The organism is Bifidobacterium sp. ESL0682 (assembly GCF_029392815.1).
Lineage (GTDB): Bacteria > Actinomycetota > Actinomycetes > Actinomycetales > Bifidobacteriaceae > Bifidobacterium.
The window spans coordinates 805346-863016 of sequence record NZ_CP113942.1; the positions used below are offsets into that span (position 1 = coordinate 805346).

38 protein-coding genes, 2 tRNA genes and 7 pseudogenes (1 of these 47 cut by a window edge) are annotated in these 57671 nt (G+C 55.3%); 30 read left to right on the top strand and 17 right to left on the bottom strand.

Going from position 1 to position 57671, the window contains the following annotated elements; genetic code table 11:
* Position 1: 1 nt before the first annotated feature.
* Complete coding sequence (gnd, locus tag OZX57_RS03395) at positions 2–877, top strand: phosphogluconate dehydrogenase (NAD(+)-dependent, decarboxylating) (protein WP_277162921.1); 876 nt, start codon at positions 2–4, stop codon at positions 875–877.
* A gap of 102 nt (positions 878–979) precedes the next feature.
* Here the strand turns inward: gnd and brnQ are convergent, their stop codons facing one another.
* Entirely contained in the window at positions 980–2323 is a 1344-nt protein-coding gene (gene brnQ / locus OZX57_RS03400; protein ID WP_277162922.1) for a branched-chain amino acid transport system II carrier protein, read from the bottom strand.
* 302 nt (positions 2324–2625) lie between these two features.
* On the opposite strand from brnQ, the pseudogene OZX57_RS03405 reads away from it, so the two are divergent.
* From OZX57_RS03405 to OZX57_RS03440, 8 genes and pseudogenes are all read left to right on the top strand, one after another.
* Positions 2626–5895 (top strand): annotated as a pseudogene (locus OZX57_RS03405) (UPF0182 family protein).
* Positions 5896–6076: 181 nt separating this feature from the next.
* Positions 6077–6568: a GNAT family N-acetyltransferase gene (locus OZX57_RS03410; protein WP_277162714.1), complete on the top strand. Its 492-nt coding sequence runs from the start codon at positions 6077–6079 to the stop codon at positions 6566–6568.
* Positions 6569–6761: 193 nt separating this feature from the next.
* Positions 6762–7361: an aminoacyl-tRNA hydrolase gene (gene pth / locus OZX57_RS03415; RefSeq protein ID WP_277162715.1), complete on the top strand. Its 600-nt coding sequence runs from the start codon at positions 6762–6764 to the stop codon at positions 7359–7361.
* Positions 7362–7494: 133 nt separating this feature from the next.
* Positions 7495–11025: pseudogene (mfd, locus tag OZX57_RS03420) on the top strand (transcription-repair coupling factor).
* A gap of 207 nt (positions 11026–11232) precedes the next feature.
* Positions 11233–12528: a phosphopyruvate hydratase gene (gene eno, locus OZX57_RS03425; RefSeq protein WP_277162716.1), complete on the top strand. Its 1296-nt coding sequence runs from the start codon at positions 11233–11235 to the stop codon at positions 12526–12528.
* A 95-nt stretch (positions 12529–12623) separates the two neighbouring features.
* Positions 12624–13295 (top strand): septum formation initiator family protein, encoded by a 672-nt coding sequence (locus OZX57_RS03430; RefSeq protein WP_277162717.1) that lies wholly within the window; start codon positions 12624–12626, stop codon positions 13293–13295.
* A gap of 331 nt (positions 13296–13626) precedes the next feature.
* Positions 13627–14148, top strand: a complete 522-nt coding sequence (locus OZX57_RS03435; RefSeq protein WP_277162923.1) for a DUF501 domain-containing protein — start codon at positions 13627–13629, stop codon at positions 14146–14148.
* A 143-nt stretch (positions 14149–14291) separates the two neighbouring features.
* Positions 14292–15305: a Ppx/GppA family phosphatase gene (locus OZX57_RS03440; protein WP_277162718.1), complete on the top strand. Its 1014-nt coding sequence runs from the start codon at positions 14292–14294 to the stop codon at positions 15303–15305.
* A gap of 58 nt (positions 15306–15363) precedes the next feature.
* On the opposite strand, the gene OZX57_RS03445 is transcribed toward OZX57_RS03440, so the two are convergent.
* Positions 15364–16350, bottom strand: a complete 987-nt coding sequence (locus OZX57_RS03445; protein WP_277162924.1) for a 3'-5' exonuclease — start codon at positions 16348–16350, stop codon at positions 15364–15366.
* Positions 16347–16676 carry a hypothetical protein gene (locus OZX57_RS03450; protein ID WP_277162719.1) on the bottom strand — a complete coding sequence of 110 codons (330 nt, stop codon included), beginning with the start codon at positions 16674–16676 and terminating at the stop codon, positions 16347–16349. Before OZX57_RS03450 ends, OZX57_RS03445 begins: the two co-directional genes overlap by 4 nt.
* A 512-nt stretch (positions 16677–17188) precedes the next feature.
* On the opposite strand from OZX57_RS03450, the gene OZX57_RS03455 reads away from it, so the two are divergent.
* Positions 17189–17641 (top strand): hypothetical protein, encoded by a 453-nt coding sequence (locus tag OZX57_RS03455; protein WP_277162720.1) that lies wholly within the window; start codon positions 17189–17191, stop codon positions 17639–17641.
* A 375-nt stretch (positions 17642–18016) separates the two neighbouring features.
* Here OZX57_RS03455 and OZX57_RS03460 read toward each other — a convergent pair.
* A tRNA-Leu gene (locus OZX57_RS03460) sits at positions 18017–18097 on the bottom strand.
* 212 nt (positions 18098–18309) lie between these two features.
* Between OZX57_RS03460 and OZX57_RS03465 the strand changes: the two genes are divergently transcribed.
* From OZX57_RS03465 to greA, 3 genes are all read left to right on the top strand, one after another.
* Positions 18310–19590 carry an MFS transporter gene (locus OZX57_RS03465; protein WP_277162721.1) on the top strand — a complete coding sequence of 427 codons (1281 nt, stop codon included), beginning with the start codon at positions 18310–18312 and terminating at the stop codon, positions 19588–19590.
* A gap of 289 nt (positions 19591–19879) precedes the next feature.
* A complete protein-coding gene (locus tag OZX57_RS03470; RefSeq protein ID WP_277162722.1) occupies positions 19880–20287 on the top strand; it encodes an FKBP-type peptidyl-prolyl cis-trans isomerase in 408 nt (135 codons plus the stop codon).
* A gap of 106 nt (positions 20288–20393) precedes the next feature.
* A complete protein-coding gene (greA, locus tag OZX57_RS03475) occupies positions 20394–20876 on the top strand; it encodes a transcription elongation factor GreA (protein ID WP_277162723.1) in 483 nt (160 codons plus the stop codon).
* A 208-nt stretch (positions 20877–21084) separates the two neighbouring features.
* Here the strand turns inward: greA and OZX57_RS03480 are convergent.
* Positions 21085–21902: pseudogene (locus OZX57_RS03480) on the bottom strand (hemolysin III family protein).
* Between the two features lie 378 nt (positions 21903–22280).
* On the opposite strand from OZX57_RS03480, the gene OZX57_RS03485 reads away from it, so the two are divergent.
* Positions 22281–23783 (top strand): PAS domain-containing sensor histidine kinase, encoded by a 1503-nt coding sequence (locus tag OZX57_RS03485; protein WP_277162724.1) that lies wholly within the window; start codon positions 22281–22283, stop codon positions 23781–23783.
* A gap of 268 nt (positions 23784–24051) precedes the next feature.
* Here the strand turns inward: OZX57_RS03485 and OZX57_RS03490 are convergent, their stop codons facing one another.
* The 4 genes from OZX57_RS03490 to OZX57_RS03505 form a co-directional block, all read right to left on the bottom strand.
* Positions 24052–24330: a WhiB family transcriptional regulator gene (locus OZX57_RS03490; RefSeq protein WP_277144447.1), complete on the bottom strand. Its 279-nt coding sequence runs from the start codon at positions 24328–24330 to the stop codon at positions 24052–24054.
* 205 nt (positions 24331–24535) lie between these two features.
* Complete coding sequence (locus OZX57_RS03495; protein ID WP_277162725.1) at positions 24536–25447, bottom strand: LCP family protein; 912 nt, start codon at positions 25445–25447, stop codon at positions 24536–24538.
* Positions 25448–25917: 470 nt separating this feature from the next.
* A complete protein-coding gene (locus tag OZX57_RS03500) occupies positions 25918–26844 on the bottom strand; it encodes an LCP family protein (protein ID WP_277162726.1) in 927 nt (308 codons plus the stop codon).
* Positions 26823–27308, bottom strand: a complete 486-nt coding sequence (locus OZX57_RS03505) for a hypothetical protein (protein ID WP_277162727.1) — start codon at positions 27306–27308, stop codon at positions 26823–26825. The genes OZX57_RS03500 and OZX57_RS03505 overlap by 22 nt, the downstream gene beginning before the upstream one ends.
* Before the next feature lie 203 nt (positions 27309–27511).
* Here OZX57_RS03505 and OZX57_RS03510 point away from each other — a divergent pair, with 203 nt between their 5' ends.
* On the top strand, positions 27512–30655 hold the full coding sequence (locus OZX57_RS03510) for a glycosyltransferase family 2 protein (RefSeq protein WP_277162728.1): 3144 nt from the start codon (positions 27512–27514) through the stop codon (positions 30653–30655).
* Between the two features lie 225 nt (positions 30656–30880).
* Positions 30881–32317 carry a DUF5719 family protein gene (locus OZX57_RS03515; protein ID WP_277162729.1) on the top strand — a complete coding sequence of 479 codons (1437 nt, stop codon included), beginning with the start codon at positions 30881–30883 and terminating at the stop codon, positions 32315–32317.
* 93 nt (positions 32318–32410) lie between these two features.
* Here OZX57_RS03515 and OZX57_RS03520 read toward each other — a convergent pair whose 3' ends face one another.
* Entirely contained in the window at positions 32411–32848 is a 438-nt protein-coding gene (locus OZX57_RS03520; protein WP_277162730.1) for a metallopeptidase family protein, read from the bottom strand.
* 232 nt (positions 32849–33080) lie between these two features.
* Here OZX57_RS03520 and OZX57_RS03525 point away from each other — a divergent pair, with 232 nt between their 5' ends.
* Positions 33081–33863, top strand: coding sequence for an HAD-IIB family hydrolase (locus OZX57_RS03525; protein ID WP_277162925.1), 783 nt, complete (start codon positions 33081–33083; stop codon positions 33861–33863).
* A 333-nt stretch (positions 33864–34196) separates the two neighbouring features.
* Positions 34197–34712, top strand: coding sequence for a phosphoribosyltransferase family protein (locus tag OZX57_RS03530; RefSeq protein ID WP_277162731.1), 516 nt, complete (start codon positions 34197–34199; stop codon positions 34710–34712).
* 15 nt (positions 34713–34727) lie between these two features.
* On the opposite strand, the gene OZX57_RS03535 is transcribed toward OZX57_RS03530, so the two are convergent.
* The 4 genes from OZX57_RS03535 to OZX57_RS03550 all read right to left on the bottom strand — a co-directional run bounded on the left by OZX57_RS03535 (position 34728) and on the right by OZX57_RS03550 (position 38755).
* Positions 34728–36044, bottom strand: a complete 1317-nt coding sequence (locus tag OZX57_RS03535) for a Y-family DNA polymerase (protein WP_277162732.1) — start codon at positions 36042–36044, stop codon at positions 34728–34730.
* Positions 36045–36054: 10 nt separating this feature from the next.
* A complete protein-coding gene (locus OZX57_RS03540; RefSeq protein WP_277162733.1) occupies positions 36055–36702 on the bottom strand; it encodes a S24 family peptidase in 648 nt (215 codons plus the stop codon).
* Between the two features lie 113 nt (positions 36703–36815).
* Positions 36816–37913 carry a HAMP domain-containing sensor histidine kinase gene (locus OZX57_RS03545; protein ID WP_277162926.1) on the bottom strand — a complete coding sequence of 366 codons (1098 nt, stop codon included), beginning with the start codon at positions 37911–37913 and terminating at the stop codon, positions 36816–36818.
* A 92-nt stretch (positions 37914–38005) separates the two neighbouring features.
* Positions 38006–38755 carry a response regulator transcription factor gene (locus OZX57_RS03550; protein ID WP_277162734.1) on the bottom strand — a complete coding sequence of 250 codons (750 nt, stop codon included), beginning with the start codon at positions 38753–38755 and terminating at the stop codon, positions 38006–38008.
* Between the two features lie 184 nt (positions 38756–38939).
* On the opposite strand from OZX57_RS03550, the gene OZX57_RS03555 reads away from it, so the two are divergent.
* Positions 38940–39551 carry a CarD family transcriptional regulator gene (locus OZX57_RS03555; protein ID WP_277162735.1) on the top strand — a complete coding sequence of 204 codons (612 nt, stop codon included), beginning with the start codon at positions 38940–38942 and terminating at the stop codon, positions 39549–39551.
* Between the two features lie 117 nt (positions 39552–39668).
* On the opposite strand, the pseudogene OZX57_RS03560 reads toward OZX57_RS03555, so the two are convergent.
* The 3 genes and pseudogenes from OZX57_RS03560 to OZX57_RS03570 all read right to left on the bottom strand — a co-directional run bounded on the left by OZX57_RS03560 (position 39669) and on the right by OZX57_RS03570 (position 43055).
* Positions 39669–40504: pseudogene (locus OZX57_RS03560) on the bottom strand (metal ABC transporter permease).
* Positions 40505–40722: 218 nt separating this feature from the next.
* Positions 40723–41601 (bottom strand): annotated as a pseudogene (locus OZX57_RS03565) (ABC transporter ATP-binding protein); the annotation flags it as partial.
* Between the two features lie 341 nt (positions 41602–41942).
* On the bottom strand, positions 41943–43055 hold the full coding sequence (locus OZX57_RS03570) for a zinc ABC transporter substrate-binding protein (protein WP_277162736.1): 1113 nt from the start codon (positions 43053–43055) through the stop codon (positions 41943–41945).
* Between the two features lie 380 nt (positions 43056–43435).
* On the opposite strand from OZX57_RS03570, the pseudogene OZX57_RS03575 reads away from it, so the two are divergent.
* The 11 genes and pseudogenes from OZX57_RS03575 to OZX57_RS03625 all read left to right on the top strand — a co-directional run.
* Positions 43436–44331 (top strand): annotated as a pseudogene (locus OZX57_RS03575) (bifunctional methylenetetrahydrofolate dehydrogenase/methenyltetrahydrofolate cyclohydrolase).
* Positions 44332–44471: 140 nt separating this feature from the next.
* Positions 44472–45959: a 30S ribosomal protein S1 gene (rpsA, locus tag OZX57_RS03580; protein ID WP_277162737.1), complete on the top strand. Its 1488-nt coding sequence runs from the start codon at positions 44472–44474 to the stop codon at positions 45957–45959.
* Between the two features lie 107 nt (positions 45960–46066).
* Positions 46067–46675 (top strand): dephospho-CoA kinase, encoded by a 609-nt coding sequence (gene coaE, locus OZX57_RS03585; RefSeq protein ID WP_277162738.1) that lies wholly within the window; start codon positions 46067–46069, stop codon positions 46673–46675.
* 150 nt (positions 46676–46825) lie between these two features.
* Complete coding sequence (gene uvrB, locus OZX57_RS03590; protein WP_277162739.1) at positions 46826–48940, top strand: excinuclease ABC subunit UvrB; 2115 nt, start codon at positions 46826–46828, stop codon at positions 48938–48940.
* Between the two features lie 81 nt (positions 48941–49021).
* Positions 49022–50014 carry a TerC family protein gene (locus tag OZX57_RS03595; RefSeq protein ID WP_277162740.1) on the top strand — a complete coding sequence of 331 codons (993 nt, stop codon included), beginning with the start codon at positions 49022–49024 and terminating at the stop codon, positions 50012–50014.
* Between the two features lie 144 nt (positions 50015–50158).
* On the top strand, positions 50159–51613 hold the full coding sequence (gene pyk, locus OZX57_RS03600; protein WP_277162741.1) for a pyruvate kinase: 1455 nt from the start codon (positions 50159–50161) through the stop codon (positions 51611–51613).
* Positions 51614–51859: 246 nt separating this feature from the next.
* A tRNA-Leu gene (locus OZX57_RS03605) sits at positions 51860–51933 on the top strand.
* 125 nt (positions 51934–52058) lie between these two features.
* Positions 52059–52835: a response regulator gene (locus OZX57_RS03610; protein WP_277162742.1), complete on the top strand. Its 777-nt coding sequence runs from the start codon at positions 52059–52061 to the stop codon at positions 52833–52835.
* A 110-nt stretch (positions 52836–52945) separates the two neighbouring features.
* Positions 52946–56027 (top strand): annotated as a pseudogene (gene polA, locus OZX57_RS03615) (DNA polymerase I).
* A gap of 58 nt (positions 56028–56085) precedes the next feature.
* On the top strand, positions 56086–56964 hold the full coding sequence (locus OZX57_RS03620) for a Nif3-like dinuclear metal center hexameric protein (protein ID WP_277162743.1): 879 nt from the start codon (positions 56086–56088) through the stop codon (positions 56962–56964).
* 138 nt (positions 56965–57102) lie between these two features.
* Positions 57103–57671: the 5' portion of an NUDIX hydrolase gene (locus OZX57_RS03625; protein ID WP_277162744.1), read on the top strand. 76 nt of this gene lie beyond the right edge of the window; only the first 569 of its 645 coding nucleotides appear in the window; it begins with the start codon at positions 57103–57105; its stop codon lies off the right edge, out of view.

Genomic DNA, 57671 nt, shown 5'->3' on the forward strand with positions numbered 1-57671 from the left:
GATGCAGCTGGGCATGATTGGTCTTGGACGCATGGGCGGCAATATGGCCAAAAGAATTCGTGAGGCCGGACATGAGGTCGTGGGCTATGACCTGAGTCCTGAATCAGATCGTGACGTCGCGAGCCTTAGTGAGCTCGTTGCGAAGCTTGATGCCCCGCGCACCATTTGGATTATGGTGCCTGCCGGCAAAGCTACTGACAGCACGCTCGAGGGACTGATGGATTTGCTCGAACCGGGCGATATGGTCATCAACGGCGGCAACTGCAAATATAGCGACGACAAGATCAACGCTGACAAGCTGGCGGAAAAGGGCATCGAATATATCGATTGCGGCGTCTCCGGCGGCGTTTGGGGCGAAGAGCGCGGATATGCTCTGATGGTTGGCGGCACTGATGAGGAGTATCGGCGTGCGTTGCCGATCTTCGAGGCATTGAAGCCAGAAGGCGAGGACGGCTTGGTGCATGCCGGACCCGTTGGTGGCGGCCATTTCGCCAAGATGGTGCATAACGGCATCGAATACGGCATGATGCAGTCCTTCGGCGAAGGCTTCGCGACCATGGAACGCAGCGAATATATCAATGACCCTGATAAGGTCATGGCTTCCTGGCGTTCCGGCAGTGTCGTCTCTTCGTGGTTGCTCGATCTGGTGGTTCGTGCGATGGAAAACGATCCGGACCTCAAGGATGTGCCGCCGGTGGCCGATGAGACCGGCGAAGCGAAATGGACGATTGAAGCTGCAGCCGAACTCGGTGTGCCGACTCCGGCCATCACCGCCGGTCTCTTCACTCGTCAGGCTTCGCGCGGCGGATCCGATGACGTTCTGCGTGTCGTCACCGCGATGCGCAACCAGTTCGGTGGGCACGTCACCAAGGCCTGAGCGCAGAACGCTTCGGGCATAGGTTGCTGACGAGGCTGTATTAATATTGTGGGGTTCCGTTTATTAAAACGGAACCCCACAATATATATGTAATGGAATGATTTAGCGCTTGCGTCGAATCAGGCTGTCGATGATTCCGATGATGATGCCGGCAGCTGCAGGGATGAGCCAGGTCAGCTGCGCGTTGTAGAGCGGCAAATGGGCCAGCATGTTGCTTACAGAAGTCACGGAAAGGCCGAAGACGGCGAGCAGCTTGACGATGCAGTCGAAGATGCTGAACACCGCTACCAGAAGGACTGTCCAGATATAGACGCGTGGGAACTTGGATGTGAACGGCTTCTCAACCAGATTGAGCAGTACCAGCACGATGGCGATGGGGTAGAGGGCGCCCAGCACCGGCAGCGAGACAGTGATGATGGCGCTCAGGCCTGCGTTCGAGACAATGAAGCTGAAGACTGCGAAGACGATGCTCCACGCACGGTAATTGACGGGATGGCCGAAGACGGTGGGGAAGTTCTCTTCAAAATAGGTCGCACAGGTTGAAATGAGGCCGGTGCAGACGTTGAAGCAGGCGAGCACGAAGATGAGGCCGACGAAGGCAGTGCCGATGGAACCGAAGGCCGAGGTGGTGAGGTTGGTCAGCACCGTGGCGCCGGTGTCGCTCTTGCCGTTGGCGGATTTGATGGTTCCGCTCACCGTGCCGATGAAGGAAAGCGCCGCGTAGATGATAACGAGCAGAATACCGGCGCCGGCTCCAGCAATGCCGGTTTCGTGACGGTTTGCCTTGGTGTCGGTGACACCGAACGCCGAGATGTTGGCGGAGATGACGATACCGAAATACAGGCCGGCCAGAAGGTCCATGGTCTGATAGCCGTTGATGAATCCATAGATCAGTGATTCGTGCCCATAATCACCGAATGGCTTGCCCAGCGGAGCATGGTTGATGAAGATGCAGGCGACGAACATGACCGCGATGAGTACAAGCAGCAGCGGGCCCATGAAACGGCCCAGCGATTTGGAGAGCTTTTCAGGGTGCTGACTCAGGATGAATGACAGTGTGAAGAAGATGACGGAATAAATTAGCAGCGCCAGACGGTTGTTCTCGCCGGCGAACGGGGTGATTGCCATTTCGTAAGAGGTCGTGGCGGTGCGGGGGATGGCGAAGCAGGGGCCGATGGCCATGATGATGACAAACGCCAGCACCGTGGCGAACTTCGGAGAGACTCGCGAGGCGAGATGTTCGAAGCCGCCGGCCGAAGCCACGGCCAGTACGCCCAGAATCGGCAGGCCGACCGCCGAGATGATGAAGCCGATAGTAGCCGGGATTGCGGCGGATTGCGCCTGAGCGCCCATCAGCGGCGGGAAGATGAGGTTGCCTGCCCCGAAGAACATGGAGAAGAAGGTGAATGCGGTGACCAGTCGGTGTTTTCCTGAAAGTTTTTGAATGTTGCCTATCGGCGACGCGGTATCACCCTTGACTTTGGTCGTGTCAGGGTGTTGCGTGTTGTCGGCGATGGCGTTGCCATTGGCTTCTGCCATGCCGGATTTTATAGTGTTTTCCATAGTTCCTCCGGTATTGAGGTTGCAGTGATTGTGTCATCTGCATGATCTTCAATGTTGACCACTATAAGGAGAAGGACGGTCAAGTTAGGAGTGTCTAATTCGCTATACAGGGTCGTCTTGATTGCCGCCGGTTTGTCTTATTCGCTCTAGGTGTGACGGGCGACACCTTTCGGTACGATTGAGGCATGTCTTTCTTTGACTTTTTCAACGTTCCGGATCCGCGCAATGGTTCCAACCGTTATCGCCGGCGCGACGATGACGATGATCCGACGATTCTGCATATCCGCACCGACGGCGATGACGACGCCAACAACAATGGACGTTCTGGTTTTGCGGCAAGCGATTTCTGGCCGCCGCGTAATGGCAACCCACGTTTGACGCGCCGCTCGAGCGGCAGGCCGCAGGGGACATCCAACGGTACAAAGGTCTTTATCGGCGTGGTTGTGGCCGTGGTGTTGGTTCTTGCTCTGCTGTTCGGGCTCGACCATTTTGTCACCGACCTGATGTGGTATGGCCAGCTTGGCTTCCAATCCGTTGTTTGGACACAGCTGTGGACCAAGGTTGGCCTGTGGGTCGCCTTTGCAGTGCTGATGGCGTTGGTGAGCTATTTTGCCGCCACCATGGCCATTCGTAAGCGCCCTGATTCGGCGGACGGTTCCACCATCCGCGTCAAGGGCGATATCGTCGAAGTCGGCAAGTCGGTGAGCTCCAAGAAGGCCAGGCGTGTGGCTGTCATCGTCTCACTGATTGTCGGCCTGATTTTCGGTGCACAGTTCAACTCGAACTGGTCCGAGATTCTCTTGATGTTCCATGCTCAGCCATTCGGTATCAAAGATCCGCAGTTCGGCATCGACAACGGCTTCTATGTCTTCATTCTTCCCGGTGTGAATCTGATGCTCTCGGCGTTGAGAATGCTGCTCTTCTTTGGTTTGCTGTTCTCAATCGTCACGCATTTCGCCATGGGCGGCATCCGTATCACCATGCCGGTCAATGGCCACGGCATCATGACGATGACCAAGTATGCGCGTCGCCAGATCAGCGTCTGGTTCATCCTCAATATGCTTGCCTGGTCCGCGCGCCAGGCCATCGGCATCTTCAATACGCTTACCCAGACCGGAGACCGCTTCACCGGAGCCGATTACACCACGGTGCACTCCAATGTTCCGGTGACGTTCATTCTCGCCGGCCTGACCGCGATTCTTGGTGTGCTGCTGGGTATCTGGCTCATGCGCTCCCACTCTTTCGACGGCCCTGCTTCGCCGGATGTCCGTGTGGTCGAGGCTGTCAAGGCCTGGCGCGTGCCAATGATCGCCGTTGCAGCGGTCGTGGTTGTGGCCATCGTGCTCGGTGGAATTTGGCCGACGCTGTTGCAGCGCTTCAAGGTAAGCCCGAACGAGCAGGAGATGGAATCGACGTATATCTCCCGCAACATCAAGGCGACCCAGCAGGCCTACGGCCTCGACAAGGTGAAGGTCGGCAGTTATCACGCGACCACTCAGGGCAAGTCCGGCGCTTTGGCCAGTGATCCGGAGACCACTGCGCAGATTCGTTTGCTCGACCCTGAGGTCATCTCGCCGACATTCAAGCAGCTGCAGCAGTCCAAGCAGTATTACAAGTTCGCCGATTCGTTGGCGGTCGATAAATACGATATCGACGGCAAGAGCCAGGACACCGTCATCGCCGCCCGCGAGCTCAACGTCGACGGCAACGACAACCGCAACTGGGTCAACGACCACACCGTTTTCACGCATGGCTACGGTGTTGTTGCTGCGTATGGCAACAAGGTGACCGCTGACGGCAACCCCGAGTTCTTCGAGTCCGGCATCCCTACCCAGGGCAAGCTGACAAAGTCGCAGCACTATGAGCCGCGTATTTACTTCTCTCCGAACTCGCCGGATTACTCCATCGTCGGCTCGCCCAAGGGCAGCAAACCTTGGGAGTTCGATTATCCGCAGGGATCCACTGGAGCCTCCAACACTTTCCAAGGTAACGGGGACCGAAGGTCAACAACATGCTGACCCGTCTGCTCTATGCCATCCGTTTCGGCAGTGACCAGATTTTCTTCTCCGACCGTGTCACTTCCGATTCGCAGATTCTCTACGACCGCAGCCCGCGTGATCGTGTTGCCAAGGTTGCCCCGTATCTGACGCTCGACGGACGCGTTTATCCGGCTGTTGTTGACGGACGTGTGAAATGGATCGTCGACGGCTATACGACTTCCTCCGCCTACCCGTATTCGCAGATGACCGATCTCGGCGTGGCCACACAGGATTCCACCACGATTACTTCCCAGACCGTGCAAGGACTCAATTCGCAGCCCGCCAACTATATTCGCAACTCGGTGAAGGCCACGGTCGATGCCTACGATGGTTCGGTGGACCTTTATACCTGGGATACCAAGGATCCGGTCATCAAGGCATGGCAAAAGATCTTCCCAGGTCAATACCATCCGATTTCGGACATTTCCGGACAGCTGATGAGCCATCTGCGCTACCCAGAAAGTCTGTTCAAGGTCCAGCGTCAGCTGTTGACCAAGTACCATGTCACCAGCGCAGGCCAGTTCTTCTCGGGCGAGGACTTCTGGCAGACCCCAGTTGATCCTACTGAGACCACGGACGCGCAGAAGCGTGACGTGTTGCAACCGCCATACTATTTGACGCTGAAAACAGGCGGTTCTAAGCGCCCGCTCTTCTCGCTGACGTCCACCTATATTCCGGCGGGCAGCTCCACGCGTGAGATTTTGACCGGATTCCTCTCCGTCGACTCCGACGCCGGAAATACCAAGGGCAAGATAGGGCCGAATTACGGCACGATACGATTGCAGGAGTTGCCGAAGGACGCCAATGTGCCAGGCCCCGGCCAAGCGCAGAACAACTTCAGTTCGAACGCCGACGACTTCCAAGGAGCTCAACCTTCTGGGAACCGGCTCCACCAAGGTGGTGCGTGGCAACCTGCTCACGCTGCCCTTGGGCGGTGGCTTGGTCTATGTCGAACCTGTTTATGTCCAGTCCAGCGGCGCCACCAGCTTCCCGCTTCTGAAGAAGGTTCTTGTGGCCTTCGGCGATCAGGTCGGTTTCGCTGACACCTTGGACGAGGCGCTCGATCAGGTCTTCGGTGGTGATTCCGGCGCTTCGGCTGGTGATGCCGAAAACAAGGGTGGTGCCACAACCGGCGGTTCGTCTTCATCCGACAATTCCGCCGCCCAGGACGATACCTCCGGTACTGCCAATGGCCAAAACGGAGCTTCCGGTTCCTCTGGTTCCTCCGGTGCGGCTGGCTCTTCTGGCTCGACTGCCAATAGCCCGGACCTCAAGGACGCCTTGAACAAGGCGGGACAAGCCATGAAGGACTCCGACGCTGCCATGAAGAAGGGCGATTGGACGGCCTATGGCAAGGCCCAGCAGGAGCTTAACGACCAGCTCAACCGTGCCTTGCAACTGGAAGGCCAGCAGTAAGCCGGTAAACCGATAGGTTCAGATAACGGCGTTATACGAACGGTAGTGTTTCATTTGCTGTTCATATAACGCCGTTATTGTTTCCGAACGGTACGGTTTTCGGATAGGCTTAAACAGTACGGTTTTGGTTCCGTCTAAGTCATGTTTTGAATAAGTTGAGCAGTTGATGATAGGGGTAGTCATGATTCGAGCGGCAGTGGACAACGACCTGCAGGCAATCACCGATATCTACAATGAGGCCGTCGTCGCCGGCGGTTCCACGGCCGACCTGACGCCCCGCACCCTCGAACAGCGCCGTGAATGGGTGTCGGAGCACGAGCCGCGCCATGATTTTCCTGTGGTTGTTCTGGAAAACGAAAGCGGGGAAGTGGTCGGTTTTGGCTCCTTGTCACGTTTCCATCCGCGTGCGGGTTACGACGGCATTGTGGAATTGAGCTATTACATCGCCACCGCTGCACAGCATCAGGGTTACGGCACTCAGATGGTCTCCTGGCTATTGGACAAAGCCAAGGAACTTGGCAACCGCAAGGCCATCGGCTTGATTTTCGCCAGCAACACCGGTTCCATCGCTTTGATGAACCATTTCGGTTTCACCCGCTACGGTTTTCTTCCGCAGGCCTGCTGGGATGGCCATGGCTATCTCGATATGTCCTACTGGTACCTGGATCTGTGATGTCAGTTGATCGATGAATCGCCACTTGTGGGGTTCGTCGTTGGGCGTAGCCGAGCGTCGGTTGGAATCGGTATGATGGGTATCAGATAACCGCATTTCGGGGTGCTTTGTCATGCCCGGATAAAAGCAGGCTTGCGTAAATGGACCTGATATATAGCTTGTATATCGCCGATAAGAAGGAACGAAACGAGAGATGGCATCACAATTCTGGCTGATCGCAGGACTGGGCAACCCCGGCAAGAAGTACGAAGGCACCCGTCACAACATGGGGTTCATGGTTGCCGACGTATTGGCGCAACGCTGGTCGGTGAGTCTGGGCGACCATAAGGGATTGGCCGAACTGGGCAAAGGTGTGATGAACCTCAGCGGCAAAAGCATGAAATTCTTCCTCGCTAAGCCGCTGACCTATATGAATGATTCCGGAGATGCGGTTTCGTCCATTGCCGCTTATTATGACATCGAACCGAACCATGTCATCGCCATTCACGACGATATGGATCTGGATTTCGGCCGTATCAAGGTCAAGTCCGGCGGTTCCGCAGGCGGGCACAACGGCATCCGTTCCATCGACAAATCGCTGGGCACCAATAAGTATTCCCGCGTTCGTATGGGCACCGGTCACGCTGAGCGTGGGCCACACGCCCACGAAAACACGGTCAACTGGGTGCTCGGTGGGTTCTCTGGTTCCCAGCGCAAGGAGCTGCCCGAATTCCTCGCCGACGGTGCCGATGCGGTGGAAACCATCATGTTCGAAGGCATGAGCGAGGCGCAGGAGCGTTTCAATGGCCGCTGAAACGCAAGGCCGTTCCGAAAATACAACAAGGCACGAAAACAAAGGTAAAGCAGCAACGTCTATATCGAAACCAGCAGCCAAACCAGTGGAAAAATCGAATCAAGGCAAAGATGGAGAACCACAGGTGCAGGATATGTCCGGGGCGCTTGCCGGATTCTTGCCCAGGCTTGACGATGACGGGGCGTTCCGAGACCTACTTGCCGGTGAGATTGAGGCTCCGGAAGGTGCGGCCGACCAGGCGTTGACCGTTGGTGCACCGGAAGGCATCCGACCAGCGCTCGCAGCTGCACGAGCCCAATATTCTTCTGTGGTGATGGTTGTTTCTTCCAGCCGAGAGGCCGAGGAAACCGTCAATTCCATACGCTCTTGGTACGGAGGAGAACCCGGGGAAGTTAGCCAGCTTGAGGCATGGGAGACGCTGCCGCACGAGCGTCTGTCGCCCCGTGCCGACACCGTAGCCAGTCGTATGGCCGTTTTCCGCAGGCTCTGCCACCCGCAGGAGCACAGCGCCATGTTCGGTCCGATTCGCATTCTCGTTATGCCGGTGCGTTCGCTTATTCAGCCGGTGGTGGCCGGTTTGGGCGACGTGGAACCGTTGGTGTTCAAGGTCGGCAATGAGATTCCGTTGGACGAGGTTTCCGTACGTCTGGTTGAAAATGCGTATACGCGGGTCGACCTTGTCGTCAACCGTGGCGAGTTCGCCGTTCGTGGTGGCATCGTCGATGTATTCCCGCCGACGTTGCCACATCCGGTTCGTATCGAATTCTTCGGTGACGAGATCGACACCATCAAGGAATTCCATGCTTCTGACCAGCGCACTTATGGCGACGGCATCGATGTCGTCTGGGCCACGCCTTGCCGCGAGCTGCAGCTGACCGACAAGGTGCGCGCTCGCGCCAAATCGTTGATCGGGCAGATTCCCAACGCTGACGACATGCTGCAATCCATCGCCGATTCCATTCCGGTGGAAGGCATGGAGTCCCTGATCCCTGATTCCCGCGTTGATTGATGATATGCAGTCGGTGGCCACGATGCTGCCCAAAGACGCGGTCATCATGCTTTCCGATCCCGAGAAGCTGCGCCGTGCCGCCGCCGATCTTGCCAAAACCGCGAACGAATTCCTCGCCGCGAGCTGGCACGTGGCCGCCAGCGGTCATGGTGCGGGCGCTCCAATCAGTTTCGACCAAGCGAGTTTCCTTGATTTCGACGAGACCATCCGCTCGCTGGAATTTTCCAACCACGACGTGTGGAGGCTCACCAGTTTTGGCGTCGACAAGACCATGTCCGGCCATGTCCAACTCGATGCCACGGTCCCCGAAGAATATCGTGGCGACGAAAAGCGTGCGACCACTGGCGTCGAAGGCTTGATTGACGACGGCTTCGAAGTCACTATTACGGCTGCCTCCAAAGGTACATTGGCGCGTTTGCAACGAGCGTTGGGGCAGACCGGGGTGACGCGTTTTGACACCGTGCGCTCGCAGGCCATGGACGGCTTCATCGATGCTGCCGCCAAATTCGCGCTGCTGACCGAACGTGATCTGACCGGCAAGACTAGTGCCGTTGCCCAGCAGAAGACGCCGCGTCGCCGCCACAAGGCCATCGACCTGATGGAGCTCAAGGCCGGCGATTACATCGTTCACGAGCAGCACGGCATCGGTCAATTCGTCGAAATGCGTCAGCGTACAACTGGCGTTGGCGCGAATCGTGCCACTCGCGAATATCTGGTCATTGAATATGCGCCGTCCAAGCGCAACGCACCGTCGGACAAGCTGTTCATCCCTACCGACCAGCTCGATCAGATCTCCAAATACATCGGAGTTGACAAGCCCAAGCTCAACAAGCTCGGCGGTTCCGACTGGGCACAGACCAAGGCCAAGGCCCGCAAACACGTCCACGAAATTGCCGACGATTTGGTCAAGCTTTATTCCGCGCGACAACAGTCCCAAGGCTTCGCCTTCAGCCCTGATACCCCGTGGCAGAAGGAACTGGAGGAGGCGTTCCCGTACCAGGAGACGGCCGACCAGCTTACCACCATCGACGAAGTCAAGTCTGACATGGAAAAGTCAGTGCCGATGGACCGCCTGATCTGCGGTGACGTCGGATTCGGCAAGACCGAAATCGCCGTTCGTGCAGCATTCAAGGCGGTGCAGGACGGCAAACAGGTCGTCATTCTCGCCCCGACCACGCTTCTGGTGCAGCAGCACTACGAGACGTTCACCGAACGCTACGAAGGATTCCCGGTTCATGTGGCGGCAATGAGCCGTTTCCAGACCAAAAAAGAGATCGACGAAACGCTCAAAGGTCTGGAATCTGGCTTTGTCGACGTCGTCATCGGCACGCACAAGCTGTTAAACCCGAAAATCAAATTCAAGGATTTGGGCCTGCTAATCATCGACGAGGAACAGCGTTTCGGCGTCGAGCACAAGGAAACATTGAAGGCGCTACGCACTAACATCGACGTGCTCTCGCTTTCCGCGACGCCAATTCCCAGAACCTTGGAAATGGCAGTCACCGGCATCCGTGAAATGTCGACGCTCGCCACCCCTCCCGAAGATCGTCTGCCGGTGCTTACCTATGTGGGTGCTTATGAAGACGCGCAGGTTACCGCCGCCATCAGGCGCGAGCTTCTGCGTGGAGGCCAGGTTTTCTACGTGCATAACCGCGTCAACGATATCGATAAGCTTGCCGCCAAGATTCACGAGCTGGTACCCGAAGCGAAAATCGGCATCGCCCATGGCAAGATGGGGAGAAGCAGCTCGACAACATCATCCAGGACTTCTGGCATCGCGACATCGATGTGCTTGTTTGCACCACCATCATCGAAACCGGCCTCGATATTACCAACGCCAACACGCTGATTGTCGACCATGCCGACCGCTTCGGCTTGAGCCAGCTTCACCAGTTGCGTGGCCGTGTGGGCCGCGGTCGTGAACGTGCTTACGCCTACTTCCTTTACGACCCGTCCAAGCCCATGACCCAGCAGTCGCACGACCGCCTGGCCACCATCGCGCAGAACACGGCGCTGGGAAGCGGCTTCGACGTGGCGATGAAGGACCTCGAGCTGCGTGGCACTGGCAACCTCTTGGGCGGCGAGCAGAGCGGGCACATTGAGGGCGTCGGCTTTGATCTCTATGTACGCATGGTTTCCGACGCTGTTGAACAGTACAAGGAACCGGAGCGCAAGGAATCCGTCGCCGTCACCATCGATTTGCCCATCGAGGCTTCCATTCCGGTCGATTACATCGATTCGGACAAGTTGCGCCTCGAGGCCTATCGAAAACTGGCCAGTGCGCGCACCGAGCAGGATCTTACCGACCTGCGTGAAGAGCTCACGGATCGCTATGGTCCGCTTCCCGAGGAATTCGACACGCTTTTCGATGTCGCCAGACTGCGCAGCAAGGCCCGTGCGCTCGGCATCTCCGAGATCGTCACACAGGGCAGCCGCGTACGCGTTGCCAAGATCGACCCGCCGGAATCACTGCAAATGCGCATTTCCCGTATCTATCGTGGCTCGCAGTACCGCCCCGTAACGCATACGCTCTTGATTCCTGCGCCGTTCGGCGGCTCGATGGGCAGCAAACCGATGACCAGTCCCGAAGTGATGGGCTGGACCGACCAATTGCTCGAAGACCTCGCGTGGACGGTCAGTCCAAAGCAAAACTGAACCGTTGCTGATGATCGGTGCTGGAACGTCTCAGACACAGGACTGATTAAACAATCGTTACAATAAAAGCGAGCTGTCGAATACCAGCTTTTGATAGGCGACAAGAACTGTTAGCGTTCACAATAATGGTCTTGTTTTGTTGGCTTACGTCCATCAAACAAACTAATCTTGGAACTGTTAGTGCAAGTCCATCTTTAAGGAGTAATTGTGGCAGCAATTGAAAGCGTATATGCCAGCGAGATTCTCGATTCTCGTGGAAACCCGACCGTCAAGGTAGTTCTCGACACCGTCGATGGTGCCGAAGGCATCGGTCTGGTTCCTTCCGGCGCTTCGACCGGCGAGGCCGAGGCCTGGGAGCGTCGCGATGGCGACAAGTCCCGTTACCAGGGCAAGGGTGTTCTCGAAGCGGTCAAGGCCGTCAACGAGATCATCGCCCCCAAGGTCATCGGCATGGATGCCACCGACCAGCGCGCGCTCGACGAGACCATGATCGAGCTCGACGGCACCCCCAACAAGGGCAAGCTCGGAGCCAACGCCATCCTCGGCGTCTCGCTCGCGGCCCTCTATGCCGCTGCGGAATCCGCCGAACTGCCGCTCTACCGCTACATCGGCGGCACCAACGGCCACATCCTGCCGGTTCCGAACATGAACATCATGAACGGTGGCGCGCATGCTGATTTCGCCACCGACATCCAGGAATACATGATTTCCCCGTACGGCTTCGACACCTACAGCGATGCGCTGCGTGCCGGCGTTGAGGTCTATCACACCCTCAAGGGCATCCTCAAGAAGGACGGCCACGACACCGGTCTCGGCGACGAAGGCGGCTTCGCCCCGAAGATGAAGGACAACGAGGATTCCCTCAAGTACATCGTGAAGGCCATTGAGGCTGCAGGTTACGAGCCCGGCCGTCAGATCGGTCTGTGCCTCGACGTGGCGTCCTCCGAGTTCTACAACAAGGACACCAACAAGTACCACTTCGACGGTGCTGATCGCGATGCCGACTACATGCTGGATTACTACAAGGATCTCGTTTCCAAGTATCCGCTGGTCTCCATCGAGGATCCGTTCGCCGAAGAGGATTGGCCTGCATGGCAGAAGATCACCGCCGAAATGGGCGATCAGCTCCAGTTCGTCGGCGACGACCTGCTCGTGACCAACCCAAAGCGTCTGCAGAAGGGCATCGACCTGCACGCTGCCAACAGCCTGCTCGTCAAGCTCAACCAGATCGGCACCGTCACCGAGACGCTCGACGCCATCGAGCTCGCCACGGCCAACGGCTTCACCTCCATGGTCTCCCACCGTTCCGGCGAGACCCCGGACACCACGATTTCCGACCTCGCCGTCGCAAAGAACACCCGTCAGATCAAGACCGGTGCTCCTGCCCGTGGCGAGCGTATCGCGAAGTACAACCGTCTGCTCGAGATTGAGGAGGAGCTTGGCTCCACCGCCGAGTACGCCGGCTATTCCGCTTTCAAGGCCTGCAAGAAGTACATCAAGTAGTTTCTTCTAGACCTCTTTGCAGCGCGGTTGCGCTGTGAGCTTTGCCCGTCGCATTCGCTTTTGTAAGTCGAATGCGACGGGTATTTTCGTTTCTTATGGGCACCACGAAAAACAAGGGCAAATCCGGAGATGGCAAGAAGCTGGCCAAGCGCCGTGGATCCGGACCGGTTGCGTTCTTCATCGCCTTGTTTATCGTGGCACTGGGCGCCATTCAGCTGGTCGCTACTTTCCACAGTTACGCTTTGAACCTCGCTGAGCTCAACGGCCTGAAACGGCAGGAAGCCGCATTGGTGGCCAAGAAGCAGGATCTTGAAAACGATATTTCGCGTTGGAACGACAATGCTTACGTTACCGCACAAGCGCGCGAACGATTGGGGTTCGTCTTTCCCGGCGAACAGGCTATTCACGTCGAACATCCTGAGGCCGTTACCGGGGTAAAACCCAAAACCGATGAACACGATCAAAGTGCGGCGGATTCAGACAAGCAGACTTTGCCGTGGTACCGCGAACTAGCCTATGGATTCAAAAAGGCCGATGAACCAGTAAAGAAACCCAAAACCGGAGATTTTGGTGTCACCACTCCGAGTGCTGTCGGAGGTCAGACCGAAGATGCCACCAATCCTGGCGACAAGACCGGTCAGGCAAATCAGCAGGGGAACAAGGGTAAAAGCGGTCAACAGCCTTCGAACAATGGTGGGCAAAAGACGGGCGCTGGTGCCAGTGGAGGTAACGGGCAAGCAGGTGCCAATGCCACCAAACGCCACTGATAGCATTCGGTAACAGAGGCCGGATACTGGAATCGGATACACGATGTCGGGTATCGAATATGGATGCCTGCTTTTCGGATTGATCGTGTGGCGAAGCCAAATGTCGGTCGATTCCAAATACAATGAATAGATAATGTCAGCAATGGAACATCAAACAACAAGGAACAGCGTGCAACAAGAGGAATCCCAGAAAGTCTCGAATAAGGTCTCTCAAAGTGTCGAAGGGCGACCTGCCACTTCGAATGAACATTCGTTGGCAAACAAGACCACCGATGGCAATCTCGACGATGCTGATTTAGCAACGCAAGCCAAGCTTCTGGTCGATCGCGTCATGGCCGACAGGGCAAGTGACGAGGATGTGTCATTGGTGAAGCGTCAGCTGGGTCGTTTCCCGCGTGGCATGGTGGCGGTAGGGGCCAGATGTGTGTGCGGAAGGCCGCTTGCCGTGGTGACCCGTCCTTTGCTGCCTGATGGCACGCCGTTCCCCACGACCTGCTACTTGACCAGCCCGGAAGCTACCAAGGCGGTTTCGCGAGTTGAGGCCGACGGTTCGATGCAGCATTATACCGATTTGGTCCAGCACGATGAGACGATTCATGAGCAGTATGAGCGTGCTCATCGGCTCTATCTTGCCTTCCGTCACGAGCTGGCAACCCGGCTTGGCGACAGCGAAGAGCATATTGTGGGCACTAGCGCTGGCGGCATGCCCGTGCGCGTCAAATGCCTGCATGCCCTCGTCGCACAAACGCTGGTGATGGGTGAAGGCGCAAATCCGATTGGTGACATGGTGATGAAACGTATCGCCGACGAATTTGACCCGAAAATTTGCCGCTGCACCACCGAACTTGACTGATTGACTTAGGGGCGAATCTGCTCTATGCGTGTTGCGGTGCAGATAAGGTTGTTATCAATCGGCTGTCGTGCCGATAATGTTGCACCTGACGGATAATGTCAGAGGGACAAAACAAGATGATGCAAAAAGTGGATGGTGCTGAAATGAGAGACGAAACCAAGGATTTTGCGACCGTTGCGGGGATTGATTGCGGCACCAACTCCATCAGGCTTAAAGTCTCCAAGGTGTTTGCTGACGGGTCAGTCGAGGACATTGTGCCCCGTATGCTGCAGGTCATTCGGCTTGGTCAGGATGTCGATAAAACCCACCGTTTCGCTGATGATGCGCTGGAACGTGCGTACGCGGCAGCCCGGGATTTCGCCAAGGTTTTGAAGGACTATCCGGTTGATGGGCTGCGCTTCGTGGCTACTTCTGCCACGCGAGATGCCGAAAACCGCAAGGATTTCGAAGATGGTATCGAATCGATTCTGGGTGTGCGCCCGGAAGTGATTCCCGGGACTGAGGAAGCCGCACTGAGCTTCCTTGGAGCCACCGGCAGTGTGCCACGCAAGGGCCTTGAGGCGCCGTATATGGTGGTCGACCTTGGTGGTGGATCCACCGAAATGGTCATGGGTGGCGATGGCCAATCTGCACCTGCGACGAGCGTGCAATCCGCTTTTTCGATGAATATCGGTTCCGTACGCATGACCGAGCGTCATCTGCGTACCAATCCGCCTACCCAGACTGAAATCGCCGAAGCGAGCGCAGACATCGACCGTCATATCGACGAGGCATTCGAACATGTCCCGGCAGGCAAGACCCGCACCATCATCGGTGTCTCCGGATCCGTAACCACCATGACCGCGTTGGTGCTGGGGCTCAAGGAATATGACCATCGTGCTGTCGATGGCGTACGAGTGTCGTATAAGGACATTTTCGACATCGACAACCGCTTCCTCAGCATGACCCGTGCCGAGCGTGCCACCTACAAGACCATCCATCCGGGCCGCATTGACGTGGTCGGTGGGGGAGCGTTGATCTGGAACCGAGTTCTTGTCCGTGTCTCTGAGGCTGCGCAACGTGACCACGGCACCCCGATTGACTCGTTCCTTTCCAGCGATCACGGCCTGCTTGACGGCATTGTGCTCGATTATGGTGCTAGGTTGCTGAAAAGTTAAAGTTTTAGAATTAACAGTAAAATACCTGCTGGTAAGACCAGAGAACGAATATTGGCATTCAGGTGTTTATGACATAAGGAGCAAGATCTATAGGTTGGTGTGGTTCCGGTAACTCTATACGGACTTCTATCTTCTTAGTGATGTCAGAAGCATTAACTGTGTGTGCAAGTGCCACAACCGGTCCGTCTGGGATGTGCAGATAGTGGCGGCTCATGAGTTGTGGACTGAGGAACCCGATTTGCTCTCCATCGAGATTGATGGAGATAGTGGGGTATCCAGTGTATTTGCCTGTGGTTATCTTGCTTTTTCGAACTGCGACCCAAAAATAGGCTCCTCGTCCGTAGCTGTTGAGAATCTGCTGATGTTTGTAGCAACCGCTTACATGCTCTCCGCCGAAAGCTTCGAGTTGAAAACCTGCTGGCTTTATGTTTCTGGGTGTGGTATCGACGAATTCGAGATAGGAATCCCTCATGAAGTTATGATTTTTCCTCTGTCTTGCCTTCTTGGTCTGTTCTTTTTCCCGTTGTGCCTCACGCCAATCCACAGTAATTGGTGCAGACATAGTTTTGAGTCTGCAATAGCATTCGAATGTCTGCAAGGCATCGGAAAGTGCACGATGCTGTTCAGTCTCGTCAATGCCGAGCCTCTGAAGTAGGTTTTCGAGCGAATGCCCGTAGGAATTGGGGAACATGGCTTCGCTGAGAGCCATGGTATCGATGATTTGTGACGGTTCCATGCCTTGGATACCGATGTGTTTCGCCTCATTATCAATCATGCCTAGGTCGAAAGCGATGTTGTGGCCGAGTATGGGGAGCACCGCTATCTCATTGAGCAGAGGTGGAAGGATTTCCTGGATATCTGGAGCTTGAGCGAGTTGTTGGTCAGTGATACCGGTAAGGTTCATAATGCTGCGTGGAATTTTCGTATGAGGATTGACCAGAGTGGAGAAGGTTGCTGTGACTCTTCCATTCTTGACTGTTGCAATGCCAATGTCGATAATATGGTCTCGTTTGCTCAAACCTGTCGTTTCCGTATCTAAAACTATATGAAATCAGCATCATAGGTGGCAGCCACAAAGGTTTCGTCAAGCTTGTAACTTTCAGGCGACGATGTGAATTGATTTGTATCTTGGTTTGCTTGATTACCTGTACGGGATTTTTGAGTTCTACCAGGATATTTGTTTGCCCAATGCCAGCTCAGCCATCCGAGAGCGGCAAATATAAGTCCAATAACGAACATAGGAATGATGCCGGCGAAGATTCCGAGAGAGAAGAATGTCGCAATTGACCAACAAGCGAGAGAGATGATTTTGAGGAATACTTTGGCTATGGAGTGGTTCTTTTGCTGCGTTGCGTTTGAGTGCTTTGCCATGGAGCAATTATATAAAACGAATTGTCAACGTATGCATGAAAGACAGTAGATTGATAAGGAATCATGAACTAATGCATGCTCGCGATGAAGAGCTACTTGCGATAGCAATGGCTTTTCGCCTTTGAAATTATCGATAGGAGTCTGAGTTCTTCTGCGAGTTGATTGTAATAGACCGTGATTTATTCGAATATATGAGACGGAAGTATGCTTTGTCGGGAAACTCATCCATGCTGAACATGACGATTATGGTCGCGGTTCCCCAACAAATAGAATTACGAAGTTTAAAAGACATGCAGTAATGTTCCATCTCATAATTATCTTCTTGATTCAAAAAGTGCAGATATCTTTGGCAGAAGCTCTCCAGAGATTGCTAAAGGGTTCACCTCGACTATTATGGGGAGGGAGCGAAGTTGCTGAGATCCGGATGAGAATGGTTGGCATGTAGTGGCCGATTTATATTGGAAAATGCGACTCCACAACACCATGTAGCACCGATAGAAGGAGAGAGGATTATGAAATTGAAGAAGATGGCCGTTGTTGTGGTGTCTTGGGTAATGCTTTTAGGTTTTGCGGCTTGCGGGGCTTCCTCCCAGAGTGATGCCAGTAAGGGTGCCTCATCATCGCAGACAAGGCCGGCAACGAAACCAGCAAATCTTATCGGTACATGGAAGCAAACGAATTCTAGCTCCAAGGACGAGATGATGGAGGCCACGGTCACTGTTGACTCTATTGAGATTAATTGGGTGAAGCCCGACCAGAAGAGCTTGTATTGGAAGGGTACGTTCACAGCACCGACTAAAGCTGGCGCGTATTCGTGGACCAGTCAAGGCGATACCGAAACTATGAAGAAGTCAATCATGGCTTCACAGGATGCGACGAAGAAGTTCACCTATGATGGCAAGCAGCTTACCTATGCGCAATCCGCCTTGGGGACCACATCGACCATTCGTATGAGTAAGCAATAAATCGTTCTTAACAGCAAAGTGTCTTTGGTATGTTGCAAGAGTTGATAAGCAAGTAAATGATTTGCTTATTAGAAAAGAGATTACTCCGTATTCTATTCTAGTGTAAAACGTTGGAATCATGGTGATTATTTACAATTTGCGACACGCAGCGGTGCGCATGTCAAAGCCGTTCAGCGTCATCTGGGACTTGTTCTAGTCAACATGATGCTAGAGATGTTTATAAATCTTTTTGATGACGATTTGGATGCGGTGGGGGAGGCTATGAATTCGATTTTGTTGCGGAATGAACTCAAAATGAACTCATGGAAGCCTGTGAGTGCTGTTTGAGTTTTTGAAAACGTTGGAATTCCAGCGTTTTGAGAGGATAAAAAGAGGTACCCCCGGTGGGACTCGAACCCACAAGCCAATGGCGGCTGATTTTAAGTCAGCTGCGTCTACCAATTCCGCCACGGGGGCACGTCGGACTAGCCGACAAACCATTATTATGCCATGCCCGCCCTACCACAGGAAAATGTTGGCCATCGTCCAATTGCAAGTTTGCGGATTCGTGTCGTTCCGCTTTTGCATGTATGGTGATTTTGTCTCAGAATATGTTGGTTGTGTAAACTTGGTAACATTTGCATTGGTAAACTATTTTTGTTTCAATTATTTCGATAAAGGCGGTATACATGGCGGACGCAACAGAAGCCAAACCGACGAAAGAGACGGCGAAACGCGGAGGCGCGATGATTATCGTCTCCCTGATGGCCGGCTATTCCATCGTTTATATGGACAAGAGCATGATTTCGATGGCAATCATGCCCATCGGCAAGCAGTTCGGCCTTGACACCACTCAGACTGGCTTGATCATGTCGTTCTTCTTCCTGGGTTACGCAATCATGCAGATTCCCTGTGGCTGGCTTGCCGACCGAATCGGTGCCAAGAAGGTGCTGATAGGTTCGCTTATCGTCATTGGCGTATTCGCCTTCCTCTTCGGTGCCATGGGTGGCCTCATCCTCTTCATCGTCATGCGTTTCTGCATGGGTCTCGGACACGGCGGCTATCCGCCGAGCGTCACCAAGTCGATTGCGGAGAACTTCCCGCAAAACAAGCGTACATTCGTCCAGTCGTTGATTCTTTCCACCTCCGGTATCGGCGGCATCCTCGCCTTCACACTCGGCAGCGCTCTGGTCGCCTCGAACTGGCGCATGGCTTACGCTGTATTGGGTGCGCTCTATCTGGTGTCTGTCATCCTCATCTGGTTCTTTGTCCCCTCGCATGGCGGCGCGGCCGAAGAAGAGCACAAGGCTCAGGCCGAAGCCAAGGCTGGCAATGTCGAAGCTGCCAAGGCTGATGCCCCCAAGGTCGGCTTCAAGGATGTCATCAAGAACCGCAACGTCATCGTTCTGTTTGTCGCAATGATTTTCATCAACGTCATGCTCTACGGTCAGATGTCGTGGATGCCCACCTACATCACCAAAAACTTCAGCCTGACCACTACGCAGGCCGGATTGGTGCTGGCGTTCAACTCCATCTTCACCATGCTGGCGACGATTTTCTCTGGTTCTCTGCTGTCCAAGCTGTTCCTCGGCCGTGAGCGTGCCGCCATCATCGGCGCTTCGTTGCTCACCTCCGTGCTGATTGTCGTCTTCGTCTTTGCAGGCAAGAACAGCCTTGCGCTTTCTATCGTGTTGCTGGCGCTGATGAGTCTGGTCGCAATGTTCGCCTTCACCGGCATCTTCACCTGGCCGCACAAGATCATGAATCCTGAGATCATCGGCTCTTCCATCGCCGTGATCAACACCGGCGGCACCATCGGCGGCTTCCTCGCCCCGACTATCCTTGGCAGTATGGTCAAGGCTGCAGGTGGCTCGTTCACCAACGCCTTCCTGTTCATCGCTTTGATGACGGCACTGTGCGCATTGACGGTCGTGTTCGTGCGTCCTGAGCTGGGACAGAGCAAGAAGTGATTCAACCAATCAGGTATGTGCCATCTCGAATCATTCCTGATGTCTGATTGATTGGTGCGGTCCGATGACGTTAGCGTCGTTTAGCCGCACCAGTTTGTATATGCCAGTGTTTTCAATAAACAATTCAGGGTTGGTCCGATAGGTCACAGATTCAAAGAATCAGGAATTATCGAAAGTTGTTTGTCGTTCTTCTTCCAGAAGATTCTGTGTACTTTGAGCACAATCGGTGCCCCAGGGGTGCGTGAGTGCTAGTCTAGTGACATTGCGAAAACAACAAGGAGGCCTACGTATGGCTACGAATATGCCTGAGGTGAACGCCGAATTCGGCGCCAAGCCGGTGATTGAATTTCCGGATACCCCGGCTCCCACAGGGCTCAAAGCCGTTGAACTTGTCGAAGGCAACGGTCCGATGGTCCGCTCCGGTGACACGGTCACCGTCAATTATCACGGTGTGGTATGGGGCAAGGACGAACCGTTCGATTCGAGTTTCGACCGCCATCAGCCAGCCAGTTTCGGCATTGGTGTAGGACAGGTCATCAAGGGCTGGGACCGCACGGTCCCGGGTCATAATGTCGGATCGCGTCTGGTGGTCTCGATTCCGCCGGAATATGGATATGGCAGGCAGGGAATGCCCCAGGCCGGCATAGGCGGCGATGACACGCTGGTGTTTGTCGTCGATATCATCTCCACGCGCTGAAGTTCGGAAACCTATATGATGACCGGCCGGCGGGCCGGTCATTTTTAATTATTCGGTATTACCGGAAACGGTGCTGAAAACAAACCGTAAAAGCAAGGAGGCAAATATGGCAGAGGAAGAAAAGACCATTCTGCTTACGCAAGAGGCGTATGACAAGCTTCAGAAGGAGCTGGCTTATCGACAGGGCGATTATCGTGACGAGATCACCCAGCGTATCGCCACGGCCCGCGCTGAGGGCGATCTTTCGGAAAACGGCGGTTACCAGGCCGCGCGTGAGGAGCAGGGCAAGAACGAGGGGCGTATCAACGAGCTCATCGTCAAACTGCGCAACACCAAGATTCTGAAGGCGCCGCCGGCAGGCAAGGTCGGCAATGGCTCATTGGTCACCCTTGAACTCGCAGGCAAGGAGATGCAGTATGTGCTCGGCTCGCGTGACATCGCCGTGGCCACTGATTACGACGTCATCAGCCCGGAATCGCCGATAGGTGCCGCTATCATGGGTGCCAAAAAAGGTGACGAAGTCGCCTACAAGGCTCCGAATGGCCGTGAAATCAAGGTGAAAATCAAGGACGCCAAACCGATGAAGTGATGGTTTGCTAACGCTTTACATGCAAAGGGCCCGGTTCCATTTGATGGTACCGGGCCCTTACTGTATTTGGACGGAAGTGGCACTGTCGGTGTTGTTCATAATCAGCGTGGATTGGTTGTGAGGCAAATCTGCACACATCGTTTGGATTCTGTTTCGAATGGAGACTTGACGAAAGCATGCAGCATGGATGGCGTGCAGCTATGGGATTTCAGGAGAGATTGACGATGACCATGTAAATGGCCACCATATGGCAGGCGTACCCGGCCACGGTGCCAAGATGGAATATCTCGTGGAAGCCGAATACGCGCGGCCACGGGTCGGGCTTGCGCAGCGCATAGACGATGGCTCCGGTGATATAGCATGCCCCGCCTGCGGCCAACAGAACAACCACCGCCGGTCCAGCGTAGGGCGAGAACCAGAAGAGGTCGAGAAAGCCCACCCCGGAAACACCGAAGATGATGTAGACCGCCGTATAGAGCCATCGCGGGGCGTTAATCCAGATGACGTGGATAAGCAGCGCCACCAAGGTACAGGCCCACATCCCGCCGATTACGCCGTTGCGCCAGTTGGGGGTAAGGGCGAAGGAGACCGGAGTGTAGGTGCCTGCGATCAAGAGGAAAATGTTCATGTGGTCGATGCGACGCAGAATGTCGGTGGTTTTCGGCGACCAATCACCCAGATGATAGGTAGCAGAATTGCAGAAGAGGATCAGCGAGCAAACCATGAACACAGCGCAGGCCCATTTGAGTCCCGTGCCCTTTGCCAGGCATATCAGTACGATGCCGGCAGCGAGTGCCAGCGGTGCGGCGACGGCATGAATCCAGCCGCGCAGCAACGGTTTGGGTCGGCCATGTACGTCGAGACGGACTTTGCGTCCGGGCATCGGTGGGGAGCGATGCCGAGTGTTTCCGCAGCCTTCACCTCGCCGCGTGCGATGATGATGGCGGCTCGCTCGTCGGCTTTGCGGCGAATGGTATCAGCCTTGTTGCGCGCTGCGGTCCTGATGGCTTCGGCCTTGGTTTCCATAGCCTGTTGTTGGGCTTTGGAAACAGTGGTTGTGACGGTGGCGGCAATGTCGGCTGGGGATGAAGCTGGGGCGTCGACGGCATCGTTGTCGAGTGGTGCGTGCGGGGAAGGAATCTGGTTAGTGACGGTTTTGTCGTATGGGGCATCACGCTGTTCATTGACAGGTGTGGAACCGTTGCCGGTACCGGTGACGGATTTCTCGGACATGGGCCCTCCAAAATGTCATATATCGTCTTGCGGGCGAATCGGCATATGACAATCGAGTAAGATATGATGATTTCCTACGCAAACGTAACTTACGTTATCGTAACCTAGGTTGATGACATCATATCGGCAATTACACGATGCTTGCGGAACCACTCATAGTATCATTGAAGTATGGCTGATTTTGATGAGATTCTTGCTGCACAATCCGACTTTGATGCCGGCGATCGTGAATGGCTGCATTTGCTGGTTGCGGATTGGCAGGTTATTGCCGATTTGAGTTTTGCTGATTTGTTGTTGGTGCTGAAACGGGACGATGGCCGATACATTGTTGCCGAGCAATGCCGCCCTTCCACCGTGATGACGATGCGCAGTGATGATGCCGTGGGCAACGAGGTGTCTGAGAACCTCGTCGGAGAGATTGAGATGGCCATGGAGGCCAAGGGCGTGCTTCACACCACGACTCTGCATCGAGTCGGCAAATCGAGCGTCTGCAACGTCTATGCGCCGGTTCGTTGCGGCAATAAGACTCTTGGTGTGGTGGTGCGTGAAACCAACATGACCACCCGGGAATCCAATGGTCGTTATGAATCGGAAAGCATCAATGCCGGCAAGATGCTCTTCGAGATGATTCCGCGTGGACAGTTTCCCTATCATGATGCAATCATGAGCCAACGGCACAACGCCAGGGTCTCTGATGGCTTCATCATCCTCGGATCTACAGGCATCGTGCAATATGCTGCGCCCAACGCCATCAGCTGTTTCCGCAGGCTTGGCGCCATTGCCGGAATGGAAGGGCACTATCTCAGCGAAATCGGCACTCAGCTGATTCACTCCAACGACCCAGTTCCCGATATACTGCCGCTGGTGCTGAGCGGCAAGGCGGCGGCTGACTGCGAACTCGATGCCAACAATTCCATGGTCTCAATGCATTCGTTGCCGCTCTATGACGAAACAGGCCGCGCCGGAGCCATCGTGCTGTGCCGCGACGTCACCGAACTGCGTCGGCGCGAGCAGGAACTCCAGACGAAGGATGCCACCATCTCCGAGATTCACCACAGGGTGAAGAACAATCTCCAGACAGTGTCCGCATTACTCCGCCTGCAGGCGAGAAAAACCAAGTCTCAAGAGGTCAAAACCGAGCTCAAAGAGGCGCAGCGTCGTATCCAGACCATCGCCACCGTCCACGAAGGGCTGAGCCAGACGGTCAACGAGATCGTTGATTACGACGCCGTGATTTCCAACCTTTTGAAGATGAGCGTAGACCTGGCCACGATGGACGACCAGCACATCCACATCCGCTACATCGGCAAGTTCGGTATGATGCCGGCGCAGGACGCCACCCCGCTTTCCTTGGTTCTGACCGAGCTCATCACCAACGCGGTCGAGCATGGCTTCGAAGGCCGCAAGGAAGGCAACATTACCATTTCGGTTGGTCGCAGCGGTAATCATCTCAACGTCGTGGTCGAAGATGACGGTTCCGGTTTGGCCGCCGAGGAAGACAACGGCATGGCCCGTTCCTCTGGTTCCGGCCTCGGCACACAGATCATCAACACATTCGTGACCAACGATTTCAACGGCACCGTGCGTTGGGATGATCGCCATGGTGGTGGTACCAAGGTCATTCTCGATATCAACCTGCGTGCAGCACAGGAAGACGATGAGCCGGAATACTGATTTCGGACCGTTATCCATATATGGAAATGCTTGGAATCGAGGTAAGTGGCAATAAACCCCCATCAGTCATTGTGAGATGAGTGATTATGCGATTTCGCTGTGAATCTTTTAGTCACTCATCATATGACTGATACTCGGTGATATGTAGCCAGCGCCTATGCAAAATTCCCTTCCGATTTCTATGAACCGGAAGGGAATTTTCTTATCAAAATGAAATTCATCGATTACCACACAAGTTCGTGGCGCGAATTTCACACAGAGTGCTAAATCAGACCTGCATCTGCATGTTCTGACTACGGCGTGCGCGCATGGCGCGACGCTTCAGGGCGCGGCGCTCATCTTCGCTCAGGCCGCCCCAGACGCCATAATCCTGATTGGTGTCAAGTGCACACTTGAGGCATGCATCGATGACCTTGCAAGTACGGCAGATGGCCTTGGCTTCTTCGATCTGCTGATAGGCAGCGCCCGTGTTGCCGACGGGGAAGAAGAGCTCGGGATCCTTATCGCGGCACGCCGCCTTGGCTCGCCAATCAAAAGCATTACTCATAGAAGCAAACGACCTTCCTTTAGTCCTCACTGGATACCACTACTTAGATAACCACGAAACGGATATTTTTCAAGGCTTTTTAACCAGAAAAATAGCCGAATTTTCATTTTTGTACGACTCTTGCAAATATGTCTGACATCACTCTGAAGTTGACAGTTGCGCTTTTGCGGGAAAGAACAGCATCATGATTGCTAATACCAAAAGCCTACTGGGAGACGTTTTCTGACAACGTGCCTACCGCACCCGGGGCATGGCTGCCGGACGCCAGCTGGTCGAAGAGTTCGAAGTTTTTGGCATCATCCAGCAGCACCGTCGAGCCGACGCCTCGGACATAGTGGTTGGGATCCGTCCAATAGACCGATCCGGAAATGCCTTGTTTGCCTGTAGCGGACTTGAAGGCCATGGCCATCGATACCAGAGTCAGCGGATTCGTCTTCTTGTCCACTTCGATGGAGGAGAGCGCTGCCTTGGCTACCTTCTGAAGGCTCGATGGGCTCTTCATGGTATCGCCTGACGAGGCCTTGCTCATGATGGCTCCGATGACCTGCCGCTGGCGTTCGGCACGTCCGAAATCACCCTTTGGGTCGGAATAGCGCATGCGGGAGAAGGCCAAAGCGGTGGTTCCGTCAGCCGTACGGCAACCCGCCTGCCAGTTAAGCCCGGAGAAATTGTCATTGACCGTTCTGTCATAGCAAAGGTTGACTCCGCCCAATGCATCGACCACTTTGGTCAGACCGTTGAATTTGATTTCGGCGACGTGGTTGATTTTCTTGCCGGTGATATCCTCGATTTCGCCGGTCAGGGCCTTTTTGCTTTGTGTTTCGGCAACGGCGTTGAGTTTCATGCTCTGCGTGCCGACTTTGACCAATGAATCGCGCGGAATCGAAATCAACGAGGAATTGCCATGCGCTGGTTTGGTGAGCACGAGGATGGTATCGGTGCGGAACCCGGGAGTATCATCGGCACTGCCGCCAACACCGGAATCATCACGTTCGTCCGAACCGAGGATAAGCCATGAGGTGCCGTCGGTATGCGCTTTACTTGTCAGCCAATCACTTTTATCCAGCTGTGAGTTGGCCCAGTTCCAGCAACCGAAAAGCGCCAGTACGATAACCAACAGGATAGCCAGTAGGGCAGTTAACGCCCAACGGACTTTTTATGTGGTTTTACAACCGTATCGCCAGATCTTGGGGCATTGCTTCGATTGGGTCGACGTGATGGCGCACTCGAAGGATAGTTTCTTGGCATGCTCTGCGAGGAGGAAGTGCGCATGGGGAGGCGAGACGCGACGATCCTTCGCTTTGGCGTGGCGTTCGTCGTTGTGGCATCGGCGTGGGCGCTGCCATGGGTTGGGACTGATGAGAGGTTTTCCTCTTGTGCGCTCCGGACGGTGTAAACGTAGGAGGCACTGATGCGTTGCCGGGAACCGGCACATGTCCGGTATCCGGGCGTTTCCGCGCTCCGGAAGGTATGAAGCTCGGGGATTGCCCTGTGTGTCGTATCCGTCTGACTGGTTACCCATGTGCCCCCTGTTCTAGCCTTTACCTACTTTTACTCGTGGTGAAGCCACTGGGGAGGAGTATTGCCCTACTTCTGCGCAGGAACCGCACATACCGTCGCGTTGAGGTACTGGTTGGCGACACCCATGTATTGGCCGGTGTTTGGATCGCGAATCATGCCGTTCTTCTTGTCGACGGTTCCTCCGGTGACAGGGTCGATGAGCCGGCCGTCAGAGGTGGTGATGAGACCGGTTGCCGGATCAGGTGTGCCTTGCTGTTGTGCCTGATTGTTGTCGGTATTCTGGCTCTGGTCGTTCGTGTCTTGGCTGTCATTGTTTTGGCTGTTGCTTTGATCCGTCGGCATATCCTGCTGGGTCAGTGGCTTGAAATCGCGCAATGTACGCCAGGTGTCGTCGGCATCGTTGGACCAAACAACACGGTTGTTCGGGTCGGTCGGGGCCGGAACGACAGGAATGGTGCGGGCATAGATGTGGTCGGGTTTGATGTTGTGCAAGCTCAACGCAAGACCGGCCAATGTAGTGGCATTGGAAAGTCCGCTGGAGATGTTCAGTGATTTGAGCGCCTCATTGGCCAGACGATACAGCTGTGCGCTATTGGTCAGCATGTTCTTCGACAATGCTTCGGTGAGTATTTCCTTGACGAGGTATTGCTGACGGGCGGTACGCATGATATCGCTGCCGTCGGTGCCGGTGCCGTGACGCATACGAGCGTATTCGGTGGCTTGTGTGCCGTCGAGGTGCTGGAGACCTTGCTTGAGGTCAAGGCCGGTGTAATCGTCCTTCATGTCTGTGGGCAGGCAGACGTTGACTCCGCCGATGGCGTTGATCATGCCTTGAAGGCCCTGGAAATCCACAACGATGAAATGTTCGAGTTTAAGTCCGGTGAGCGCGTTGACGGCGTTCATGGTGCAGCTTGCAGCACTGGCGATGTCGCCGCCCACATTCCAGCCGGTGGCGAAAATGGAATTGAACATTACGTTGTGACGTGCAGGCACGGTGCCCTTGGTGGTCTGGCAGCTTGGGGCGTTGACCAGGGAATCTCGGGGATGGAGACGAGATTGATATAGGAGCGATCGGCGCTGATCTGCACCACCATGGTGGTGTCGGCGTTGTGTTCGCCGGTATCGTGAGTGCCGCCGAGCGAGGCGTTGTCGCCGCCGTCTCGGGTGTCTTGCCCAAGAACCAGGAATTCAATGGGTTTACCTTCATTGGGGTCGACGAGCTTTTCGTCGGTGACTCCATGCTGGCGGATGACTTTGACGGATTTGGGAGCATGGACCAAAGCGAAGGCACCGACACCCACTGCGGTGGATGCAAAGACGAAGATGCCTACTATGGCCATGACGATGGCGGTGCGCAAACGATGATGCACCATATAGGTGGTGCCGTGCATGGGTTTGGGCGTATGCCATCCACCGAGATTAGGTATCTTGAGGTCTTTGATACGGTGTGAAGCCATATCTCGCCTTTCTGCTTACCCGAGACGAAGCCTGAAAGACTGTTACGGGAATTACCGTCACTGTTCTAAAACGCATTGTATGCCTAACGGCTGAATTTTGCCTGTGTGAATGATACCAAGCGAGCTCCGACTATTCAACTCGTGGCTGACCATATTTGATTCCGCTTAATGGGCTAGCGAGGCCTTCGTCTACACTGGTGAGCATGAGTTCCAACGGCAGTGTCGATATTCAGCAAATAGTAGCCGGTGTGGTCGGTGAGCGGCCGCATGTGGCCGGTCAAGAGGTCGACCGTAGTATCGCCGCAGTCATCACCGTCGAACGTGATGTACGTTTCTTCCCCGCCACTTTGCATGCCGTGCTGTCTCAGAAAGTGTTGCCACGCACCATTGTCATCGCTGACTGCACCGGTGGCACATCTCAGCCAATGCGTACCGGATTTGCCGTCTCCTCATCGTTGGAGCTTGGCCACGGCGCTTCCGAACAACTGGTTCCTGCACCTCCCGAACGCGTCGATGTTCAGTTGGTGCGTGCCGCGGGTGCCACCTCATTTTCTGACGCAATAGGCAAGGCACTTCATTATGCCAGTCTTCCGGCCTCCGTGCGTGCCCTGTGGCTGTTGCATGATGATTCCCGACCGGTGGGGGCGGAATGCTTGGAATCGATGGTGGAAGCCTGGCACAATACGCCCACGGTCTCGCTGATCGGTGCCAAGCAGCTCGATTGGAGCGGCTCCGCCTTGCATAATGTCGGTGCTTATGCGGGCAAACATCGTTTGGAAAGCCTTGTCGTGGAAGGCGAACCCGACCAGGAGCAATATGACGGTCGCAGCGATGTCTTCGCGGTCTCATTGGCCGGTGCATTGCTGCCGTTGCAGACCACCAAAGAAGTGGGCGACATCAACCGTTGGTTCACCACCTTTGCGGAGGGTGCTGATTTTTCACGACGTATCTGCGAGAATGGCGGACGCGTCATCGTAGTACCCCAAGCTCATATCGCCCATCGCAGGGCGCGCTTCGAAGGCGTGAGAACAAAGATGGGTGAGCCTGTTGACGAGGACAGTCCGCTGGACACCACCATGCCGGTTCTTGATTCGGCCCAGAAATACTATTACACCGATATTCGCACGCTCTTCTGGCCCTTGCTTTGGATCGTGAATCTGTTCCGTGCCCTCTGGAATGCTGCAGGAGCGCTTATCGCCAAGCATCCGTGGAGGGCTTGGTGCGTGCTGTGCCTGCCATGGCGGGCACTTGCCTCATTGCCGGGGATGATTCGTGCTCGGCAACAACAGGCTCGGCGGCACGGGGCGGCTTCGGCTTCCTCGGATATGCTTTCCGTCGACCGTCGGCAGATAGGGCTGTGGCGCAAACGATGCAATGCGTTTGACAGCCAGCAGCATACCGTATTGTTGAGTCCTTTGGCCAAAAGCCATTTGCGTACGCGTGCGGTAAGGCGTTTTGGCGCAGCTGCAATGATGGCTTTGATTGCTTTTGCGGTGGTCGTGGCGTTTGAATGGGATGTGTTCCGTGGCGTTTGGAGCGGTGCCAGTCCGTATTCATCGATATTGATTCCCAGCGCTGCGAATTTCACCACGTTGCTTTCCGCGGCCACCACACCGTGGGCTTTCGGTGTAGGTACCGGCTTGGCGGTTCCGCCTGCACCTTGGCTGATGGTCTGGCTGGTGGTGTCGGTATTGACGCTGGGTCATCCGTCCATCGCGCTTTCGCTGATGCTTTTCCTGGCGGCGCCGGCAATGGCGTTGGCCTTTTGGGCTTTTTCCGGAGTCTTTACTCGTTCCGATCCGGTCCGAGTCGTCACCGGTCTGCTTTGGGTCGCTTTTGCATTGGCGCTGGGCGCCTTCGGCAGTGCGAATTTGCCATTGCTGATGGTCATGGTGTTTTTGCCTGCTGCGTTTGCTTTCACCTTCAGAGCTGTGGGGATGTACAACACCGAGGATTTGGTGCGGCCTCATCCTTCCGTTCAGGCCGCCGCTTGCGCAGCGCTGTGTTTTGCTGTGGTCACGGCCGCCGAACCGCAGCTGTTGCTTGCGTTGATCGTCTGCCTGATTCTGTTCCTGTTTGTGGTGCGTTCTCATCGTACGATGTTGCTGCTCATCCCGTTGCCAACTCTTGCCGTGCTCGCTCCGACCATCGTTGATGGTATCCGGTATGCCATGCAAGGCGCTTGGCGTCAGTTCTTCGCCGACGTCCTTGTCCCGTTGCCGTCCTCGGCTCCCGCTTCGCTTTCCTTCGCGCAGGTGGTGGCACGAGCCTTCGGTCTTTCCGCTGGTACGGATATACAGGCACAGTCCTTTGCACAGTGGGGTCCGGAAGTCATCGTGGTCGTGGCCGTGCTTGGAGTAGTCGTAGTGCTGGCATTGATGGCATTGCTGCTGCCTTTCGCGCTTCGTGCCTCAAGGATGATGTGGGCTGTGGCCATTATCGGTTTGCTGCTTTCCATGGCCTCGTGCCGGATTGGTGTGTCTGTGCAGGGTGGCGAGACTTCTGCGGGTTCGGTGCTTCCAGGCGTCGTGTTGGCTTTGATGGCCCTGCTTTCCTGCTCCTGCATCGTGGCGGGCGGAGCGGTAAAACGTTTCGTTCCGTTGCGCATATCACAAAGTGATCAGGATGCGCAAAGCGCTGATTCGTCTGGCGCCGCAGGCAAGGTGAAAGGCGTGGCCGTCAAGGCCGGGCGCGTGGTGCTGGTTGTGGTGTTGGCCATGACGACACTCGCTGCAGGGGCTTTCGGCATCTGGCAGAGAGACAACGACGTACGTGTCAGCGATAGTGGTTTGCCGATGGTCGCTGCGGATTATTTGGAGAGCAAAGGCAGCCATCGCATTCTTGCGCTCGAAGCAGTGGGAGACAACAGTATCGATTTTTCGGTTATGCGCTCACGACGTGGTGATCTGGTCGATGTCTCGCCTGCTTGGAAGGCGAAAGAAGTTTCCGGCGGCAGTGATGTGTCTGTCGATCTCTTGGCCAATGACAGCGCCATGTTGCTCGCCAACGGCAATGACGATGCCATCGATTCGATTACCAAGCTTGGTTTCGGAGGCATCTACGTTTCGGCCGATAAATCAGTGACCGACAAAGACGCCACATTGCGTCTCATCAGCAACATCAATGCCAGCTCCGGTGTGCAATCGGTGGTCAACAGTCCTTCCGGCACCTATTACCGTCTGACCAAGGTTGAAGAAGACAAACAAGGCATATCTGTCACTGGGCAAAGTGCGGCACAGCACGATGCGTGGCGGAAGGTATGGCTGTGGTGCTTGGCTGTAGTGATGCTGATCTATGTCCTGGTGGCAATACCCAGGGCACGAAGGTACGGGCAGGAACAGTTATGAAGAATATTGGGGATAGGATGAACGATCGCATGAACAGCAATGGCGAGGGATCCTCTGTTCCGCCGGTTCCGATTCCGCCGTCGGCGGCGGCAACTGAAATGAATTCCAAGCAGACTGCTAACGCTACTCAGAGTGAAGTTGCCAGCATGCCAGAGACGACTGAAAGTGCCGAAATATCGGAGAGTGACTCTCCGCGCTCACGCGGTGCTCCGTGGGACTTTGGGCGTGATTACCGTTGTAGTGCTGGTGGCGTTGATTGCCGCGGTGGTTTTGGTGCCGTTGCCGAAATGGTTGGCAGATCCGGCCAGCGGTGGCGACAGTGCGACGGTGAAACCGGTGAGCCAGACCGACCTCACCTATTATTGCCCAGCACGTATGGCGCTTTCCGACAACGGCAAATATGGTGATGCGGCTTTCCAACCCTCCGAGGGTAACGTCACCTCGTCTGCAAGATACGGGGCTTTCGGCTCGGTCTATCAGGCCACGGTGGGCGCGGTCACCAATGGCAGTGAGGCCGACGAACAGAAGCTCAAAGGCGATGACACCGTCGATGGGGCCACGGTCAAAACGTATTCGGGTTCAGTCGACAAAGGATCGACGGCATTCGAGACCCATTTACTCACAGCGAAATCTGGTACAGGTGCCGCGGCTTCAGTGGCTTCCTGGGCAAGTGAGGGTGATCTTAAAGGATTGTCAGCCTCGACTTGCGTGACGCCGGCACTCGAACAGGATTTTCTGTTGGGGCCTACCACCACGGGTGCCACTCAGCAGTTGTCCGTTGCCAATTTCTCTTCCAAGCCCACATCGCTGCAAATCCGCATCTGGAGCACCAAATATGGTACCCCGTTGCAGCTCTCCACTGGCAATATTCTCAATGTCGGGGCCAATGGCGAGGCCACACAGGAACTGTCCGCTTCTGCTCCTGGCAACGAGGCATTGTTCGTGAGTGTGACCAGCAAAGAGACCCCGATTGCCGCAGTCGTGCGAAGCGTCGAACTCAACGGATTGTCCGCCGTTGGTTCCGATTATGCCGTCCCGTTGCAATCCAGTGCGAAGAGGCAATATCTGCCTGGTCTTTCTGGCGGTGATGGGGTGAAGGTTTTGGCTCGTGCCAGGCGTTCCACGGATCTTTCCTTGTCTTGGGTAAACGGCCAGGGAACCACACAGGCGAAGACCCAGCATCTCGATGCCGGCAAGGTGTCTGTGGTTGATTTGGGACAAGCTCCACAGGATGCCATCGGGTTGCAGGCCAGTGCCGGCGAGCCGATTGACGTGGCGGCCAAAGTGACCAGAAGTGTGGGATCGGATACCGACTTCACTTATGTCGGCCCAGCCAAGGCCTCCGCTCGGTCGGCTGTTGTACTGCCGGACCATACCGACGGAGTGCTTGCGCTGATGAACATATCCGATCAGCCCGTCAAGGCGACGTTGCAGGGATACGACGCTTCGGGCAAGCCTGCAGGCAACATGGACATCGAAATTGCCGGTAATGCCGCAGTGAACGTAAAAGCCGGAGATGTTGATGCGAATGCGGTGATGTTCGTGCTCAAGAACGGCAAAAACGTTGCTATGGGTACAAGGTTGATTGAGTCGGGGAGGACCAATCCCAGTCGGCTCCACTGGCCTATCTCGCCTCTTCGGGGCTGGAACCGCAAACCATGAACGTGCGGGTCAAATCCGACGCCGGTGTTGTGCGCTAACAACGAAAGATAGGCATACCAGTATCTTGTCGATATCGTTATGCCATCTGCTGGCTTATAACTCGGTGCCGGTCCAGTCAGGGTCGATTTCTTCCGGTCGCCGTCCATACAGCTCTGCGAGCCTTGACACCAGCGCATCGCGAATGGCCCATTCAAGCTCTTCCTTGCTCGGGTGATGCATTTGCATTGGCATGCGGTAGAGGACGATGCGGGCCGGGATGCCATGGTTGGCCGCATAGCATTGTGAGGTTGCGCTACGTTCCGGTTCCCAAGGCGCAGGTGCCGAAGGCGGTACGTCCTCGACGGCGAACTGGACCGGCTTCACGAATTGCGGCCATGCCGCCAGAAGACGACGAATCTGCGAGGACACCATGTCGTCGAACATACCGCTACGGGTTCGGTAACGTGGCAAACGTGTGCCGAACATCGGTGTTCTCGGCCCGCGGCCATGACGATTTCGATAGATGTGGGTCTGCCAAGGTGGTCGCAACATGGTTCCATGCTACGGCTCGGCGTGGGCATTGCCAAGAACGAATTCGTCTGAGATGTGATGACAATCAGCGGTTTTACCGTTTCATCTCCAAGTGTCGGCACTTGCCAGTGTGTCGCGTATGCCGTCGTATTCGGTAACGGTCGTCGTACCATGAAGAGATATTGACAGGCAGTTGCCCTTGATGATGTGAACGGAGAAGTCGATGAGCGGACACACGAATGCGGTGATACCGATGTGGCGGGACTATGACCTTTCCGGCCTTGCGGGTGACGCGAAAGTGATCGCCTTCGATTTGGACAACACCTTAGCCCGTTCCAAGAAGCCTATGCACGAAGACATGGCCGTGCGTTTTTCGAAATTGTCGTCGCTGATTGACGTTGCCGTCATTACCGGCGGACGGTTCGAGCTCGCCAAAAGCCAGGTTCTAGATGTTCTTACGGCCGATGCGAGACGTGCCAATATCCATGTCATGCCGACCAGCGGCACGCGTTATTACCGGTGGCGTGATGGACAATGGCAATGTGTCTACTCCAATGATCTCGATATGGCTTACCGGAAGAGCGCGATTGCCTCCATCGAGCGTCATGCGCGTGAGCAGGGGATTTGGCTGGAGCATACGTGGGGGTCTCGCATCGAAGATCGCGGCAGCCAGATTACCTTTTCGGCTTTGGGACAGCAGGCTCCCGTTGATGCCAAGGAACGCTGGGATCCCACCAATGAGAAGAAAAACCGGCTCGCCGAGGCGGTGAGCGCCGATTTGCCTGATTTGGTGGTGCGTTCCGGTGGCTCGACCAGCATCGACATATCGGCCAGAGGCGTCGACAAGGCCTATGCCGTGCGCCGATTGTGCGACATACTGCATTGCCGGGTCGATCAGGTTGTCTTCGTAGGCGATCGTATGGACCCGGACGGCAATGACTATCCTGCGGCAACTGCCGGCACCAAGCCGATTCGCGTCGCTGGACCGCATGACACGCTTCAGGTCTGCGACCGTCTTATCGCCGCCCTTTCCTAGGAGTTGCGTGCGGCCAATTGTTGACCGATGATTCTTGACACGCCCGATATGTGCATAGCCGGTAGCGTTCGACCACAGTGTCCTGTTTTTGTCTCGTATGAAGCGTCGAATCTCTACTATCGAGGTATGGATGCTTTGATGTCGGGTTTTGGCCGCAGTGTATACGCTTGGTATGCGGCCGTTCGTAATGTGCTTCTTCCTCGTGGTTGTGCTGGCTGCGATGCTCCGGATGAAGTATTGTGCTCCTCGTGCCGTGCACTATTCACACAGGTTTGCAGCAAGGCGTCGCCGGGTGATGCGGATTGTTGTTATGCCTGCTCGTGGTATCGGGGTGTGGTTCGGCATGCCATATTGGCTTGGAAGGATCATGGTGACGAGGAATGCGATGCTGTGTTTGCCTCGTTGCTGGCTGATTCAGTGGTGCGGATTCTCCATGCCAGCCATGTTTCCACGACTCATCTTGCATTGGTTCCGGCTCCGTCATCTGTCTCTTCGATGCATCGTCGTGGTCGATGGCAGATGCTGCCTATTGCCAAAGCCATGGCGCGCGATTTGCACGGCTACGGATTCTCGGTTGTGGTGCGGCCAGTGCTGCAGCTTGAGGGTGTGCACAGCAAATCGGTGCAGGCTTCTAATGCTTCTGCTCGTTCGCGGCGCATAGCTGGGCATGTGCGAGTTGCCGAAGATTTGGTCGATGATGGTTCGTTGTTCATTGTCGTTGATGACATCGTGACAACAGGTGCCACGATGAGGCATTGCATGGATGCATTGCGTTCGGCAGGTGTCCAACGGGTCATGGGGTGCGTGTTGGCGTGTACGCCGAATCCGTCGCCTGACACCAAATGCTAAGACGATTGTTGCTGTCTAATCGGCGTGAGCCACGGCCATCTCATCCCAGCGTGTGGTGCAACGTCCGGAGAGCATCTCACGCCTCATCGTCCACGTTGCACCGGTATCCTCGTCGCCGCGTCCTTTTCCACGTATTCCGCCATAGCCAATGCCGACACGGGATGAGCCGAATTTTTGGTTGGCCTGGTCGATTATGGCACCAAGATTGTGGGTGTCGCGTTTGGCTTCGAAACCATGCAGTGTAGTGAAATCATTGGCATCTTGAAGCCCAAGCAACAGCACTCCCGCCCGAATGTAACGAGCATGGGGGTCAGCCCTGCCGTGCAATGCCTGGCATGCGGCTTTGGCGATGATCAGTGGGTCATCGCTCGGATCATGCAGCGTTGTAGTGCCGTGAAACGACTGATAGCTGTTTTCCGGGCCGAAGGGACTGGTGGCGCAGAATGCGGAGACATGCGAGCACAGACTTGACTGCCGACGCAACCGACGGCATGCCTTTTGCGCGTACACGCTTAAGGCCTGATCCATATGGGCCATGTCGGTGATCGGTGTCGAGAACATGCGGGAGCACAAGATTTCCGATTTTCGTTTGCCGTCGTTGGCGCTGGCGTCTCCAGCAATGCAGGGAATGCCATTGAGCTCCAGAACAGTGCGTTCCACGGTGATGGAGAACCGATGTCTGATGGATACCGGATCCTGTCGTTGCAGATCAAGCGCGGTGACAATACCCATCGCCTGTAGCTTCTTGGTCAGTCGTCTGCCGACGCCCCAGATGTCGCTGACTGGGATCTCGGCCAAGGCTGCGTCGCCATACTGTTGCTCAATATCGGTCCACAGACTCACCCCGCCGCTTGCGGGATGTCGTTTGGCCCAATGATTCGCTACTTTGGCTAGGGTCTTGGTTGGCGCGATGCCGATGCTTACCGGTATGCCGACGCCTTCCAGCACAGCCTTGCGCATGGCTGTCGAAACACGCACGGTCTGCCGGGCGTCCGTTGAAGGAGAGAGGAAACATTCGTCGATGGAATAAATCTCCTGTCCTGGCATGAACCGGCTCATCACCGACATCATCCGTGCCGACAAGCTGGCATACAACTCATAATTCGAACTGCGGGCCACCACACCGGTGCGTTGTGCCTCCTCGCGGATACTGAACCATGGCGTGCCTTCCTTGATGCCCAGCCGTTTCGCCTCGGCGCTTCGGGCCACCACACACCCGTCATTGTTGGAAAGTACAACGACCGGTTTTCGAGCTAAGGAAGGGTCGAAAACGCGCTCGCAAGAGGCGAAGAAACTGTTGGCATCCGCCAGTACCATAAGCGGTTGCGTCATAGCTGCTCCGTTAGCTGTTGTATTGAGGGAAGGGATAGATGGTGGCGCCGCCGGACCATCCCTGACTGCCTGCGAAGCCGGTGGTTCCGTTGGCCTTGGCGGGAGTGCTGTCGTGATATGTCGATGCTTTGCCCATGCCAGGGCGGGTGACTCCTTGTGGGGAGAACCCTAACCGTCTTGAACGGCTTTGCGCGTGGAAGTTGCCGATGACTACGCCCCAAATCACCAGTTCTTCTGCATTTTCGGGTGAAAAATCCGGGTAATGAGGGTTTTCGGGATGCAGAATCGGCGTTGATCCGCGCATGATGAGTCGTTTGACAGTCAATTCATCGTCAAGAACGGCCACCACCACATCGTTGGCCTGTGGTTCAAGCGAACGGTCGACCACCAGCAAATCGCCGTCCCAGATGCCGGCGCCTTCCATGGAATCGCCGGCCACCGTGATGATGAATGTGGTATCAGGGTTACGGATGACGTGTTCGTCGAAGCTGAAATCGCCCGCAAAATAATCCTGCGCCACGGAGGGGAATCCGGCATGAACCGCTTCAAGAGCTATAGGAACTGGTTTGGGGGCCAACGCTGAACGGAAAATCCGTGTGACCCTGCAACCTTGGTCGTGGGTGCTCTGTGTTGATACACATGCTGTCAGAGTCGTCATCTTATGCCTCACAATGATATTCGAACGTTTGTTCGAATATCATTGTGTCAAAAGGCTCTGACAACTATAAAAAGCTAGTAGCAGAACGAATGTTCGAATCTATCGAGTATATATCAGTAAACGGTGGTGTTCTTGGGGTCGTCGGTGGCGATGTGGTACTTCGGCAAGGTGATTTCGAAATCAGCGCCGCGGTTGTCGTCGACGACCTTGACATTGCCGCCATGCAGTTGCGCCGCCCAGCGAGCGATTGACAGTCCGAGGCCGGTACCGCCGGATTCGGTGCCTGGGCCGGATTTGCCTTTCACGAAGCGGCGGAAGATGTCTGCACGCGTCTCTGGCGGAATCTGCGAGCCGAAATTGACGACGTTGGTGACTACGGTGCCGTGGATTTTGTCTTCGTGGGCCTCGACCAATACCGTGGTATTGTCGGGCGAATGTTTGAGGGCGTTTGAGATGATGTTGGTGAACAGTTGGCGCAGTCTGTCTTGGTCGCCTTCGATTTCGATGGAGTCAGGCACGTGGACGTTGACGTCATGGGCATGCCCGGCATCGGCGATTTCTAGCGGTTCCAGAGTCTCATCGATGAAGTCCGCGAAATTGAACTGCTCGATGTTGAGGCTTGCGGCACCGGCCTCCATGCGTGAAAGGTCGAGCAGGAAGGCGATGAGGTCGGAAAGGCGGTGCGTCTGATTAAGGATTCCTTCAAGGTTGGCTGGAGTGGGCTCGACCACGCCGTCGGCAAGGTTTTCGAGCATCGCCTGCAGGGCGGAGACGGGGGTGCGTAGCTCATGGGAGACGTTGGCGATCATGTCACGCCGCATCTGGTCGGCATGCTGGAGTTCCTCGGCCATCTCATTGAACGAGCGGGCGAGCTGGCCCACTTCGTCATGGCTTTGGTCGCTGACCTTGACGCGTACCGTGTAATCGCCTTCGCTCATCGCCTCGGCTGCATCACGCATCTGACGCAGGGGAGAGGTTAGTCCTCGTGAGAAGAAATAGGTGATTCCCAATGCCACCACGAGTGTCAATGGCATGGCGATCCAGCCGCTCAGTCCTACTTTCAGAAGGAACCAGGCCATCACGAATGCGATGGCGGTGGCGATGACGATGATGACGCTCAGCTCGACCTTCAACGACGAGAAAAATCCGATTGGACGCTCGTTGTCCAGTATCCTCTTGTTCTTACCAGATTGATGTGTACGGTTGGTCATCGCTGTGGTCACTGAATTCTCTTGACTGTTTTTCACTGTATTCACTGGAAATGAAGCTTATATGAAAAGCAGCCCCGTAGGGCTGTTGATTTTCATTGTTGGATAGGCGATGTCGCGGCGTTACCGTCCTCGGGCGGCTCGAAGGCATAACCGACACCGTGTGCGGTACGAATCATGTCGCTGCCCAGCTTGTGGCGCAAGGCCTTGACATGCGAATCGACGGTACGGGTGCCGGAGGCGTCGGGCCAATCCCATACTTCCTCCAGCAACTTTTCGCGCTTAAACACCGACTTCGGCTTGCGTGCCAGCGTGGCCAGCAGATCGAATTCCGTAGGCGTCAGATGTACTTGCTTGCCATCCTGCGTAACGATGCGCTGACGCGGATCGATGACCAGGGAACCGAAGTCCAGCACCTTCTCGTTCTCGTTGTTCTTGGCGATGAGGGTGGCGCGTTCGACACGACGCAGCAACGCCTCGCAACGGGCGATGAGCTCGCGAGGGGAGAATGGCTTGGTCATATAGTCATCGGCTCCGGCGGAAAGCCCCATGACCTTGTCGGCTTCGGAATCACGGGCGGTCAGCATCAGCACCGGCACCGGGCGCTCGGCGATGATGCGCTTGGTGGCTTCGATGCCGTCCATGACGGGCAACATGATGTCCATGATTACCAAATCGGGCTTGATTTGGCTGGCGGCACGTACGGCGCTTGCTCCGTCACCGGCCACACGTGCGGTCCATCCGTTGGCCGTGATTCGCTGGGCGATTGCCGTGGCGAGATCGGGTTCATCCTCGACCACCAAGATGGTGCGCGGCGTCTTCTGATGTGCCGAAGTATTGAGCATGTATCCTCCGCCTTTTAAAAAATATCTCTACAAACAATCCATTATAGGTTCCGCCGCACCCAATTGGTGAAATGTCTGAGGTCTATGGCGGTTTCGCTGCGGTTTTTACGCTTTGCGACCGAGATAAACGTCCGTGGCACATGAAAAACTAAGTCAAGTTTGCCATAGTGTTCTCGGAGGTTTCATGGATTACAAAGTTGGAGACGTTGTCGTTTATCCACGTCACGGTGCAGCGAAGGTAACGGCCTTCGAACAGCGCACGGTGAAAGGCGTGACCCGCGATTATCTGCAGCTTTCCGTGCTTTCCAGCGATGGCTTGGTCATCGAGGTGCCGGTGGATAACGCCAAGAAGGTGGGCATCCGCAACATTGTCGACGGCAAGGAAGTGGCTAAGGTCTTTGAGATTCTGCGTACGCCGATCGTCGACAACGAGAAGATGAACTGGTCGCGGCGTTACAAGCTGAATGTCGAGAAGATCGCTACTGGCGAGGTCAACAAGATCGCCGAGGTCGTGCGTGACTTGGCGCAGCGCGACGTCGACGAACACGGACTTTCCGCAGGTGAGAAGCGCATGCTGACTCGTGCCCGTAATATCCTCACCTCTGAAATCGCGCTTTCCGAACATATCGAAGAGGATGAGGCCCAGCATCTGCTCGATGTGAATCTCGGTTATGCCGAGGCTAAGCCGGAAGACGCCAAGCACCATTCCAAAGCTCCTGAGGAGCCTGCCGATCAGACTTTGGCAAGGGTAGAGGCTGAAAATAAGAAAGCCAAGGAAGCCAAGAAAAAGAAGTGACGGTTCTAGCCGGCGTCGGCCGGTAGCTAAAGCCCGGTCATCTTATTAGATTTTACAATAGTTTGAGGGTCATCTCGCGATATCGAGATGACCCTCAAACTGTAATTTGTTTTCTTTTCAGTGATGACGTAGCGCCTCAACACCTTTGGCGATGACCCAGAAAAGCGTCGAGATGGTGACGATGATGAAGCTCGGGGAGCCGGGAACATCGCCGAAAGCACGAGCCCGCCCCAAATCGAGATCAGGCACAGCACGCTGGAAAGCACCATCGAACGTAGCGGGGTACTGGTCAGGATATTCGCTGTGGCCGCAGGGGTCACGACCAACGCGAAGATCAGCAGTGTGCCGACGGCAGGCACTGCGATGGTGATGACGCCCGCCATGATGGCCATGAACAGTACGTTCATCACGCCGATCGGCACACCCTTGGCCTGCGCTACCTGTTCGTCTAAAGAGCTAAAGAGCAGCGGTCGGTAGACTACAGCCATCACCGCCAGCAACAATATGTCGAAAATCGCGAAGCCCAACACCTGATCATCTGTGATGGTCAGAATCGAACCGAAAAGAATGGCCTGCATCTGCTGTGAGGCTGAGCTCGACATACGTGAGAAGAAAAGGCCCAGACCGGTGGCAAAGGCGAGTACGGTGCCGGTGGCGATTTCGCGTTGTGAGGCTTTCTTGCCCAGTGCGCCGATGACCAAAGCGCCGCCGAGTGCGAAGATGCCGAGTCCGAGTGAGACCGGGAGTCCAAGCAGAACCGCGCCTGTGGCTCCAGGCAAGCCTATGTGCGCCAGAGCGTGAGCGGCGAAGGTCGAGTGGCGGGCGATGGTGAAATAGCCCATCACTCCTGCGGCCAAGGCGATGCACAGGCCGGCGATGAACGCGTTGTGCATGAACGGTACGGAAAGTATCTGCAGCCAATCATGGTTGAATTCGAAATGTATGTTGCTCATCGTCTGCCTTCTTGCCGTTTGCTGGATTGCTCGACATCCGTCTGCATGGGTTCTTTATGCTCCGTGTTTGCGTCGTTTATGTCTTTCCGCTCTTTATCTGTTTGTCTCGTTGAGCGGTGATGTGCGCGCGAAAGTACCTTTTCGAAATGCCGTGGTGTTTCGCCGCTGAAGGCAACATTACGGCGTTCGGTGTCGTTGGCCGATGGATTGGCTTTGCCGTGATGATGGAAACCGGCCACTTCGGACGGTTTGTGAATGTCCGGCGTGACGTCGTCGGGTTCGTCCGGGCCGGGGGTGACGAACATATCGCCCTGTGGAGTGGTGACCACTTGGACTTTCGTTCCATAAAGATGGGTGAGCAGATCGGCGTCAAGAACCTCGTTCATCTTTGCATAATGTGGGTGTCCGTCGAGCAGATAGACCGCCCCGTCAAGGATGGGCAGCAACATGTTGAGGTCGTGGGCCACCACTTGGATAGTCATGCCCATCTCGTGATTGAGCTTGGCCAGCACGTGCACTGTCTCGCGCTGAGCTGCAAGATCGAGGTTGGCCAGGGGCTCATCAAGCATCAGCAGCTTTGGGCCGCTTACCAACGCCTGCGCGATGGCGACGCGCTGGCGCAGACCACCCGAAAGTTCGGAAAGCCGATAGTGGCGCTTGTCGTCGACTCCGGTGAAGGCCATCGCCTCGCGCGCTTGCGCCCTCTGCGCCTTGGTGGTGGGGTGAATGCCGAATTGCGTTCCCGTAAGTCCCAGCAATACGGATTGTTCGGCGGTGAGGTTGGATTCGATATCACTGGCGTAGTTTTGCGGCACATAGCCGATAAGATGATTGGTGGTGCCTGCAGGTCCGCCGAGCACGGTGAGACTGCCGGTATACAACGGCAACAGGCCGAGTTCCGCTTTCATCATCGTGGTCTTGCCAGCGCCGTTTGTACCTACGATGGCAGTGATGGAGCCTGAGGGAATCGAAAAGCTGCCATGTTGCCAGATGACTCTTTCGCTACGTTTGATGCCGGCATCTTCGAAAACCAGGGCCGGTTCGTCGCTAGAAGTCGCGATTTGCTGCAATCTTTCGACTTGCGTTTGTTGTGCCATAATCGTCTTTCCGCCTGTCAGGGATATTCGAAAATAGGTAGTAATGTAATATTTACAGTATAATTGAAATTGAGAATCATTCTCAATTAAAGGTGTGATTGTTCCTTAAGCGAAAGTACAAGTTGAGTACTGTTTATTTGTGAAGGGCTTCTGCTCTTATACCATCAATGGCGAGTTAACAATAATTACGTGCTCATGCCGATGTTTTCGGCTTCAACTGTTCTGTGTGTTTGCGATGTGAGGTAGTGCAATGCGTGGCTCAAAGTGTGCTTTTTGTTTGCTTTGAACCACGCATCGGTAGGGGAATAATCATTGAGCGAACCGGATTCGGTTGCGACCGATTATTTGCCTGGATCGGTCTGGCCCTCATTCGAAGGTACCGAGCTATTGTCCGAGGTTGAAGGTGTCTGCTGGCTGGAGTTCGTGCTGGTGCCAGGTTGCTCAGACTGCCCAGATTGTTCAGAGCCATTGCCATCGCTGCCTGTGTCCACTTTCTGATGGTTGGCTTCACTGGCCTTGAAATCCGCCATAGCCTTGTCAATGCTCTTCACGAGCGTCGTGATCCAGCCGGTGAGTGTGGTCTGGTCCTGAGGCATCTGCTCGCTGACGTCGACAACGGGCACTTCGGTGCGTCCGGCCGTTCCGGTGAGCAGGTTGGTGGTGTTACTGGCCTCTTGCGTGTTGTTGATGAGCAGATTGACATCGCGCCCGGAAATCAGGTGCTGGAATTTCTGCAGATCGCTCGGGGCGGGTTCGCCCTCGGAACTTACCGATTGCGTATAACCTTTAGGAGTTTTGTCGGCGAAGCCGAGATCGTCCATCAGATAATAGGCGACCGGTTCGGTGGCGCCGTATGTGGCGTCTTTGTGCTGTTGCGAGAATTCCTTCATAGAAGTTTCAAGCTTGGTTTCGTTGGCTTGCCAGGTCTTCAATCGTGCGGCGAATTGCTTGGCTTTGGCAGGTCGCGCCTTGGCGAAAACGTCTTCGAGCTCTTCGGCTGTGGCTTTGCGTGCCTCCTTGGAGAACCAGAGGTGGGGATTGTCGCCGGTACTCGCGCCCACGGTCGTTGCCGCCGAAACGCTGGTGGTGCCCTTGGCGATGGATTTGCTGGCCCAGCTGTCGTATCCGGCGCCGTTGACCAACACGATTTCTGCGCTTTGCAGCTTGGCCATGTCGGCGGTTTGAGGCTCGAAATCATGGGCGTCCACGGAAACGGTGTTGACGATCGAGGTCACGTTGACATCGGATCCGCCGATTTCCTTGGCCAGCGTTCCCCATTGATTGATTGATGCGACCACCTTGATCGGCCCGTCCGCCGATTGTTTGCTGGTGTCGCTCTGGTTTGAGGAATGGGATTGTGAATCGTTGCCGGCTCCACAGGCTGCAAATCCGAACATCATGCACAGCGCACCAAGCAGTGCCATGGCTTTTTTGGTTCGTCCGATTCGTTTCATGCTGTTACCCCCTTGTCGCGTTGCCTCCGCTTTGTGTGTATTCCAGTATAACGATACAGAAACACTTCGAAAATGAAAATCATTTTCAATTAAAGATAGAGTCACCTGTTGACGGTGTTGTCAGCGAGGCAAAGTTGGAAATCTCACCGGATTTATCAGATTGCAATGGAGAAATATTGAACCATTCCAAGGTGGTGAACGAATGTAATAGGTGAATCTACCTAACAGTGATAAACGGCTATAACCAAGGAGTATGACGGAGAAGGGGACACGCCCGTATCTGACGGCAGATGTAACCGTACAATTTAGGGGTATGACTATCTGCTGCACAATCTGGGCGCGGAAAGCAACAAGACGATATATATGTATGAAGGAAAAGTATGACTGACGCGGAACGTGCTCCTCTCAAACTCGACGGGAAGGCCGTTGCAGCGGCAATCAAGCAAGATCTGAGTCGGCGCGTGGAGCGGCTCAAGGCTCAAGGTGTCGAGCCCGGGTTGGGCACCATCCTCGTGGGGAACGATGTTGGTTCACACAAATATGTGGCCGGGAAACATAAAGATTGTGCCGAAGTCGGTATCGCCTCGATTGCGGTCGAGTTGCCTGAAACGGCCAACGAGCAGGAGATCATCGATGCTGTCGAACGGCTCAACGCCGATCCGAAATGCACTGGGTATATCGTCCAATTGCCGCTGCCCAAGGGCATCGATGCCAACAAGGTCATTGCTCATGTCGACCCGGCTAAGGACGCCGATGGCATGCACCCGGCTAATCTGGGTGAGCTTGTCATGCATATCGACGGCAGGAATCCTGCTCCTCAGCCCTGCACGCCACGCGGCATCATCACGTTGCTGAATCATTACGATATCGATCTGAACGGAAAGGACGTCTGCGTCGTCGGCCGAGGTATCACCGTTGGTCGCACCATTGGCCTGATGCTTACCGCGAAAAACGTCAATGCCACCGTGACATCGTGCCATACCGGAACCAAAAACATCCAAGATCACCTACGTCGGGCTGATGTCATTGTTGCTGCCGTTGGCCGAGCTGGATTTGTGCGCCCTGAAGATGTGAAGCCGGGAGCTGTTTTGGTGGACGTCGGCGTATCGCGAATCTATGACGAAGAGGCCGGGCGCTATCGTGTCCGCGGTGACATCGATAAGACCTGTCATTCCTTGAGTTCCGCCTATACCCCGAATCCGGGGGAGTGGGACCGATGACCCGCGCGATGCTGTTGGCGAACGTCGTAGAGATGGCTGAACGGCAGCTTGACTGAGATGCTTGCGACACGCCCGGATTTTCTGTGACACTTTGGCTAGGGCGACTAGTAATCTTATGACTTGCGTGGCCGAAAGGTCACCAATATAACTTAATTAGGTAATATCCATCCAACTAATAACAAAGAAACCACGTTTAATGGCAGAGAACAATAACGAAGTCACCAAGGTCGCGATCAACGATATCGGCACCGAAGAAGACTTCATCAAGGCAGTCGATTCCACTATCAAGAATTTTGATGATGGTGATCTGGTTGAGGGCACCGTCGTCAAGGTCGATCACGACGAAGTGTTGCTCGACATCGGCTACAAGACCGAGGGTGTCATTCCCTCCCGCGAACTTTCCATCAAGAAGGATGTCAATCCTGACGAAGTCGTTGAAGTCGGCGACACCGTCGAAGCCCTTGTCGTTACCAAGGAAGACAAGGAAGGACGTCTTATCCTGTCCAAGAAGCGTGCCCAGTATGAGCGCGCCTGGGGCGATATCGAGAAGATCAAGAACGACGACGGCGTTGTCGAAGGCACCGTCATCGAAGCTGTCAAGGGCGGCCTGATCGTCGACATCGGCCTGCGTGGCTTCCTGCCTGCTTCGCTCGTTGAGATGCGTCGTGTCCGCGATCTCTCGCCGTACATCGGCCAGAAGATCAAGGCCAAGATCCTTGAGCTCGACAAGAACCGCAACAATGTGGTGCTCTCCCGTCGCCAGTATCTTGAGGAGACCCAGTCCGAGGTCCGTGAGACCTTCCTGGCTCAGCTCAAGAAGGGCCAGATCCGTGAAGGCACTGTTTCCTCCATCGTCAACTTCGGCGCATTCGTCGATCTCGGCGGGGTGGACGGCCTCATTCACGTTTCCGAGCTTTCCTGGAAGCACATCGATCATCCGTCCGAGGTCGTCAAGGTCGGCGACAAGGTCACCGTCGAGGTGCTCGATGTCGACATGGATCGCGAGCGTATCTCGCTGTCCCTCAAGGCGACGCAGGAAGATCCGTGGCAGCGCTTCGCACGCACCCACGTTCCCGGACAGATTGTCAAGGGCAAGGTCACCAAGATCGTGCAGTTCGGTGTGTTCGTTTCCGTCGAAGATGGCATCGAGGGCCTGGTCCACATTTCCGAGCTGGCCAACCGTCACGTCGACAACCCGGAGACCGTCGTCAAGCAGGGCGAAGAGATCTTCGTCAAGGTCATCGACGTCGATCTCGATCGTCGCCGTATCTCCCTGTCGCTCAAGCAGGCCAACGACTCCGTCGATCCGTCCAGCGAGGACTTCGATCCGGCGCTCTACGGTATGCCCGCCGATTACGACGAGGATGGCAACTACAAGTACCCCGAAGGCTTCGACCCGCAGACCAACGAATGGATCGCTGGCTACGAGAAGCAGCGCGAGGAGTGGGAGAACCAGTATGCGGCCGCTCACGATTTGTGGGAGCAGCATAAGGAGTTCGTTGCCAAGGAAATCGAAGGCGCAGAGGAATCCGCTGCCGAGGATGGCCAGGGTGCAAACGCGCATGCTGAAAAGGCTGTCGAAGAGTCCACTAAGTACTCCTCGGAGAACGAGTCCGAAGGCACGCTTGCCGGTTCCGACAAGCTCGCCGCTCTTCGTGAGGAACTCCTCAAGGAGAAGAAGTGAGATCACTTCCGGTGATTTCACGGTGATTTCGTGAGATGGGTCGGCATAGGCTTTAGGTCTATGCCGACCTTCTTGTTTCTTGTCACAATTTGGATATCGAGGGACAGATGAGAATCGGATTGACCGGTGGCATCGCGGCAGGCAAAAGCACCGTTGACGCCCATCTCAAGAAACGTGGGGCTTATCTTATCGATTATGACCAGCTTGCACGTGAAGTGGTCGCGCCGGGCAGTGAGGGTATCCGCGAAATCGTTGAGGAGTTTGGCCCAGAAGCGATGCAATCCGATGGGTCGCTTAATCGTAAGTGGATGGCAGACCATGTATTTTCGCCGCAGGCTGCTCCTGACGCCAAACAGAGGCTTGACGATATCGAACATCCGCTGATTTACCGGCGTGCTCGGGAACTTGAAAAACAGATTGCGGAACGGTCTTCTTCGAATCCTGTGATTGTTCACGATGTGCCTCTATTGGCCGAGGTCATCGATACCATTCCATTTCAATTCGACCACATTCTTACCGTTGAGGCACCTGAGGAAACTCGCATCCAGCGGATGATGAATACGCGAGGGATGAGTCGCGAGCAGGCTGAAGGCCGGATACGCCATCAGACAACCCGTGAACAGCGTGAGGCAATAGCCGATGTGGTCATTGATTCAACGCAACCAATCGAACAAATGTTCGAGCATCTTGATATGCTGTTCGCACAATGGCAGTGAACGGTGAAGGATTCGCATAAAGTAAAATATGGGTATCTGGCTCAATGGTTGTGAATAAGCCTTCGAGCTGAAACGGCAAGATTTCCGTATTCGGGTTCGACCACGGAGATACCAGAGAAGCGCAGGCTGGCGAAAGGAATCGAGACAGGCATGGGGTTCAATATCGAGCGTACGCATCATCCGTTTGTGGTGAAGGCGCCGTACAAGCCGTCCGGCGACCAGCCGGAGGCCATCGACGAGATCGCGCGACGCATCGAGAACGGCGAGAATGACGTGGTGCTGATGGGTGCCACCGGTACCGGCAAAACCGCGACCACTGCTTGGCTTATCGAGAAGCTGCAGCGTCCGACGCTTATCTTGGAGCCCAACAAGACCTTGGCGGCACAGCTGTGTGCCGAGTTCCGCGAGCTTATGCCCGACAATGCTGTCAGCTACTTCGTTTCCTATTACGATTACTACCAGCCCGAGGCCTACATTCCCCAGACCGATACCTATATCGAAAAAGACTCGAACATCAACGACGATGTGGAACGACTGCGTCACGCCGCAACGGCGAACCTGCTGACCCGAGACGATTGCGTGGTGGTGGCCACCGTCTCCTGCATCTACGGCTTGGGTACCCCGGAAGAATATGCCGGGCGCATGCTCTTCTTGCACGAGGGTGATCAGATTGACCGAGATTCGCTGCTGCGCAAGTTTGTCGCCATGCAGTACAAGCGCAACGACATTGCTTTCACTCGTGGCACCTTCCGTGTGCGCGGCGATACTGTTGAGATCATTCCCGTTTACGAGGAACTGGCCATTCGCATCGAGTTCTTCGGCGACGAGATTGACCGCATCTCCACCCTGCACCCGCTGACCGGCGACGTCATCGCCCATGAGTCTCAGGTCCATATCTTCCCGGCTTCGCACTATATCGCCGGCCCTGAGCGCACGGAACACGCACTGAAGACCATCAAGCAGGAGCTCATTGACCGTACGACCGAATTGTGCAAGCAGGGCAAGGAGTTGGAGGCCCAGCGCTTGGAGATGCGCACCAACTATGATCTTGAGATGATTCAGCAGGTAGGTTTCTGCTCCGGCATCGAGAACTATTCCCGCCACTTCGACCAGCGTGAGCCTGGAAGCGCCCCGCATACCCTGCTTGATTTCTTCCCTGATGATTTCCTTCTGGTCATCGACGAATCCCATGTCACTGTCCCGCAAATCGGCGGCATGTACGAAGGTGACGCCAGCCGTAAACGTACGTTGGTCGAACACGGTTTCCGTCTGCCTTCGGCGATGGACAACCGGCCGCTGAAATGGCCGGAATTCCTCGAGCGTATCGGCCAGACCGTTTATCTTTCCGCCACCCCTGGTGACTATGAGCTTGGGCTTTCCGACGGTGTGGTGGAACAGGTCATTAGGCCTACCGGTCTCTTGGACCCGAAGGTCGTCGTACGACCGGTCAAAGGGCAGATTGACGATCTGCTTGGTGAGATCAAGGACCGTGTGTCCAAACATGAGCGCGTATTGGTGACGACGCTGACCAAGAAAATGGCTGAAGACCTCACCGATTACCTGTTGGAGCGGGACATCAAGGTCGAATACCTGCATTCTGATGTGGACACGCTTCGCCGTGTCGAGCTGCTGCGTGAACTGCGAGAAGGCAAAATCGACGTCATCGTCGGCATCAACCTGCTGCGTGAGGGCCTTGATTTGCCCGAGGTTTCTCTGGTGGCCATCCTCGATGCCGATAAGGAAGGTTTCCTGCGCTCACATCGTTCGCTCATCCAGACCATCGGCCGTGCCGCACGTAATGTGTCGGGCACCGTAATTATGTACGCCGATGAGATCACCGATGCGATGGAAACGGCCATCAGCGAGACCAATCGCCGCCGTGAGAAGCAGATTGCCTACAACAAGGAACATGGCATCGACCCGAAGCCGTTGGTCAAGAAGATCAGCGATGTCACCGACATGTTGGCCAAGGAGGACGTCGACACTGAAACGCTCTTGGCTGGAGGCTATCGTGACGAGAAACGCGCTGGTAGCGATAAACGCATCGCTCTCACCAGCTTGGATGAAGCCGATTTGCAGAAGCATCATGATGACATCATCAACGCAGGCCTGCCAGCCCAGGATCTGGCCGATCTCATCCGTCAGATGAGCGATCAGATGCATACCGCTGCCGAACAGCTGCAGTTCGAGCTCGCAGCCCGCCTGCGCGACGAGATTCGCGACTTGAAAAAGGAACTTCGCCAGATTACCGAAGCTCAGAAATAAAGCCTCATCGCAATCCCGGAGAACAATCACAAGAGATAAATACAATCATGGCAGGTCATCGGCACCCCGTAGGGTGAGTATATGGCTGAAACACCCCTTGCGTTTATGATCGCCACATATGTGGTGCTTGCGATTTTCTTCATTGTCGACTTGTTTGTTATCGGGCGTAAGCCCCATGTTCCCACAACCAAAGAGTGTGTGCAGCATATCGCTTTCTTCGTGGTTGCGGCACTGATTTTCGGCGGATTGGTCTGGTGGGTGTCCGGCTCGCAACCGGCGCTCGAGTTCTACTCCGGCTGGCTCACCGAATATTCGTTGAGCATCGACAACCTTTTCGTATTTGTTATCATCATGACGAATTTCGCAGTGCCGAAAAAGCTACAGAAGTATGTGCTCAGCGTTGGCATCACCATCGCGCTCGTGCTTCGAGGGCTTTTCATCCTTGTCGGCGCGGCCGTAATCCAGCGTTTCACCTGGGTCTTCTTCATTTTCGGTGCGTTCTTGATCTATACTGCGGTGAAACTCGTGGCAGGCGATGACGATGATGACGAGGAATACCACGAAAACGCCCTCATTCGCGCACTGCGCAAAGTGGTGAAAATCACTGACGAATATGACGGCGAAAAGATTCGGACGGTCAAGAATGGCAAGAAGTTCTTTACCCCGATGCTTATCGTCTTCCTCACTATCGGCACCACTGACGTCATGTTCGCCTTCGATTCCATTCCCGCTATTTTCGGGCTGACGAAAGACCCGTTCATCGTCTTTACTTCCAATATCTTCGCCTTGCTTGGTCTGCAGCAGCTGTACTTCCTGCTTGGCGCATTGTTGGATAAGCTCGAGTACTTGCCATACGGCTTGGCAGTAGTCCTCGGTTTCATCGGCGTCAAGCTGGTGATGGAGGCGCTGCATGGTAATTCACTGCCGTTCATCAATGGCGGGCACCCGATTACGCAGGTGCCGGAAATACCGACTTGGATGTCGCTCTGCGTCATCATTGTTGCCATCGGCGTTGCCGCGTTGGCCAGTGTTATCAAGATGAAAACCAATGAAGCCAAGGCGAAGGCTGAGTAAAACTATGATTGTCCTAACAAGTATGTGAACGCTCACGGAAAAGTCGTGGGAACGGACACAAAGACCTAGGGATGCTAGTAGACTTGAACATGTTGCGGGTTTGTTCCCGCCAAACAACATGTCAGAAAGAATAGGCAGGTATTCATGAGGAAAGCAAAAATTGTAGACACCATCGGACCGGCGAGCGAATCGCTGGAGAATCTGACCGAGCTGGTCAAGAACGGCATGGATGTCGCTCGTCTCAACCGCTCGCACGGCACCACCGACGACCATCTGAAGGTCTACAACAACGTTCGTGAGGCTTCCAAGACCACAGGCCGCAACGTTGCAGCTCTGGTCGATCTGCAGGGCCCGAAGATTCGTTGTGGTTGGTTCAAGAAGAACGCCGACGGCGAGGACAAGGTCCAGCTTGAGGCTGGCCAGGAATTCGTCATCACCACTGATGACATCGAAGGCGACGAGCACATCACCTCCACCACCTTCAAGGGTCTGCCTGGCGATTGCCACCCCGGAGACCCGATTCTGATCGACGACGGCAAGGTCCGCCTCGAGGTCACCAAGGTCGAGGGCAACAACGTGCACACCAAGGTCGTCGTTGCAGGACCGGTTTCCAGCCACAAGGGCATCAACCTGCCGGGCGTGGCCGTGAGCCTGCCGGCATTGACCGAGAAGGATGAGGCCGACCTGCGTTGGGCCATCCAGACCGGCGCCGACATCATCGCCATGTCCTTCGTGCGTTTCGCCAGCGACATCGACCGCGCCCATGAGATCATGGACGAGGAAGGCCGCCGCATCCCGATCGTCGCCAAGATTGAGAAGCCGCAGGCTGTCGAGAACCTTGAGGACATCGTCAAGGCCTTTGACGGCATCATGGTCGCCCGTGGCGATATGGCCGTCGAAATGCCGTTCGAAGAGGTGCCGCTGGTCACCAAGCGCTGCATCGAGCTGGCTCGCGAATATGCCAAGCCCGTCATCGTCGCTACTGAGGTCTTGGGCTCCATGGTCAATTCCCCGATTCCGTCCCGTGCTGAGGCTTCCGATTGCGCCAACGCCGTTCTCGACGGCGCGGACGCCACCATGACCTCCAACGAGACTGCTGTCGGCAAGTACCCGGCAGAGACCGTCAACACGATGGCCCGCATCTCCGGCTATGCCACCGATCACGGCTTCGATCGCATCCCGGCTTTGAACAATCTCGATATGTCGAGCACCGGCGCGGTTTCCTCCGCTGCCGTCGATCTGGCCGACAAGGTCAACGCCAAGGCTATCGTGGCCTTCACGCAGACCGGTTCCACCGTGCATCGTGTTTCCCGCGAACGCCCGGCCGCTCCGATTTACGGCATCACCAACAACGAGCACACCTATCACTGGCTGGCTCTGAGCTGGGGCACCGAAGCGTTCTGCACCGATGCCGATTACCACGACATGAACCGTCATGAGCTGATGATCTTCACCGACAAGCTGCTTCGCGATGCCGGCAAGGTCGTCGACGGCGACAAGATCGTCGTGCTGAGCTCTGCTCAAGGCGAGCATCAGTCCGGCCGCACCGATTCGCTCTACGTCCACACCGTGGGCGCTTGCGATGCTGACAAGGCCTGAGCAAAACGCAATTCGCCTTTTAGTCCGGTGATTTGACCGATTATCAAAAGGCGTAAAAGCTTTCGAACATAAAAGTCGGCTCCGATGGATGGAATCGTCGGAACCGACTTTTATATTTCTGGTGTTCGGCATGTCAAAGTTGCAGAACATGCGGGAGACACGCAGATTACGAAATGAGACGGCTTACGTCGCTTGATTATGATAATTTAATAGGGTTGCAATCTTAACGGTTGTGGCCAGATACAAGCCCTTGTATCCCAATTGGTAGAGGAAACAGCCTCAAAATCTGTGCAGTGTGGGTTCGAGTCCCACCAAGGGCACGCTAAGTGGATTATCACTTTTATATGATTGATATATCATAGTATCAAATGTGCTCTGTACTTGACATATTTGTCGTAAGAGACTGAGAAGGGCAAGAAAAAACCGGTACGGGAGTGAATACAGAATGGATGATGCAATGGACCAGATTTTAACCGATGACGAGCTGAAGGCCGCTGCTGATAATGATATCGAAGCTGTAGCTGCTGAAGCCAAGGAAGAAAAAGCCGAAGACGGCAAGCCGCGCCAGCGCACTGTGGTGGTGGCTGAGGATGAATCCGTCAATCGCATGGATCTTGTAGCCATGCTCGAAGACAACGGTTACAAGATCGTCGGTGAGGCAGCCAACGGTGAGGAAGCTGTCGAGCTGACTCGCAAGTTCCGCCCTGACGTGGTGTGCATGGATGTCAAGATGCCCCGCATGGATGGAATCGCGGCCGCCGGCACAATCTGCGACGAGAACATCGCCCCAGTGGTGATGCTCACTGCGTACTCGCAGCCTGACCTGGTCAAGCAAGCCACCGGTGCGGGTGCCATGGCCTACGTCACCAAGCCTTACGAAGAGTCCAAGCTGCTGCCTGCGCTGGAAGTAGCCATGGGTCGCTTCGCCGAGATCAACGATTTGCTTGATACCGTCGAAGTCAACGAAGGCAAGCTCAAGCAGACCGAGTCCCAGCTGAAGGAAGCCGAAGAAAAGCTCAAGAAGGCCGAGGATTCGCTCGAGGAGCGCAAGCTCGTCGACCGCGCCAAGGGCTTGCTGATGGACAAGGCGGACTTCTCCGAGCAGGGTGCTTTCCGCTGGATTCAGAAGACCTCGATGGATCAGCGCATCCCCAAGAAGCGCTTGGCCATGGCCATCATCGCCAAGTACGGCGATCCGAAGCCCGAAGCAGCACAGCGCTGAGTTTAGAATTTTGAAGTCGCCTGTCGATTCGCCTATGAATCGGCAGGCGATATTTGTATAGTGGAAACAACAGCGCGTACGAAACGACGATAAAAGGGGCAAACAAGCTTATGAATGATGACGAAAGCACAGAGAAGGCGAACAATACCGTAAAAGCTGAAGGCAGTGCGGAAACAAAAGGTACACTTCTGGTTGTGGACGGCCATTCTCTGGCTTTTCGCGCCTACTTCGCATTACCCGTGGAAAGTTTCACTACCTCGACTGGTCAGCCGACCAATGCCGTCTGGGGATTCTCGACGATGCTGGCCCAGGTGCTTGATAGTGAAAAGCCAGACCATCTCGCCGTCGCTTTTGACATGGCCGGCGGCACATTCCGCAACAAGATGTTGCCGCAATACAAAGGCACCAGAGATGCCGCCCCCGAGGAACTGTTGAGCCAGCTGCCGATTATCCAGGACCTCCTTAAGGCCTTGGGTGTCAAATATGTGGAAAAGAAGGGCTACGAAGGCGACGATATCATCGGCACTATGGCCTCGATGGGGAGAACGCTGGTTATAAGACACTGGTGCTTTCCGGAGACCGCGACGCCTTCCAGCTTATTGACGACGATATCACCGTGCTTTATCCGGGCCACCACTTCAAGGACTTGAAGCATATGACCCCGGACGCCATCGTCGAGAAATATCATGTCACCCCGCAGCAATATCCCGATTTGGCGGCCATGCGTGGCGAAACCGCCGACAATATTCCCGGTGTGCCAGGTGTGGGCGATGGGTACGCGGCGAAATGGATCAACCAGTATGGTGGGCTCGAAGGCATCATCGAACACGCTGACGAACTGCCCGGTAAGAAGGGGCAGGCACTGCGCGACAACATCGATCAGGTCAAGCTCAATCGTCGTGTCAACGCCGTATTGCGTGACCTCGACCTTGGTGCCACTATCGACGATTTCACGCTCGGCGGTATGGACATGAGCAAGGTCAACGAGGTCTTCACCAAGCTTCAGTTCAGCAACCGTTCCAAGAATAGGCTGGTCAAATCGTTCAACGGCGGGGTCATGCCGGGGGACGCGAATTCGGCCTCCGTAGAGGCCCCTGCTGAAGCTGACGACGACGAGCCTGTCATCAAAGAGCCTCATGTGACCGAAATTCACGATGCGGGAGAACTCGGCGACTGGATTAACGTGCACATTGCGTCGGTGTTCCCTACAGGTAAGATTAATTCCGATCTCATCATTCAGACCTTCGGCGGAAAGAACGATGATTCGGAGGGAGCTGACCATTCGACTGACAAGTCGGATGATGATTCCGAAATCTCCAAAGAACAGCAAAGCAGCTATGATGCCGAGGTGCGTGTTGACGAGAAGGCGGATGAGCAGGCAATCATTGACGGTGCCACAGGCCCGGAACTGGTCGATCGCGATCTGTGCTGCTCTGAAAAAGTCGGTCATTCATGGGTATTGTATGCTTCTGGGCAATCGAAACCAGGAAATGCGAAACTGGAAGCCGTGGCGCTGCTGGCCGATAATGAGGCGGCGGTGTTCGGCGTAAATACTATTGATGACGCCATGCGTTCTGCATTGCAGTGCTTGCTGGATGTCTTCCACACCTCGATGGTGGTGCACGGTTATAAGGAACACCTGCATATGCTGGCTTCAGCCGGTGTAACGATGCGACGGCCGCTCTTCGATACCAAGCTCGCCGGGTATCTGGTGCATCCTGATTTCCATGCCGAAACGCTCGGAAAGGCCGCAGCTCATTTCCTTGGGATAATAATCGAGGACAGCGAGCCCAAACAGGCGCAGGGTGAACTTGATTTCGGAGACGAAGATGGTGATGTTGCTGGTAATGATGCTTCCAAAGAGGTTCAGCAGGAGGCCGCGAAGGATGCTGCCATCGTGCGCGCTCTTGCCGACTTCCTGAAGACTCCGATTGACCGGCGCAAGCAATACGGTCTGTTGCGCTCCATCGAATTGCCGGTTTCCCAAGTGCTCTATGGCATCGAAGACGCAGGTGCGAAGGTTGATCTAGATCGTTTGCATGAGCTGCTGAACGGGTTTACGGCCGATGCCGATCAGGCACAGCAGATTGCATTCGAAGCAGCTGGCCATGATCTTAATCTGCAGAGCCCGAAGCAGCTGCAGGCGGTGCTGTTCGACGAAATGGGGCTCACGCCTTCGAGGAAGACCAAATCCGGCTCGTACACCACCAACGCTGCTACACTGCAGAATCTATATGTCAAGTATGCCAACGACGAGAAGGCGAGTGATTTTCTTGGCGCACTGCTCCGTCATCGTGAAACTAACAAACTGAAGCAGATCACGCAGACGCTGTTGGAAGCTGTCAATCCCAAGGACGGCAGGATTCACACGACCTTCGAACAGACCGTCGCGGCCACCGGACGTTTGAGCTCGGTTGATCCGAACCTGCAGAACATCCCCAACCGCAATGCCACCGGACGTGAGATTCGTTCCGCGTTTGTGCCGGGAGAGGGCTTCGAATCGCTGCTGAGCTGCGATTATTCGCAGGTCGAGCTGCGCATCATGGCCGACCTTTCTGGTGATCAGTCGCTGATTGAGGCCTTCAAGTCCGGTACGGACTTCCATCGCTATGTGGCAAGCCTTGTGTATGACATTCCGATGGATGAGATTACGCCCGACCAGCGCAGCCACGTCAAGGCGATGAGTTACGGCCTGGCTTATGGACTCAGTACGTACGGACTTTCGCAACAGCTCAAGATCAGTCCGGCCGAGGCCGACGTGTTGAAAACCAAGTATTTCGCTACTTTCGGCAAAGTGCACGATTATTTGGAATCGCTGGTCGCTACCGCTCGCGAAAAGGGCTATACGGAGACGATGTTCGGTCGTCGCCGCTACTTCCCGGGGCTCAAGTCCACACGTCGCCAGGTGCGCGACGCCGCCGAACGCGGTGCGCTCAACGCCCCGATTCAGGGTTCGGCCGCCGATATCATGAAAATCGCCATGATTCGTGCCGACTATGCGCTGCGTGAGGCCGGAGTCAAGAGTCGCGTTATTCTGCAGATCCATGACGAACTTGTGCTGGAGGTCGCGCCGGGGAGAGCGAGCAGGTCAGCGGCTTGGTGCGCAACGCCATGGAACACGCCGTCGACTTGGCTGTGCCGCTGGACGTCTCCATCGGCATCGGTTCCGACTGGCAGGCCGCTGCGCACTGATGGCTGCTGCCGGATTACGGGTGGCATTTGAAAGAGTTGGCGAAAGTTCGGAGGAAATATGTCAGATCAGAAAAAGCCGAGGCTTGCCGAAGTTGTCAAGGTACTTGAACAGCTGTATCCGATTGAATATGCGGAAGATTGGGACTTCCCGGGGCTGATCGTTGGTGACTTGAACGATACCGTTGGCAAGATTGTCTTCGCTGCAGATCCGACTATGGCCGTAGTCGATAAGGCGATTGCGATGGGCGCCGATTTGCTTATCTGCCATCATCCTCTGTTCTTCCGAGCGGTGCATGAGGTTTCCGGACTCGGTGTTCATGGGGCCATCGCAGGAAAGCTGTATCGTGCACATTGTGGGCTCTGGGTCGGGCATACCAATGCCGATGTCGCCTATCGTGGCGTCGCCCAAGCCGCGGCGGACGCGTTTGGATTGCAGAATCAGACGCCGCTGGTGCCCTCAGGTGAGCAAAACAGCCATGCCATTGGGCTGGGACGTGTCGGTACGCTTGAGGAACCGATGACGCTGCGTGCGTTTGCGCAACGTGTTGCCAGAGAAGTACCGAAAACCAACTACGGGATTCAGGTTGCAGGCGATCTTGACGCCGACGTTCGCAAAATTGCCGTGTTGCCCGGGTCAGGAGATTCTGATTTCGATGAGGTTCGCGGCAGCGGCGCTGATGTCTACGTGACCAGCGATTTGCGCCATCACCCCGCTACGGATGCGCTGCAGCAGGCTTGGTATGAGGCGACGCTCAACCATACGATCATGAAGCCCGCGTTGATTAATACGCCGCATTCGGCCATCGAGTCGATGTGGTTCAGATATGCATTGGATGATATTGCTGATGCGGTAGAGAAAGATACTGGCTTCCGCCCGGAAACGGAGCGTGTCGGCATTGTCACCGATCCTTGGCAATTGGTACTGGGCCGGGATTGATCGACAATCATGATTCTGATGTGTCATCGTGTCCGCTTCACATGAACTGACATGGTCGATATTGATGCATCAAAATCCAATGGTTCGTCGTGCCGTCACAAGCCTCGATGAAGAAAGTCTGGAATAATGAGTTCAGAAATGACAGAGCGTATCCGCCAAGAGGTCAACAAGCGTCTGCAGGATTCGTCGGATGGCGTCGACATGGAGGCGCCGGTACGAGTGGTGTCCAGTGAGACTGTGTATCGCGGAGCTATCTTCCATATCGATGACCGCGAACTGGCGCTCGCGAAAACCGACGGTGGGGAAGTGTCGGTGCGCCGCCAGATTCTGGTTCATCCGCAAGCCGTGGTGATGCTGGTTCATGACGAAGTTCAGGATAAGTATTTGCTGGAACGGGAGTACCGTGTAGGTCCAGACAAGTTCACTTACGGTTTTCCTGCAGGATTGATGGAAGACGGTGAAAAGCCTGAAATTTCGGCTTTACGCGAGTTGCAGGAGGAAACGGGGGTCACACCGAAAGACAGACATTCCGTTCGTATCGAACGTGTCGGTGATTTCTATTCCTCTGGGGGTATGACCAACGAACTGGCGCATATTTTCGTCATTCATCTAGCGGATTGGAAGCAGGAACCTCGCCATTTCGACAAGGACGAGCACGTGCAGTCCACATGGGTGACATGGGAAGAACTGACTGGCATTGGTGTTCA

Excerpts from the sequence above, each read along its gene's own strand:
- OZX57_RS03540 (WP_277162733.1), bottom strand. The coding sequence starts at position 36,702 with ATGACGACTCTGACAGCATGTGTATCAACACAGAGCACCCACGACCAA.
- OZX57_RS03470 (WP_277162722.1), top strand. The coding sequence starts at position 19,880 with ATGGCTACGAATATGCCTGAGGTGAACGCCGAATTCGGCGCCAAGCCG.
- rpsA (WP_277162737.1), top strand. The coding sequence starts at position 44,472 with ATGGCAGAGAACAATAACGAAGTCACCAAGGTCGCGATCAACGATATC.
- OZX57_RS03410 (WP_277162714.1), top strand. The coding sequence starts at position 6,077 with ATGATTCGAGCGGCAGTGGACAACGACCTGCAGGCAATCACCGATATC.
- OZX57_RS03510 (WP_277162728.1), top strand. The coding sequence starts at position 27,512 with ATGAGTTCCAACGGCAGTGTCGATATTCAGCAAATAGTAGCCGGTGTG.
- OZX57_RS03430 (WP_277162717.1), top strand. The coding sequence starts at position 12,624 with ATGGGCACCACGAAAAACAAGGGCAAATCCGGAGATGGCAAGAAGCTG.
- OZX57_RS03520 (WP_277162730.1), bottom strand. The coding sequence starts at position 32,848 with ATGTTGCGACCACCTTGGCAGACCCACATCTATCGAAATCGTCATGGC.
- OZX57_RS03595 (WP_277162740.1), top strand. The coding sequence starts at position 49,022 with ATGGCTGAAACACCCCTTGCGTTTATGATCGCCACATATGTGGTGCTT.
- OZX57_RS03555 (WP_277162735.1), top strand. The coding sequence starts at position 38,940 with ATGGATTACAAAGTTGGAGACGTTGTCGTTTATCCACGTCACGGTGCA.
- pth (WP_277162715.1), top strand. The coding sequence starts at position 6,762 with ATGGCATCACAATTCTGGCTGATCGCAGGACTGGGCAACCCCGGCAAG.
- OZX57_RS03525 (WP_277162925.1), top strand. The coding sequence starts at position 33,081 with ATGTGGCGGGACTATGACCTTTCCGGCCTTGCGGGTGACGCGAAAGTG.
- OZX57_RS03455 (WP_277162720.1), top strand. The coding sequence starts at position 17,189 with ATGAAATTGAAGAAGATGGCCGTTGTTGTGGTGTCTTGGGTAATGCTT.
- gnd (WP_277162921.1), top strand. The coding sequence starts at position 2 with ATGCAGCTGGGCATGATTGGTCTTGGACGCATGGGCGGCAATATGGCC.
- OZX57_RS03570 (WP_277162736.1), bottom strand. The coding sequence starts at position 43,055 with ATGAAACGAATCGGACGAACCAAAAAAGCCATGGCACTGCTTGGTGCG.
- OZX57_RS03485 (WP_277162724.1), top strand. The coding sequence starts at position 22,281 with ATGGCTGATTTTGATGAGATTCTTGCTGCACAATCCGACTTTGATGCC.
- uvrB (WP_277162739.1), top strand. The coding sequence starts at position 46,826 with ATGGGGTTCAATATCGAGCGTACGCATCATCCGTTTGTGGTGAAGGCG.
- greA (WP_277162723.1), top strand. The coding sequence starts at position 20,394 with ATGGCAGAGGAAGAAAAGACCATTCTGCTTACGCAAGAGGCGTATGAC.
- OZX57_RS03450 (WP_277162719.1), bottom strand. The coding sequence starts at position 16,676 with ATGGCAAAGCACTCAAACGCAACGCAGCAAAAGAACCACTCCATAGCC.
- pyk (WP_277162741.1), top strand. The coding sequence starts at position 50,159 with ATGAGGAAAGCAAAAATTGTAGACACCATCGGACCGGCGAGCGAATCG.
- coaE (WP_277162738.1), top strand. The coding sequence starts at position 46,067 with ATGAGAATCGGATTGACCGGTGGCATCGCGGCAGGCAAAAGCACCGTT.
- OZX57_RS03545 (WP_277162926.1), bottom strand. The coding sequence starts at position 37,913 with ATGACCAACCGTACACATCAATCTGGTAAGAACAAGAGGATACTGGAC.
- OZX57_RS03465 (WP_277162721.1), top strand. The coding sequence starts at position 18,310 with ATGGCGGACGCAACAGAAGCCAAACCGACGAAAGAGACGGCGAAACGC.
- OZX57_RS03440 (WP_277162718.1), top strand. The coding sequence starts at position 14,292 with ATGAGAGACGAAACCAAGGATTTTGCGACCGTTGCGGGGATTGATTGC.
- OZX57_RS03490 (WP_277144447.1), bottom strand. The coding sequence starts at position 24,330 with ATGAGTAATGCTTTTGATTGGCGAGCCAAGGCGGCGTGCCGCGATAAG.
- OZX57_RS03535 (WP_277162732.1), bottom strand. The coding sequence starts at position 36,044 with ATGACGCAACCGCTTATGGTACTGGCGGATGCCAACAGTTTCTTCGCC.
- OZX57_RS03435 (WP_277162923.1), top strand. The coding sequence starts at position 13,627 with ATGGCCGACAGGGCAAGTGACGAGGATGTGTCATTGGTGAAGCGTCAG.
- OZX57_RS03550 (WP_277162734.1), bottom strand. The coding sequence starts at position 38,755 with ATGCTCAATACTTCGGCACATCAGAAGACGCCGCGCACCATCTTGGTG.
- OZX57_RS03610 (WP_277162742.1), top strand. The coding sequence starts at position 52,059 with ATGGATGATGCAATGGACCAGATTTTAACCGATGACGAGCTGAAGGCC.
- OZX57_RS03620 (WP_277162743.1), top strand. The coding sequence starts at position 56,086 with ATGTCAGATCAGAAAAAGCCGAGGCTTGCCGAAGTTGTCAAGGTACTT.
- OZX57_RS03505 (WP_277162727.1), bottom strand. The coding sequence starts at position 27,308 with ATGGCTTCACACCGTATCAAAGACCTCAAGATACCTAATCTCGGTGGA.